The 57,671-nt window shown below is 36.2% G+C and carries 50 protein-coding genes, 3 tRNA genes and 1 pseudogene (1 of these 54 running past the window's edge); 32 read left to right on the forward strand and 22 right to left on the reverse strand.

Translation table 11 applies throughout. From position 1 onward, the window contains the following. Positions 1 to 97: 97 nt before the first annotated feature. Together QM524_RS04295 and QM524_RS04300 are read left to right on the forward strand one after the other, a co-directional pair. A tRNA-Lys gene (locus tag QM524_RS04295) sits at positions 98 to 173 on the forward strand. A gap of 104 nt (positions 174 to 277) precedes the next feature. Beyond that, a complete protein-coding gene (locus QM524_RS04300) occupies positions 278 to 778 on the forward strand; it encodes a hypothetical protein (RefSeq protein ID WP_283343643.1) in 501 nt (166 codons plus the stop codon). On the opposite strand, the gene holA is transcribed toward QM524_RS04300, so the two are convergent. Further along, positions 755 to 1,774 carry a DNA polymerase III subunit delta gene (gene holA / locus QM524_RS04305; RefSeq protein WP_166578204.1) on the reverse strand — a complete coding sequence of 340 codons (1,020 nt, stop codon included), beginning with the start codon at positions 1,772 to 1,774 and terminating at the stop codon, positions 755 to 757. The genes QM524_RS04300 and holA overlap by 24 nt on opposite strands. A gap of 98 nt (positions 1,775 to 1,872) precedes the next feature. Then, positions 1,873 to 2,475, reverse strand: coding sequence for an acyl carrier protein phosphodiesterase (locus QM524_RS04310; protein ID WP_283343644.1), 603 nt, complete (start codon positions 2,473 to 2,475; stop codon positions 1,873 to 1,875). Positions 2,476 to 2,646: 171 nt separating this feature from the next. Between QM524_RS04310 and QM524_RS04315 the strand changes: the two genes are divergently transcribed. Continuing rightward, entirely contained in the window at positions 2,647 to 3,159 is a 513-nt protein-coding gene (locus QM524_RS04315) for an FKBP-type peptidyl-prolyl cis-trans isomerase (RefSeq protein ID WP_095166089.1), read from the forward strand. 51 nt (positions 3,160 to 3,210) lie between these two features. On the opposite strand, the gene QM524_RS04320 is transcribed toward QM524_RS04315, so the two are convergent. The 3 genes from QM524_RS04320 to QM524_RS04330 all read right to left on the reverse strand — a co-directional run bounded on the left by QM524_RS04320 (position 3,211) and on the right by QM524_RS04330 (position 3,986). Next, on the reverse strand, positions 3,211 to 3,690 hold the full coding sequence (locus QM524_RS04320) for a deoxycytidylate deaminase (protein WP_166578201.1): 480 nt from the start codon (positions 3,688 to 3,690) through the stop codon (positions 3,211 to 3,213). A 124-nt stretch (positions 3,691 to 3,814) separates the two neighbouring features. Continuing rightward, positions 3,815 to 3,888 (reverse strand) — tRNA-Met (locus QM524_RS04325). Between the two features lie 24 nt (positions 3,889 to 3,912). Then, positions 3,913 to 3,986: transfer RNA gene (locus QM524_RS04330), tRNA-Met, on the reverse strand. 297 nt (positions 3,987 to 4,283) lie between these two features. On the opposite strand from QM524_RS04330, the gene QM524_RS04335 reads away from it, so the two are divergent. Beyond that, positions 4,284 to 4,676, forward strand: a complete 393-nt coding sequence (locus QM524_RS04335) for an START-like domain-containing protein (protein ID WP_095165263.1) — start codon at positions 4,284 to 4,286, stop codon at positions 4,674 to 4,676. Between the two features lie 61 nt (positions 4,677 to 4,737). On the opposite strand, the gene QM524_RS04340 is transcribed toward QM524_RS04335, so the two are convergent. Continuing rightward, positions 4,738 to 5,142: a ribosomal maturation YjgA family protein gene (locus tag QM524_RS04340; protein ID WP_283343645.1), complete on the reverse strand. Its 405-nt coding sequence runs from the start codon at positions 5,140 to 5,142 to the stop codon at positions 4,738 to 4,740. A gap of 95 nt (positions 5,143 to 5,237) precedes the next feature. Between QM524_RS04340 and QM524_RS04345 the strand changes: the two genes are divergently transcribed. The 9 genes from QM524_RS04345 to menD all read left to right on the forward strand — a co-directional run bounded on the left by QM524_RS04345 (position 5,238) and on the right by menD (position 14,996). Continuing rightward, positions 5,238 to 6,086 carry a pirin family protein gene (locus QM524_RS04345; RefSeq protein WP_283343646.1) on the forward strand — a complete coding sequence of 283 codons (849 nt, stop codon included), beginning with the start codon at positions 5,238 to 5,240 and terminating at the stop codon, positions 6,084 to 6,086. Between the two features lie 350 nt (positions 6,087 to 6,436). After that, positions 6,437 to 7,933 (forward strand): LptF/LptG family permease, encoded by a 1,497-nt coding sequence (locus QM524_RS04350; protein WP_283343647.1) that lies wholly within the window; start codon positions 6,437 to 6,439, stop codon positions 7,931 to 7,933. A gap of 55 nt (positions 7,934 to 7,988) precedes the next feature. Beyond that, positions 7,989 to 8,264: a 30S ribosomal protein S15 gene (gene rpsO / locus QM524_RS04355; protein ID WP_095165896.1), complete on the forward strand. Its 276-nt coding sequence runs from the start codon at positions 7,989 to 7,991 to the stop codon at positions 8,262 to 8,264. A 248-nt stretch (positions 8,265 to 8,512) separates the two neighbouring features. Then, entirely contained in the window at positions 8,513 to 10,642 is a 2,130-nt protein-coding gene (pnp, locus tag QM524_RS04360) for a polyribonucleotide nucleotidyltransferase (protein ID WP_283343648.1), read from the forward strand. Between the two features lie 233 nt (positions 10,643 to 10,875). Continuing rightward, complete coding sequence (locus tag QM524_RS04365; protein WP_026995355.1) at positions 10,876 to 11,739, forward strand: sigma-70 family RNA polymerase sigma factor; 864 nt, start codon at positions 10,876 to 10,878, stop codon at positions 11,737 to 11,739. A gap of 127 nt (positions 11,740 to 11,866) precedes the next feature. Continuing rightward, positions 11,867 to 12,031 (forward strand): nitrilase-related carbon-nitrogen hydrolase, encoded by a 165-nt coding sequence (locus QM524_RS25975; RefSeq protein WP_388047225.1) that lies wholly within the window; start codon positions 11,867 to 11,869, stop codon positions 12,029 to 12,031. A gap of 14 nt (positions 12,032 to 12,045) precedes the next feature. After that, positions 12,046 to 12,600 (forward strand): carbon-nitrogen hydrolase family protein, encoded by a 555-nt coding sequence (locus QM524_RS04370; RefSeq protein WP_283343649.1) that lies wholly within the window; start codon positions 12,046 to 12,048, stop codon positions 12,598 to 12,600. A 67-nt stretch (positions 12,601 to 12,667) separates the two neighbouring features. After that, positions 12,668 to 13,246 (forward strand): hypothetical protein, encoded by a 579-nt coding sequence (locus tag QM524_RS04375; protein WP_283343650.1) that lies wholly within the window; start codon positions 12,668 to 12,670, stop codon positions 13,244 to 13,246. Between the two features lie 43 nt (positions 13,247 to 13,289). Continuing rightward, complete coding sequence (menD, locus tag QM524_RS04380) at positions 13,290 to 14,996, forward strand: 2-succinyl-5-enolpyruvyl-6-hydroxy-3-cyclohexene-1-carboxylic-acid synthase (protein ID WP_283343651.1); 1,707 nt, start codon at positions 13,290 to 13,292, stop codon at positions 14,994 to 14,996. 395 nt (positions 14,997 to 15,391) lie between these two features. On the opposite strand, the gene QM524_RS04385 is transcribed toward menD, so the two are convergent. After that, positions 15,392 to 16,303 carry a tetratricopeptide repeat protein gene (locus tag QM524_RS04385; protein WP_283343652.1) on the reverse strand — a complete coding sequence of 304 codons (912 nt, stop codon included), beginning with the start codon at positions 16,301 to 16,303 and terminating at the stop codon, positions 15,392 to 15,394. Between the two features lie 188 nt (positions 16,304 to 16,491). Here QM524_RS04385 and QM524_RS04390 point away from each other — a divergent pair, with 188 nt between their 5' ends. Beyond that, positions 16,492 to 16,935: a peptidylprolyl isomerase gene (locus QM524_RS04390; protein ID WP_095165328.1), complete on the forward strand. Its 444-nt coding sequence runs from the start codon at positions 16,492 to 16,494 to the stop codon at positions 16,933 to 16,935. Positions 16,936 to 16,937: 2 nt separating this feature from the next. Further along, entirely contained in the window at positions 16,938 to 17,177 is a 240-nt protein-coding gene (locus tag QM524_RS04395; RefSeq protein ID WP_283343653.1) for a hypothetical protein, read from the forward strand. 41 nt (positions 17,178 to 17,218) lie between these two features. Here QM524_RS04395 and QM524_RS04400 read toward each other — a convergent pair whose 3' ends face one another. Beyond that, on the reverse strand, positions 17,219 to 19,015 hold the full coding sequence (locus QM524_RS04400; protein WP_283343654.1) for a M61 family metallopeptidase: 1,797 nt from the start codon (positions 19,013 to 19,015) through the stop codon (positions 17,219 to 17,221). A gap of 125 nt (positions 19,016 to 19,140) precedes the next feature. Between QM524_RS04400 and QM524_RS04405 the strand changes: the two genes are divergently transcribed. The 6 genes from QM524_RS04405 to trmB all read left to right on the forward strand — a co-directional run bounded on the left by QM524_RS04405 (position 19,141) and on the right by trmB (position 28,245). Then, the gene (locus tag QM524_RS04405; protein WP_283343655.1) at positions 19,141 to 22,143 is read left to right on the forward strand and encodes a tetratricopeptide repeat protein; all 3,003 of its coding nucleotides are present in this window, start codon (positions 19,141 to 19,143) and stop codon (positions 22,141 to 22,143) included. Between the two features lie 36 nt (positions 22,144 to 22,179). Further along, the gene (locus QM524_RS04410) at positions 22,180 to 23,859 is read left to right on the forward strand and encodes a TonB-dependent receptor (RefSeq protein WP_283343656.1); all 1,680 of its coding nucleotides are present in this window, start codon (positions 22,180 to 22,182) and stop codon (positions 23,857 to 23,859) included. A 100-nt stretch (positions 23,860 to 23,959) separates the two neighbouring features. Further along, positions 23,960 to 24,979: an HU domain-containing protein gene (locus QM524_RS04415; protein ID WP_283343657.1), complete on the forward strand. Its 1,020-nt coding sequence runs from the start codon at positions 23,960 to 23,962 to the stop codon at positions 24,977 to 24,979. Positions 24,980 to 24,991: 12 nt separating this feature from the next. Next, positions 24,992 to 25,939, forward strand: coding sequence for a hypothetical protein (locus tag QM524_RS04420; RefSeq protein WP_283343658.1), 948 nt, complete (start codon positions 24,992 to 24,994; stop codon positions 25,937 to 25,939). A gap of 32 nt (positions 25,940 to 25,971) precedes the next feature. Then, positions 25,972 to 27,264 (forward strand): bifunctional folylpolyglutamate synthase/dihydrofolate synthase, encoded by a 1,293-nt coding sequence (locus QM524_RS04425; RefSeq protein WP_283343659.1) that lies wholly within the window; start codon positions 25,972 to 25,974, stop codon positions 27,262 to 27,264. A 315-nt stretch (positions 27,265 to 27,579) separates the two neighbouring features. Further along, positions 27,580 to 28,245, forward strand: a complete 666-nt coding sequence (trmB, locus tag QM524_RS04430) for a tRNA (guanosine(46)-N7)-methyltransferase TrmB (RefSeq protein ID WP_283343660.1) — start codon at positions 27,580 to 27,582, stop codon at positions 28,243 to 28,245. A gap of 208 nt (positions 28,246 to 28,453) precedes the next feature. Here the strand turns inward: trmB and gap are convergent, their stop codons facing one another. Continuing rightward, the gene (gene gap / locus QM524_RS04435) at positions 28,454 to 29,467 is read right to left on the reverse strand and encodes a type I glyceraldehyde-3-phosphate dehydrogenase (RefSeq protein ID WP_095165345.1); all 1,014 of its coding nucleotides are present in this window, start codon (positions 29,465 to 29,467) and stop codon (positions 28,454 to 28,456) included. Positions 29,468 to 30,890: 1,423 nt separating this feature from the next. Between gap and QM524_RS04440 the strand changes: the two genes are divergently transcribed. Further along, positions 30,891 to 31,709, forward strand: coding sequence for a 2,3,4,5-tetrahydropyridine-2,6-dicarboxylate N-succinyltransferase (locus QM524_RS04440; protein WP_095165347.1), 819 nt, complete (start codon positions 30,891 to 30,893; stop codon positions 31,707 to 31,709). 94 nt (positions 31,710 to 31,803) lie between these two features. Here QM524_RS04440 and QM524_RS04445 read toward each other — a convergent pair. Beyond that, positions 31,804 to 32,690, reverse strand: a pseudogene (locus QM524_RS04445) (3-hydroxyacyl-CoA dehydrogenase family protein). A 359-nt stretch (positions 32,691 to 33,049) separates the two neighbouring features. On the opposite strand from QM524_RS04445, the gene QM524_RS04450 reads away from it, so the two are divergent. The 3 genes from QM524_RS04450 to QM524_RS04460 all read left to right on the forward strand — a co-directional run bounded on the left by QM524_RS04450 (position 33,050) and on the right by QM524_RS04460 (position 36,935). Continuing rightward, complete coding sequence (locus QM524_RS04450) at positions 33,050 to 33,895, forward strand: CvfB family protein (protein WP_283343661.1); 846 nt, start codon at positions 33,050 to 33,052, stop codon at positions 33,893 to 33,895. Between the two features lie 103 nt (positions 33,896 to 33,998). Then, a complete protein-coding gene (locus QM524_RS04455; protein ID WP_095165354.1) occupies positions 33,999 to 34,484 on the forward strand; it encodes a helix-turn-helix domain-containing protein in 486 nt (161 codons plus the stop codon). Between the two features lie 1,980 nt (positions 34,485 to 36,464). Then, positions 36,465 to 36,935: a pyrophosphohydrolase domain-containing protein gene (locus QM524_RS04460; RefSeq protein WP_166550163.1), complete on the forward strand. Its 471-nt coding sequence runs from the start codon at positions 36,465 to 36,467 to the stop codon at positions 36,933 to 36,935. Between the two features lie 421 nt (positions 36,936 to 37,356). On the opposite strand, the gene QM524_RS04465 is transcribed toward QM524_RS04460, so the two are convergent. Together QM524_RS04465 and gyrA are read right to left on the reverse strand one after the other, a co-directional pair. After that, positions 37,357 to 38,841 (reverse strand): tetratricopeptide repeat protein, encoded by a 1,485-nt coding sequence (locus QM524_RS04465; protein ID WP_283343662.1) that lies wholly within the window; start codon positions 38,839 to 38,841, stop codon positions 37,357 to 37,359. A 143-nt stretch (positions 38,842 to 38,984) separates the two neighbouring features. After that, the gene (gene gyrA / locus QM524_RS04470) at positions 38,985 to 41,513 is read right to left on the reverse strand and encodes a DNA gyrase subunit A (protein ID WP_283343663.1); all 2,529 of its coding nucleotides are present in this window, start codon (positions 41,511 to 41,513) and stop codon (positions 38,985 to 38,987) included. Between the two features lie 537 nt (positions 41,514 to 42,050). On the opposite strand from gyrA, the gene QM524_RS04475 reads away from it, so the two are divergent. Then, positions 42,051 to 42,554, forward strand: a complete 504-nt coding sequence (locus tag QM524_RS04475; protein WP_283343664.1) for a ribonuclease domain-containing protein — start codon at positions 42,051 to 42,053, stop codon at positions 42,552 to 42,554. Continuing rightward, complete coding sequence (locus tag QM524_RS04480; RefSeq protein WP_283343665.1) at positions 42,541 to 42,957, forward strand: barstar family protein; 417 nt, start codon at positions 42,541 to 42,543, stop codon at positions 42,955 to 42,957. The genes QM524_RS04475 and QM524_RS04480 overlap by 14 nt, the downstream gene beginning before the upstream one ends. Positions 42,958 to 43,255: 298 nt before the next feature. On the opposite strand, the gene QM524_RS04485 is transcribed toward QM524_RS04480, so the two are convergent. From QM524_RS04485 to QM524_RS04500, 4 genes are all read right to left on the reverse strand, one after another. Beyond that, positions 43,256 to 44,275: a LacI family DNA-binding transcriptional regulator gene (locus tag QM524_RS04485; protein WP_166578181.1), complete on the reverse strand. Its 1,020-nt coding sequence runs from the start codon at positions 44,273 to 44,275 to the stop codon at positions 43,256 to 43,258. 57 nt (positions 44,276 to 44,332) lie between these two features. Then, on the reverse strand, positions 44,333 to 44,683 hold the full coding sequence (gene folB, locus QM524_RS04490) for a dihydroneopterin aldolase (protein ID WP_283343666.1): 351 nt from the start codon (positions 44,681 to 44,683) through the stop codon (positions 44,333 to 44,335). Positions 44,684 to 44,770: 87 nt separating this feature from the next. Continuing rightward, the gene (locus tag QM524_RS04495) at positions 44,771 to 45,925 is read right to left on the reverse strand and encodes a DivIVA domain-containing protein (RefSeq protein WP_283343667.1); all 1,155 of its coding nucleotides are present in this window, start codon (positions 45,923 to 45,925) and stop codon (positions 44,771 to 44,773) included. A 78-nt stretch (positions 45,926 to 46,003) separates the two neighbouring features. Beyond that, the gene (locus QM524_RS04500; protein ID WP_283343668.1) at positions 46,004 to 46,903 is read right to left on the reverse strand and encodes a WD40 repeat domain-containing protein; all 900 of its coding nucleotides are present in this window, start codon (positions 46,901 to 46,903) and stop codon (positions 46,004 to 46,006) included. A gap of 150 nt (positions 46,904 to 47,053) precedes the next feature. On the opposite strand from QM524_RS04500, the gene QM524_RS04505 reads away from it, so the two are divergent. Beyond that, the gene (locus QM524_RS04505) at positions 47,054 to 47,686 is read left to right on the forward strand and encodes a 4'-phosphopantetheinyl transferase family protein (protein ID WP_283343669.1); all 633 of its coding nucleotides are present in this window, start codon (positions 47,054 to 47,056) and stop codon (positions 47,684 to 47,686) included. A gap of 193 nt (positions 47,687 to 47,879) precedes the next feature. Here QM524_RS04505 and QM524_RS04510 read toward each other — a convergent pair whose 3' ends face one another. After that, the gene (locus QM524_RS04510) at positions 47,880 to 48,716 is read right to left on the reverse strand and encodes a transglutaminase-like domain-containing protein (RefSeq protein ID WP_283343723.1); all 837 of its coding nucleotides are present in this window, start codon (positions 48,714 to 48,716) and stop codon (positions 47,880 to 47,882) included. Between the two features lie 575 nt (positions 48,717 to 49,291). Between QM524_RS04510 and galE the strand changes: the two genes are divergently transcribed. The 3 genes from galE to rfbA are packed head-to-tail and all read left to right on the forward strand — an operon-like array spanning position 49,292 to position 52,267. After that, positions 49,292 to 50,314 (forward strand): UDP-glucose 4-epimerase GalE, encoded by a 1,023-nt coding sequence (galE, locus tag QM524_RS04515; protein ID WP_095165903.1) that lies wholly within the window; start codon positions 49,292 to 49,294, stop codon positions 50,312 to 50,314. 21 nt (positions 50,315 to 50,335) lie between these two features. Continuing rightward, positions 50,336 to 51,391: a dTDP-glucose 4,6-dehydratase gene (gene rfbB / locus QM524_RS04520; protein WP_095165376.1), complete on the forward strand. Its 1,056-nt coding sequence runs from the start codon at positions 50,336 to 50,338 to the stop codon at positions 51,389 to 51,391. A 15-nt stretch (positions 51,392 to 51,406) separates the two neighbouring features. After that, on the forward strand, positions 51,407 to 52,267 hold the full coding sequence (gene rfbA / locus QM524_RS04525) for a glucose-1-phosphate thymidylyltransferase RfbA (RefSeq protein WP_166578177.1): 861 nt from the start codon (positions 51,407 to 51,409) through the stop codon (positions 52,265 to 52,267). A gap of 99 nt (positions 52,268 to 52,366) precedes the next feature. Here rfbA and chrA read toward each other — a convergent pair whose 3' ends face one another. The 5 genes from chrA to QM524_RS04550 all read right to left on the reverse strand — a co-directional run bounded on the left by chrA (position 52,367) and on the right by QM524_RS04550 (position 56,527). Beyond that, on the reverse strand, positions 52,367 to 53,539 hold the full coding sequence (gene chrA / locus QM524_RS04530) for a chromate efflux transporter (protein ID WP_283343670.1): 1,173 nt from the start codon (positions 53,537 to 53,539) through the stop codon (positions 52,367 to 52,369). Between the two features lie 168 nt (positions 53,540 to 53,707). Further along, positions 53,708 to 54,685, reverse strand: a complete 978-nt coding sequence (locus QM524_RS04535; protein WP_283343671.1) for an isopenicillin N synthase family dioxygenase — start codon at positions 54,683 to 54,685, stop codon at positions 53,708 to 53,710. Positions 54,686 to 54,777: 92 nt separating this feature from the next. Continuing rightward, positions 54,778 to 55,527, reverse strand: a complete 750-nt coding sequence (locus tag QM524_RS04540; protein ID WP_283343672.1) for a superoxide dismutase — start codon at positions 55,525 to 55,527, stop codon at positions 54,778 to 54,780. A 62-nt stretch (positions 55,528 to 55,589) separates the two neighbouring features. Beyond that, the gene (gene recR, locus QM524_RS04545; RefSeq protein WP_095165905.1) at positions 55,590 to 56,207 is read right to left on the reverse strand and encodes a recombination mediator RecR; all 618 of its coding nucleotides are present in this window, start codon (positions 56,205 to 56,207) and stop codon (positions 55,590 to 55,592) included. A gap of 38 nt (positions 56,208 to 56,245) precedes the next feature. After that, positions 56,246 to 56,527 (reverse strand): ATP-dependent Clp protease adaptor ClpS, encoded by a 282-nt coding sequence (locus QM524_RS04550; protein WP_166550149.1) that lies wholly within the window; start codon positions 56,525 to 56,527, stop codon positions 56,246 to 56,248. A 198-nt stretch (positions 56,528 to 56,725) separates the two neighbouring features. On the opposite strand from QM524_RS04550, the gene QM524_RS04555 reads away from it, so the two are divergent. Beyond that, positions 56,726 to 57,671, forward strand: the 5' portion of a protein-coding gene (locus tag QM524_RS04555; RefSeq protein WP_283343673.1) for a sodium:solute symporter. The gene runs 500 nt beyond the window's last position; the window shows 946 of its 1,446 coding nt (coding positions 1–946); it begins with the start codon at positions 56,726 to 56,728; its stop codon lies beyond the right edge, outside the window.

Consider the following 57,671-nt stretch of genomic DNA (forward strand, 5'->3'; position numbering starts at 1 on the left):
CAGCGGGATCACGAAGATTGTCAGTGACAAATCTTCCCTTCGCCTCCAGAGTGAGGCTCTTTTATATATAGTGAAGAGGCTACGTGCCAAATCACACGATTCCGTAGCTCAGTTGGTAGAGCAATACACTTTTAATGTATGGGTCCTGGGTTCGAGTCCCAGCGGGATCACCAAAAGGTTCAGAGATTTCTCTGAACCTTTTTTTGTTTTACAGCTTTTATCTTTTTCTACACTATTTTTTATAATCTTTATTAAATGATTCAAAAAATAAACGATTATGAAGAAATTCTACTGCCTTGTATTTGTATGCTATTTCTCAAGTCTTTTTGAAAACAAAGCCTGCGAATGTCCACCACCCGTAATGGATGCCAAAGAGGCCTTTCCTCAATATAAATATGTATTTGAAGCCGTTTGTGAGAGTTCAAATGGTGATTATCCTTGGAACTATACTTTAAATATTTTGAGATGGTATAAGGGGAGAAGCTGGAAGTTGAGACTCAATAGTGAGGCGGATGGCTGTGGTAAAATACCTAAAATTGGTAAACGCTGGTTGGTATTTGCCAATAACCTAGAGGACCGCTCCCTCATTAATATGTGTTCGCCATCGATAGGTTATCTTGATGATATGCCAGCTCCTTTCTTGCCAACTACTACTATCAGAGATAGAGTTTTTTATGCTAAGAAACATTTTTGCAGAAATATATTCCTTTATAACAAAATGAGAGCCGATTTAGAGCGGCTCTCCTTGAAGACTTTAATGCAAAATACGAAACGTTAGTTCTTTTAATTTATCGCCATCTGAGCTTGAGCTAGACTCTATTCCTTTGGCTTGTAGCTCTATTTGTTTGATGTCGTGAATAATTTGTATGACTTTAGGTAAATTGTAATTCCTGATGGTTTGAACGTAGTCTTTGGCAAAGAATGGATTAATCCCTAAGAAGCTTGCCAATCCCTTATCCGTCTTGTCCGAGTGCGTGTGTGCAAGCAATACCTTACTGAAGAAATTATACATCAATAGAATCATTGGAGGCAATGGATTGTCTTTCGGATTGGATGCGAAAAACTGTACAATTTGATTTGCTTTTAGTACATCTCTTTGAATAAGCGCTTTTTGAAATTCAAAATAGTTATATTCCTTACTAATTCCTACAAAGCGTTCTACTACCGCAGCATTGATTTCCTCGTCTATTTTAAGATTAATAACAATTTTATCAATTTCGGAAGCCAATCGCTTTAAATCATTCCCAACATTTTCTACCAGCATCTGGACTGCTTTGGGACTAATTTTCACCCCAGATTCATGACAATGTTCAATTACCCAGTCTGGGATTTTGTTGTCATACATCTTTTTAGAGGTCATAACCGTACCCGATTGATCTATTGCTTTGACCCAAGCCTTTCGTTCGTCAACTGAATCTTTGCTCGCCAGTACTAAAATAGTTGAAGCCAATGGGTTTTTGGCGTAGCCTTCAAGTACAGCTTGCATATCCTTTTGCTCAATTCCTTGAATGCTTTGCGCTTCTTTCACAATGACCACCTGCTTTTCAGACATCATTGGAAATCGCTTGGCATAGGACATAATACTTGGTACTGTATGGTCTTTGCCGTAGATAATATACTGATTGAAACCCTTATCGGCAGCCGATAGGGCATTTTCTTCGATGAAGTCTACTACTTTATCAATAAAATACGGTTCGTCACCGTGGAGTAAATAAATAGGTTGAAAGTGTTTTTTCTTTACTTCTTTAAATACCTCTGCAAATAATTTCGGCATACTATTCTGGGGCTTGGACTCTTATTTTACAAAGATACAACATCAAGTGTTTGATTTCTATTAGGTATCTTGTTGAACAAATTAATTTTCCAGAGATTTTAGAAAATGGGATTTTCGATAAATTTTTGACAATGGTATTGTATTTCTGGAAAAAACTGAAAAAAATCCTCTTCAAACTCTTGATACTGAGAAGTTAATATTTCTGTGGCGTTCTCGATGCCCGATTCATATTTTAAGCGAGAAGAAATGCCTTTTAATGACCATTTTAATCCCTCTAAATTGGCATAGTTAGTCAACCAATCCCTGGAGGTCATGGAAATAATCATTCGATCGAGTGCTGCAGGAAGTTCATCCTCGCGTTTTTGAAGTATTTGGTAAAAATTGGCACTAAAATCTTCTAATTCGATAGCAGAGAATTGATGGAAGTTTTTGGCAAAAATATGATCGTAAAACATATCAATCACAATACCCGAAAATTTATGATACCGATGTCTGATTCTGCTAATGCTTTGTTTTACGATGGGATGTTGATCTGTGAATGAATCAATTTGACGGTGAAGGGCTATACCCAAAATGATATCCTTATTGTAAGATGAATCATGTAGTTTACTTAGGTGACCTTTCACATAATCACCCAAGAAATTTCCAAGAATAATGTCTTCATTATCCCCAGATAAATATATATGTGATAAGTAATTCAACTTTTTAAAGAATTTTGATGTTGATACCTTATAAAGTTAAGGAAAAAAGATTACGTTTGTAAAATAAACGAAGACTCATCCAGATTCTTTCAAACAAGTTATAACTCTTGCCGATGATAGCAATAGCTTGTTTTAGTATATATTCGCATCGGTACCAAACACTTAGATATAATGCAAATTTCAAACGCTAAAGTTGTGTCATTGACTTATCAATTAACAGTGACAGACAAAAATGGTGACCGTGAGTTAGTAGAAACAGTAGAGCAGGAGCACCCAATGGTATTTATCCACGGCATGAGTGGTTTGCCAGAAGCTTTCGAAGATAAAATTGCTGGTCTTTCAGCTGGAGATACTTTTGAATTCTCAATTCCTGCTGAAGAAGGATACGGTGAGTATGATGCTTCAGCGGTAGTAGAATTACCAAAAGATATTTTCAAGGTAGATGGCGAGTTAGTTGAGGAAATGTTAGAAGTTGGTAACTTCCTTCCAATGACTGACGATCGTGGTAACCGTCTTCAGGGCCAAATCATCGAAGTTGGTGAAGATTTTGTTAGAATGGACTTCAATCACCCTTTGGCTGATAAAGAAATGTTTTTCAGTGGAGCTATCTTGAGCGTAAGAGAAGCAACTGAATCTGAATTAGACCACGGTCACGTTCATGGTGAAGGTGGTGTTCATCATTAATACTGATGATAACAAAAAAGTCGCATAGTGTGAGCTATGCGACTTTTTTGTTTATTTAAACAAATGAGACAGTCGATTTTTGTCATATTGAATCACTTCTACCCCAAATTTTCTCAAAAAATCAACCCCTTCATCTGCGGCTAATCCCTTATATTGTGCATATGAGTCTAGAAATACCACCTTGCTGATTTTCATGGAGAAAATTATTCTTGCACAAGCAATACAAGGCGATAATGTCACGTATAAAGTGGCGCCATCTACTTGAGAACCATTTTTGGCAGCAAAAAGAATGGCATTTTGTTCGGCGTGGAGTGCCAAGGAGCAACTTCCTTTGGAGTCGCGAGCACATCCATGTTCTGGAAATTCTTCATCACAATTATGTGTACCCGATGGTGGGCCGTTGTAACCAATCGAGATAATACGAGTATCTCTTGCTAACACAGCACCTACTTGTGCTTTAATACAATGTGAACGTTTGGCGATATTTACAGCCAATTCCATGTAAATATCATCAAATTCGGGTTTTGCCATGATGTGTTATAAGATTAGGGAAACAGATTGGGGATATACTGGTTGTAAATACGACAAGAATTTGAAGCTAATTTACAAGATTTTATAAAAAAAAAGCCTTTCTGTAAAAGAAAGGCTTTTCTTGTAGCGGGGAGCAGAATCGAACTGCCGACCTTTGGGTTATGAATCCAACGCTCTAACCATCTGAGCTACCCCGCCAAGGGGCAAATTGTAAAAATTTAGTAGCGGGGAGCAGAATCGAACTGCCGACCTTTGGGTTATGAATCCAACGCTCTAACCATCTGAGCTACCCCGCCTTGTTTTTCGTGATGCAAAATTAGACAATTATTCTATCGGAGGCAAGTGATTTAGAGCATTTTTCTGAAAATAATTCGTAACGTATATGGTTACTTATTGGTATTCAGTGTATTATGTAAAGCAAAAAAAGTGAAAATATTTTTTTTACGTTAAATTATAGTGTTATATTTTAAGTGTTTGATTTACAGTTGTTTGTGTATTATTTTTAGGCGTAGAGGAGTAAAGATGTTATAAATACTTGCATATTATCTAGATAATTATACCTTTGCCAAAAAGGTAAATTTAAATTCTTGCGTATGAGTAAGCACAAGTTTGTTATTGAGTTCGAATTAAGAGCATCTCCTAAAGTTTTGTTCCCGTATGTTAGTTCTGCTTCGGGTTTGCAGCAGTGGTTTGCGGAGAAAGTAACATTGAAGGATAGCTCTACTTTCGACTTTGTTTGGGATGGTGAAAGTCACATTGCCAAATTGTCTCAATTACGATTAAATAAATCCGCAAAGTTTGATTTTGTTCCTTCTAACCCCGACGACCGTGATCATAATTATCTCGAGTTCAAAATGGATGTTAGTGATTTGACTGGCTCAACCTATTTAAAAATCATTGACTATTCTGCAAATTCGGATGAAGAGGAGTTGACTGAACTATGGGAAGATTTAATTTTTAAATTGAAAGAAATCGTAGGTAACTAATGGTAACCCCAAATGCTAGTTGATGAGATATGAAATAATCTTGCCAACTAGCATTTTAATTTTAGCGAGTATGATTTCTCTTCAAAAAGAGCATAATACTCAAATATCCCAGCGTATATGCTAGGATATCAAGCCATGAGAAGGCACTTCCAATCAGCATTGACATAATTTTGTACTTTGCTAATCCTGTTTTTTCTAGAAAATTAATTTTTTGTAACAGTTCTAGAAAATAAGCTACTCCTAATGCTCCAGCTGCTAGTTGCTTATCATATTGCTTTGTGCGATAATAGAAACACTTCAAAAATGTATACGCAAATATCACCGCAATAAAGTCCCCAAAAAAAGGTCTAAAGAATGCATCATGGGCATAAAGTGCCAAATAAGCCTCATAACCGAATAATACGATACTAATAAAAGGATAAAGTGCACACTGATATGATGCGGCTTTGAAGAATGGAGTTTTCATTTGGCGTTATTAAAGATGTTTACCTATTTACAATGAAACTGAATGGCATTTTTTCTAGTTAAGAAAATATAACATGCGTTTCGCACTTCAAAGATATGAGAAATATTAAACAAATTCATCAGCCTCATTATGCACCCATTCGTGATTTGGTAACTTATGGGGTAATACCAACTAGAACCTTAGATTATCTGGATCCATTTCTTTTCTTAAATCATCATGGGTATCAGGTATATCCCAAAAACAATCAAGGTTTACCATTTGGTCCTCATCCACACAGAGGAATGGAAACGGTAACTTTCATATTGGATGGTGATATCAAACACCAAGATAGCACTGGACACAGCAGTGTAATGAAACAAGGAGGGGTTCAATGGATGACTGCTGGAAAGGGGTTAATCCATGCAGAGACTTCTTCAGAAGAGTTTATGAAGGAAGGAGGGCCTCTTGAAATACTTCAATTGTGGATTAACCTACCCGCCTCCCATAAAATGATGGAACCTCAATACAAAGGTTTGGACAAAGAGGATATTCCTACAATTACTAAAGATGGCGTTTTGGTACAAGTTTTGTCAGGCAACGTAGCAGGAGTACAAGGTCCTTTTGAATCTGTGACTGGTGTCACTTTTACCACAGTAAGTTGCGCAGCAGGTTCTACTTGGAGTATGGATATCCCTGCTGAGGATACAATCTTCTTCTATGTTGTTAGAGGAAATATTAGAATGAATGGTCGTTCGATTGAAAAGCGAAATCTAGTAGAGTTTGAATATCAAGGAGGTATGGTGTCTTTTGATGCAATAGAGGATTCTTATATATTACTGGGGCATTGTAAGCCACTTGATGAGCCCGTAGTTTCACAAGGACCATTTGTAATGAACACAGAGGAAGAGATTTATCAGGCTTACTCCGATTATCAAAGAGGATTATTTGGAAGATGGAACTTTTAAGAGAATAATCTTTCGGGATTACGTATAATACAAAGGGTATCTTGAATATTTTTCTAGATACCCTTTGTAGGTATTTACAGAGAACAGTTAATTATGAGAAATATCCAATTTTTACAGTAAAGCTATTCATTGTCATGGCATTAGCGATTTCCTAATTCTTAAAGTTTCTTAAAACTTATTTTAACATTAAAATTCTTCGCAACAGATTTCGTTAATTTGATTGAAAAGAAATCAGGTAGACAGACCAAGCCCTTAGAAAATTCATCATGGTATAATTTTGTCTCTCGGTTTAATTGACTAAAATATTGCTCAAGAAATGGTAACTTTGCGATGCAAATTATTGTGGATGTATGAAAAAACTAGATAAGCTTATCCTCAAGGCTTTTTGGGGACCATTTTTATTAACCCTGACTGTTGTAATATTTATATTTTTGATGCGCCTAATCGTGGTTTATTTTGCTGATTTATTCGGGAAAGACTTGGGCGTGGAGTTATATTTTGAATTATTCTTTTATTTTAGTCTAATTACCATTCCTATTGCATTGCCTCTGGCCATGTTGATATCCATGCTAATGACTTTTGGTAAGCTTGGAGAATTTTTCGAACTCACCGCTATCAAAAGTGCAGGTATCTCTATCAGTCGAGCATTACGTCCGATGTTTGTGGTGGCAGTATTAGTAGCAGGTTTTTCATTTTGGTTTAATAATGTACTTTGGCCTTGGGCAAACCTCAAAGGGTATCGTTTGCTATATGACATAAAAACTACTAAGACAACTCTGAATATTAAGGAAGGTATTTTTTACAATGAATTACCTGGTTATAGTATTAAAGTAAATAAGAAATTTCCTAATGGTAAATCCTTGAAAGGCGTCATCATTTATGATCACTCCAAAAATGATGGCAATAAACATGTCACTATTGCAGATTCGGCTTTGATGTATACCATTATGGACAAGCAGTATCTTGTTTTTGAGCTTTACAATGGCCACGATTATGTGGACGATGCTGATAGGTCTTCTGGAGCTGATGCCACAGACTTCGTTTCTCACTCTTTTTCTAAAAGTAAAGTAGTTATGAGTATGTCAGCGTTTGATATGCACAAAACCGAGGAAGATCAATTTAAGCACCATCAAATTATGAGAAACGTGCTTCAATTGGGAAAAGATGCCGATTCGTTATCACGACTAACAACAGATTACCGAAAAAACTTTTTTGAGGCTGCGAAGTCATACTATATATATAGTTTAAAATCTTTGCCAGCTACTATTACCCCAGAGCAGAAGGCGATCATGAAAAACCAAGGGAATTGGGTGAGTAAAATAATTACGAAAAAAATTAAGCCTAATCCTTATGAGCATTTAGATTTTGCGGTTTCTCAAGCAAAAAATATGATTTCATTTGCCGAAAGCAATGTATTTACCATTACTTCTAAAAATGAAGATTTGCGTAAAACCAATTGGTTTTGGCATCAGAAATTTACGGATTCGATTGCCATTTTCGTTATGTTCCTGATTGGAGCACCTTTGGGAGCCATTATTAAGAAAGGCGGATTCGGAATGCCAGTCGTTGTGGCCATATTTTTCTTCATTCTTTCTTATGTAATGACGCAACAAGGCAAGAAGCTTTCTGAAGAAGGAAAAGTAATGGTACAAGTAGGCGCCTGGACTTCCAATTTGATATTATTTTCGATAGGCATGTATTTCTTTAATAAGGCTCGCCATGATTCACGTTTGTTTGAATCTGATGTTTATGTGATGGCAATGGCCAAATTGAAGGAAAAAATAGGTTCTCAAGCAACATTAAGAAAAATATTTTCTAAAATCGGGATGAAATTTGCAAATAACTAAGAAAATTCCTATTTTTGCACGTTTACAAAAATTCATTAATTTAAACTGGTTGAAGATGTATTTAACTTCAGAAAAAAAGCAAGAGATCTTTGAATCTAAAGGTCACTCGAAGTCTAAAATCGATACTGGTTCTGCTGAGTCACAAATTGCATTGTTTACTTTCAGAATCAATCATTTGACAGAACACTTGAAAATCAATAAGAAAGACCACTCTACTCGTTTAGGTCTTTTGAAATTGGTAGGTAAGCGTAGAAGCTTACTTGACTATCTTATCAAGAAAGATATTACGCGTTACAGAGCTATCATTGCTCAGCTTGGCATTAGAAAGTAATTTACTTTCAGCAAACAGGGAATTCTATCTAATAGGGTTCCCTGATTGCATAGACGGAGATCGTCTTCCTCTCTTCTATTTGGGTCTTCGTTAATAGTTGATAGTTATGTTAATCGTGAAGCAGCCATTCATCATCAAACTACACTATTGGCAATTGACGATTCACTATTAATGACTGCAAATCCAACAAAATCCTTTTACATTTCGTTGATATAATAGTAGCGTAAAAGGTAATAAGCAAACAATTTATGGCGTTTAACGTAATTACGAAAAAAATCACAATGCCTGATGGTAAAGAAATTACCATTGAAACAGGCAAACTCGCGAAGCAAGCCGATGGGGCTGTTGTAGTGAGAAGCGGAAATATGATGCTTTTGGCAACGGTTGTTGCTAACCAAACACCAAAGGACGGTGTTGATTTTTTACCTCTTTCAGTAGATTACCAAGAGAAGTTTGCTTCTGCTGGTAAAATCCCTGGAGGTTTCTTGAGAAGAGAATCAAAGTTGTCAGATTATGAAGTATTGGTAAGTAGATTAGTAGACAGAGCTTTACGTCCTACTTTCCCTTCTGATTTTCATGCAGATACACAAGTTATGATTAACTTGATCTCTGCTGATGCTGAAGTGTTACCAGATGCTTATGTTGGTCTTGCAGCAGCAGCAGCTTTGGCAGTTTCAGATATTCCTTTCAACGGTCCTATCTCTGAAGTTCGTGTTGCTAAAATTAACGGTGAGTATATCGTTAACCCTGAAACTTCAATCTTGAAGGATGCAGAGTTAGAGCTTATCGTAGCAGCTAATGCCAATGATATTTTGATGGTTGAAGGTGAAGCAAATGAAGTTTCTGAGCAAGAAATGCTTGAAGCGCTTCGTTTGGCTCATGCAGCTATTCAACACCAGTGCGTTGCCTTGAAAGAACTTGAAGCAGAAGTTGGAAAAACTCAAAAACGTGAGTACAAACATGAAAATCACGACGAAGAGTTAAGAAAATATTTATGGGATACTTATTTCGATCGCTATTATGAGGTTGCAAAATTAGCAAATCCGAGTAAAAAAGGACGTAGAGATTCTTTTAAAGCTATCGAAGACGAATACTTCGCTTCATTACCAGAGGATTCTACCGTAAACAAAAGCTTGGCGAAATGGTATTTCCACGATATCGAGAAGGAAGCGGCTCGTCAATTAGTGTTAATCGAACGTTATCGTTTGGACGGTCGTAAACTTGACGAAATTCGTACTATTACAAGTGAGGTTGATTATTTGCCAACTCCACACGGTTCAGCTGTTTTTACAAGAGGAGAAACTCAATCACTTACGACGGTTACTCTTGGAACAAAATTAGATGAGCAAATTGTAGACCAAGCAATGGTATCAGGATACAACCGTTTCTTGTTGCACTACAACTTCCCAGGATATTCAACAGGTGAGGTAAAACCAAACCGTGCTCCTGGTCGTCGTGAAGTAGGACACGGAAACTTAGCGATGCGTGCTTTGAAAAAAGTATTGCCTCCAGATGCTAAAAATCCATATACAATTCGTATCGTATCAGATATCTTAGAATCTAATGGTTCATCATCAATGGCGACTGTATGTGCAGGAACGCTTGCGTTGATGGATGCGGGTGTACCTATCAAAGCGCCAGTTTCTGGTATTGCGATGGGCCTAATCTCAGATCCTAAAACAGGTAAGTATGCAGTACTTTCTGATATTTTGGGTGACGAAGATCACTTAGGTGATATGGACTTCAAAGTAACAGGTACAACCGAAGGTATCACTGCTTGTCAGATGGATATTAAAGTTGACGGTTTGTCTTACGAAGTATTGACAGAAGCTTTGGAACAAGCAAAACAAGGTCGTTTACACATTTTGAGTAAAATGCAAGAGACTATTGCTGAGCCTCGTAGCGACTACAAACCACAAACTCCAAGAGCTACTGTAATCAGAATCTTGAAAGAGCAAATTGGTGCGGTAATCGGGCCAGGTGGTAAAGTTGTTCAAGATATTCAAAAACAATCTGGTGCGACAGTAACTATCGAGGAAAAAGAAGATGGCGGTTATGTATCAATCTTCTCTGCGAACAAAGCAGCGATGGATATCGCCGTTAAAATGGTTAAAGGAATTGTAACAATTCCTGAAGAAGGTGAAGTATACGATGGCGTTGTTAAATCAATCATGCCATTCGGTGCATTCGTTGAATTCTTGCCAGGTAAAGACGGTCTTTTACATATCTCTGAAATCAAATGGGAACGTCTTGAAACAATGGACGGTGTACTTGAAATCGGAGAGCAAGTAAAAGTGAAGTTGATTGAAGTTGATAAGAAAACAGGTAAATACCGTTTGTCAAGAAAAGTTTTGTTGCCAAAGCCTGAGAAGAAATAGAACGAACTTGAGGTTATTTACGTTATTTTTATAACGAATTAAACTATATTGTTAAATTTGTTTCCTACCAAACAGTTATATTCTTCACTTATATAACTGTTTGGTATATACTTTTCAGGAAGTGCTATTTGAGCTAAAGAATATTGTAACAACTTGTTTTTGTATATTCTCCTCAAAAAACTCTTTATTCCTAATTGTTAACCTACTAAGAACTTTAAGAGGTAGTAACTAATATGAGACAGCTAAAAATTAGTAAGCAGATCACCAACCGAGAATCACAATCACTCGATAAGTATTTGCAAGAAATTGGCAAGGTAGATTTGCTAACGCCAGAGGAGGAGGTTATTTTAGCTCAGAAGATTCGTGAAGGAGATCAACTTTCCTTGGAAAGATTGACCAAAGCGAACCTTCGTTTTGTGGTGTCTGTTGCTAAGCAATATCAAAACCAAGGCTTAAGCTTAGGTGACCTTATCAATGAAGGTAACCTTGGTTTGATTAAAGCAGCTCAAAGATTTGATGAGACTCGTGGATTTAAGTTTATTTCTTATGCGGTATGGTGGATTCGTCAGTCAATTCTTCAAGCTTTGGCAGAGCAATCACGTATCGTGCGTTTGCCACTCAACCGTGTGGGCTCTTTGAACAAAATTTCAAAGACGTTCTCTGAGTTGGAGCAAAAGTTTGAACGTGAGCCAACACCAGAAGAACTAGCTGAAGTACTCGAAATCACTACTGGAGAGGTTGTAGACACTTTGAAAATCTCTGGTCGCCATGTGTCTATGGACGCACCATTCGTTCAAGGAGAAGAAAACTCTTTGTTAGACGTTTTGGAAAATGATGGCGAAGACAAACCAGATAGCGGCTTGATTAACGACTCACTTCGTCGTGAAGTACAACGTGCTTTATCAACATTAACTCAACGTGAAGCAGACGTAGTGACGCTTTACTTTGGTTTGAATGGTGAGCATGCGATGACTTTGGAAGAAATCGGTGAGAAGTTTAACCTAACTCGCGAACGTGTACGTCAAATCAAAGAGAAAGCAATTCGTAGATTAAGACATACATCAAGAAGCAAAGCGCTCAAAACTTATTTGGGCTAATTGCTTACAATGCCTTTTCAGAGCCTCATTTATGAGGCTCTTTTTGTTTATGGGAAATACTAAAGAAAAAGTACACAGTAGAATAGTAATGTGAGAGTGTTAACAAAAGGAAGTCATTGATATAATTATGAAAATAGCTGTAGCCCAATTACGACCATATAAGGGTAATACATATTCAAATATTATAAAGCACCAACAACTAATTCATCTAGCTATTTCGCATAAAGCTGACGCCATATTTTTTCCTGAACTATCAATCAAATCACCAGTTATGAGCCTAAGCTTGCTCTAGCATTAGCATCTCATTTGGAGGATAAACAATTTGATGTCTTTCAAGAAATTAGTGACCACAATAATATTACGATTGGTATTGGAATGCCTGAGAAGGTGAGTAATGGAATGAAAATAAGCTTGTTTATTTTTCAACCTAACCGACCCAGAAAAGCATATTCGAAGCAACATTTACATTCAGATGAATATTCTTATTTCATAAAAGGAGAAGATCAAGTTACTATTACTGTTAATGGTGAAAAGATTGTCCCAGCTATTTGTTATGAAAGTTTATTACTCTCTCATTTTGAGTCAGGCGTTGAGCTTGGTGCTGAAATTTATGTAGCCAGCGTTGCTAAATCACAGATTGGCATTAATAAGGCAACGACGCATTATTCAGCAATGGCAAAGAAATTTTCAATGCCAGTGCTTTTGTCGAACTATTTAGGATTTTGCGATAATTTTGAAAGTGATGGACAAAGTGCTATCTGGAGAAATGATGGAGTTTTAGCGGCACAATTAAATAGTACTGATGAGGGAATACTGATTTTTGATACAAAAACAGAAGAGGTATTAATACAAATATTATAGTCCTGTCTTTTTCTCCTAATAACAACCACGATGCATGCTTTGAGTATAAAAGTGAAGAAGATATAAAATGATAAGATTTGAAATTTCTGATTTAATGCTTGAACTTCTTGATGAGCCAATTTATAGGGTTGATTCAGTCGATAATATGTTTTCTTATACAAAACAATATAGTAACAGGGATGGAAGTCAAGTATCATCAAGTAAAATCGGAATTAAAATTTATCAACATAAAGAGCTAGTTGATAGTTGTATTATTATAGGGATAGGTGGTGCAACAGCAATCACTCAATATTCGTATATAATTGCATCGGAAAATATATTGATTTGCTGTGGAGACTCCGTATTTTGTCTGTCTCTACCGAGTTTAGAATTAGTATGGAATATGAAGTTAGATGACATAACTTGTTTTCAAATTTTTCAATGCCAAGAGGATTATCTCATTCACGGTGAATTGAATATAACCCTAGTTAATCTAGAAGGAAACATAAAATGGAGTTTTAGTGGAAAAGATATTTTTGTGTCGCTTACCCAAGAAAAAGCAATATCTATTTTACCTGATGGGATTTTACTAACAGATTTCGAGCAAACAAAATATAAATTAGATTTTGATGGAAAGCTTATATGGACTAATAATTCTAATATGTAACCCATCAAAATAGAAAAACAAAACAAGAGAACCAAAACCATATATGGCAATTTTACAACCCATTATTAATATAGCGGAAATACTGGTTACCAAAAATGTGACTGATGCGATAATTTCCCCAGGTTCCCGCAATGCACCCTTGACTATTGCCTTGGCAAGACATCCGCAGATAAATGCCTTATCGGTATCAGATGAACGTTCGGCTGCATTTATCGCCATGGGAATGGCGCAAGTGAAAAATAAACCTGTGGCCATTTGTTGTACATCAGGATCGGCCGCATACAATTATGCACCTGCGGTGGCTGAAGCCTTTTTTCAAGAAATACCTTTAATTATACTGACGGCAGATAGACCGACCGAATGGATACATCAACATGATGGACAGACCATTTATCAGGAAAATATTTACGGAAAACATGTAAAGGCTTCCTATCAGGTAGGAGCAGATTATTCGCACTCTGATGCTCGTTGGCATATCGAACGTGTGATGAATGAGGCTATCAATACGGCCAATACTTTTCCGAAAGGACCAGTGCATATAAATATTCCATTGCGCGAGCCATTTTATCCTTCAGCTGAAGAACAGGTTGTATTCGAACGTCCAAGAAATATTCGCCAGCATTCGGCAAAGGCTAGCTTGAGTCAAGAGACTTGGGAAGAGTTACTTTCTCAAATTGAAGATTATTCGAAGGTGATGGTTATTGCTGGACAAGATGCTATTAACCCTGAGGTTAACCAAGCTTTACAAGGTTTACAAGAGGAGTTTGGATTTGTGGTCGTTGGAGATTTGATTGCCAATACAAAAGGCGATTTCATTGCAAATCATGATTTGTACTTAGGACAGATAGACGAGAGCTATGCTCCAGAGCTTTTGATAACTTTTGGTAAATCTGTGATTTCAAAATCATTGAAACAATTTATTAGAAAACATAAACCTGAAGCCCATTGGCATGTACAAAGCTCTACGCATGTGATAGACACTTATCAAAGTCTAACTGATATAGTGTCAATTGCGCCTGAAGACTTTTTCAAAGAACTGTTTGAAAGCTTAGATATGAGAGCTTATAAAATGGGAGATGAAGAAAAGTCCTTTGCCTACCAAGAACAATGGTTTAATCTCGAAAGAAAGTCTTCGAGATATATTCATCAAGTTTTGCGCGATAGCGACACATGGAATGAATTCTCGACGTATTATAAAGTGATGGAAAATATTCCTGCTGGATCGCAATTACATCTTGCCAACTCGATGGCAGTGAGATATGCAAATTACCTGCACTTACCCAATATCAACGAGGTAGAAGTTTTCGCGAATAGAGGAACGAGTGGAATCGATGGTTGTGTGAGTACAGCCGTTGGGGCAGCTTTGGCGACAGATGCTCAAGTATATCTCTTAGTTGGTGATGTGGCTTTTTTCTATGACCGTAATGCGCTTTGGAATAATTTCTTGCCATCGAATCTCACCATTATTTTAGAGAACAATAGTGGGGGAGGAATTTTCCGAATGATTGATGGTCCGAGTCAGCAACCAGAGCTTGAACCATTTTTTGAAACTGCTCAAAAAATGACAGCAAAGCTAACTGCCGAAGAATCCAACATGGAATATTTATCAGCTACGAATTTTGAGCAATTTAAAAATATCCTGACTACAATTCCACAAAATTCGAATCGTGCCAGACTTTTTGAAATCCATACTAACTCAGTAGAGAATACAGCGTTCTTTAAGAAATTCAAAACTAACTTTATAGTTTAAAGCCTTCTGAAGCCTAAAATACATAAGCCCTGAGAATCGAACGAGCTGTAATTATACCTAGAACAAGCTCAAATATGCGATTCTCAGGGCTTTTGTTTAGGCATAAAAATGGCAAAAAGGCTGTTTTTTGAGTAATATAATGCCGAATATTGAAGTTTAATAAATTTTTAGGAAATGTAAAATTTGTATTATTTTAATGCTTAGTAAAGAAAATGCCGACATAATACTTTTTGTTTTTGTACTATTCTAATATTGCTCAGATTTAAGTATAAAATGGACTTGAGAAAACAAATTAGTTAGCAAAGTAAGAAAATGACCTATTACTGAAGCCTTTTCTGAATTTTTCAATAATCAAAAAATCCCTAGCAACATTTTTGTCACTAGGGATTTTTTGATTATTGAATTGAAATATTAGGGTTAAGTTTTTTAGCCTTTTCAAAATACTCTTTGGCATTTTGGGTATCTCCTTTTTTCTGGAAATATAAACCTAAGTTACGAATAGCGAACGCATTTTCAGATTCTATTCTTAAGGAGTGATCGATAGTTTCCTTTGCTTCATCTAACTTCCCTAGTTGTAGTAAGATATATCCTTTATTGTTGAGATAGTAAGCTTGAGCAGGTTTGAGAAATATCGCTTTTTCTACCAAAGGTAAAGCCTCTTTATATTTTCCTTCTTCACTCAAAATAAAAGCTAGGTTGTTTAGAGCAAAGTGCTGTTTGGGATTAATACTTAATGCCTTTTCGAAATCCTTTTTTGCCAAAGGATAATTGTTTTGTTCAAAGTACAAATACCCGTGATTGGTATAGGCTTCGGCATTTTTAGGGTCAAGTACCAAAGCTCGTTCATAAGCAGCAGTAGCCCCCGAATAATCTTGCGTTTGAGTTTTGATGTTTCCTAGCGTAACATAGTAAAAACTTGAATCTTTGTATACCTTTCCGATCTTGTTGAGGTCTTGGATAGCCTCCTGATAATTGCCTAGGTTAAATAGCAATTCTGCTCGATTATAGTAAGCCTCCCAGAATTTACTATCCACAGCTATGGCCTTATTAAAATCCTCTAGCGCTTTCTCAGGCTTATCACTTTTTTGGTAGGCCAAGCCTCTATTGTTATAAATATCAGCAAAATCTGGTTTCTTATTCAGCGCTTCACCATACCAATGAATGGCCTCGTTATATTCTTGTTCTTTTAGTTTGAAATTACCACGCTTGAAGAACTTGATAGCTTCTTCATTTTTATCAGTTCCACAAGACCCAAGACACAACATAGCTGCAGCCATGATGATTGGGAATAGCTTTCTACCTTTCATTGAATTTGAGATTTATGCATTAATGTACATTTACTCAAAATTACAGTATTTTGCTTGAAAGACCGACGAATGTGAAGAAATCCTCTGAGAAGAAACAAATGAGTAAAATGTTTAAAGAAATGGAAGAGATGCCTTAACTTTGCAAAAAACAATTGCTGTTTTCTCATCCATTAACAATTGATTATAGTATGTTAAAAGCTGAAATGTTGACCGAAAAAGGTCTAATGGTTATAACGTTTTTCGAGGAGGATGCTCCAATCCACGTAAAAAACTTTGTTGATTTATCGAAAAAAGGATTTTATGATGGCGTAACTTTCCACCGTGTACTTCCAGACTTCGTAATCCAAGGTGGTGACCCAACTGGAACTGGTGCTGGTGGTCCTGGTTATACAATCCCATGCGAATTGACAGGAAATAACCAATATCATGATCGTGGTGTTTTGTCAATGGCACACCGTGGACCAAATACTGGAGGTTCTCAGTTCTTTATTTGTCATAGCCGTAACAATACTGCACACCTTGACCGTAGACATACATGTTTTGGTAAAGTAGTAGAAGGTTTGGACGTAATTGATCAAATTCGTCAGGGAGATAAAATCATCAGTATCACTATCGTTGAAGAAGAAGCTTAGTCATGTACTTTATCGGAGAAATTCCTAATGCCAAATGTAAGGTTTCCCTATACAAATGGAATAACAAGTATTTTGTAAAATTTGAAACGGCTGATTTAGAACAAACTTTTAAAATTTCAGAAACGGAAGTTTCGGGAGAATCAGAAGTAAGAGAATTGTTTACAGAAGAATTTGTAGATAAAGTGGTCAAACGCTTTGAAGATATGTATGGCGATTTGCATAATGCTTTGAATCCCTACTAACAAAAAAGCCCTGAATACTCAGGGCTTTTTTTATGAATGACTTATTGGATAAACATCCATTTTTTGTAAAGTGCTTTTTGCTGTTCTGTTTGATCAGCTATTGGTTCCAGCTTATAAGATTTAATAGGGTTTTTAGCAAGTGTTACTGAGTACGTTTTTTCTAAACCATCTCTTTTTACTTTTACCTCGATTACATCACCAATTTTTTTAGAAGCAATTACTTTTGTCAGATCATCAACTTTTTGACCATCGATGCTCAAAATCTCATCGTTGACATTCAATCCATAATTGTAAGCAGGAGAGTCTCTTCTTACTGAAGAAATCTTGCCAGCTCTTAAGTCAGCACCAAGGAATGCATTTGTATTATCAGCATTGGTATCTACGATTTTCAAACCTACAGGCGCTAAATATACATTATATGGAATAGACTCCGTCCCGAAGATATAATTTTTGAAGAAAGAGGACATATCTTTTCCAGCAACAATATCAGTAGCTTTCATGAATTCTTCATCGGTAAAACCACGACCTAGTTTTTTGTAGTAGTTCTGATAAAGATAACGCATTAAATCATCGAGGTTCTTTTCGCCTTTTGTCGAAGACAAGATTGCTAGGTTCAAAATACCTCCTAGTACGGCACCTTTGTCATAGTAAGATACCGTGCTATTACGAGAGTTTTCGTTTGGACGATAATATTTAATCCACGCATCCCAGCTAGATTCAGCTGCTGATTGAATAGCATTACCCGGTTGGTTTTCGATGGTATTCACATCGTCCATATACGATTTGATATATTCTTCAGGAGAGAAAATACCTGCACGGCGGAGGATATAATTTTCATAAAAACTTGTACCTCCTTCAGAGTACCACAACATGTGCGTGTAGTTTTCGTTTTCATAGTCGAAAGGTCCTAATGCTTTTGGACGAATACGCTTTACATTCCAAAGGTGGAAATACTCGTGAGCGATAAGACTTAAAAATCCTTTGTATGATTTTTCATTTTCATACACACCACGTGAAGTTTGGCAAGTAGTAGAATTAAGGTGTTCTAAACCACCACCTCCAGCAGCAAGGTTATGAATCAAAAAAGTATAGTCCTTACAAGGGTGTTCGGTTACCACACTTTTAGCCGCTTCGCAAACACGTTTAATGTCGTTAGTTACTTTTTCAGCATCATACTTTGCCTCGCCATACATGGCAATTTTGTGAGGAACACCTGCTAAATCAAAGTTTAAAACTTTTTGATTACCTATCTCGATAGGAGAGTCTATCAGAATGTCGAGGTTATCTGCCAAGAAGGTATTTTTAGAAATTTCTTTCATGCCAGTCGAAATAGTTGACCAGTCTTTGTAAGGCGTAATTTCTAAAGTTGAAGGAAGAGCTTTCCATTCATTCACATACATGAATACACTTGCCGGATTAAGATAGCCATGAGAATCATCCAAAAACGAGGTACGAACGGACAGTTCATAAGCATAAACTTTGTATTTTAGCGTTACTTCCTGAGTGGAGGCATTCACTTTGATACGCCAAGTATTTTTGTTGATTTTGTCTAAAGACAAAGGACCATTGGCCGAGGAAGCAGTGACTGATTCTACATTTTTGGCGTATTCACGTACAAGGTAAGAACCTGGGGTCCAGACTGCCATTTTTACATCGACGAAACCTTGCTGTTTCATCTTGGCGTCGAGAGACTTCAATTTCATCACAACATCAAAGTAGTGAGACTGAGGTTTTTCCATAGAAAGCGCATAGGCAATCTTGGATTGTAGCTTATTAGTTTGAGCTGATGAAATTACGCTAAACAGTAAACAGATAGCGAAAATTGAGATTTTTTTCATAATTTAACGTATGAATTTTGCGTTTTTAAAACGTGAAACTAACAAAGCCTCGCCTTTGAAACAAGTAAAATTTGGCTAATCTATTATCCCAATCAAACATAGATACCCAATAAAAAACATATCTAATGAAAAAATTACCTTCGATTGTATTTTTATCCGTTGCGGCTACATGTACTATTTCTGGTTATGAAATTTTTGCGCAGAGTACGCTTAACTATAATGAAGCCAATATTCATTTTAGAAACGGACAAGAGTATTATGAATCCAAAAGCTTTGAAGCGGCTCGTGCCGAATTTGAACTCTATCTCTCTGAGCACCGAAACTTCTTAGACAAAAATGACCCTAATCAGGCTTGGGCGAAGTATTTCATCGTGATGTGTAGCTTATACCTAGATCGTGCTGATACCGAGCTCCTTGCCGACCGATTTGTTCGTGAATACCCCGAACATCCTGTGGCAAGTAACCTTTTCAGAGAAATTGGAAATTATTTCTTTGATAACGGCGAATATGGTAAGGCCATAGACTATTTAAGTAAAACTGCCAAAACTGATGAGGAATCTCAGTATCATTTAGGGATTGCTTATTACCAAACACAGTCGTATGCACAAGCCCTAACGGTATTTACTCGTCTTCGTGATAGTCAGAACCAAGCTTATGGGCCTCCATCGGCGTACTACGCAGGAGCTATTCAATTTCAGAATAAGAATTATGAGGAGGCTATCAGCAGTTTTAAAATTATTGAAAACTCTACTCAGTATAAAGCCGAAATCCCCGGATGGATTGCTAATGCCTATTATCGCCAAGGCAAGTATAACGAAATGCTCGATTATACAGAAAGAGTACTTCGTGAAAAAGGACGTAAGCTCGATGATATTGCCTTGCTAACAGCGGAGGTATATTTCAATAAAGGAAATTACGAAAAAGCCGCAACGTATTATGGCGTTTACAAAAACTATAAATCACAAGGTATGATGCCAGTTGTGGCGTACCGTTATGGATATAGTCTTTATAAAACTAATCAATTCTCCGCTGCAACAGATCAACTTAAAAATGTTGCTTTACCCAAAGATACCTTGGGACAAAATGCTTCTTTCGTTTTAGGGATTTGTTATCAAAGAGTCAATAATCTTACTGGAGCATTAGGTGCTTTTGACCAAGCAAGTAAATTGTCATTTAATAAGCCTGTTCAAGAGGAGTCAACTTTTAATGTTGGGAAAGTACTTTTGGACTTGGGTCGTTCGAGTGAATCTGTGAGAGCGCTTGAAGGGTTTATTGCTCAGTATCCAGGCTCAAAATTTGAAGATGAAGCCAATGAACTTCTTTGTGAGGCGTACCTATCTTCCAATAATTTATTGGCAGCACTTAATTTTGTGGAAAAATTGCGTAGAAGAACACCAAGGGTAAATGCTGTATATCAGCGAATTGCCTTTAATCAAGCGGTTAAAAAATATAACGAAGATGGCTACGCGGAGGCACTCACCTTTTTCGATAAGTCATTGAGTACCCCTGAGTCTCGTGATTTAAAATACAGTGCTATGTACTGGAAAGGGGAGTCATTGGTTGGTCTGAACCAAAATGCAGCTGCGATTGATTTGTACAAAAAAGTAATTGCAGCCACAGATAAAGATGTTCCAACCTTACCAGAATATCAACAAAAAAGTCGTTACAGCCTAGGATATATTTATTTGTCGACCAATCCTGCGGAGGCGAATGCCTATTTCAATGAATATTACCAACGAGGAGGAACCGATGGCAATGTTGATGATGCACTTTTACGTATTGCTGATTCTTATGTAGCTCAGGGTCAGTATGCTCAGGCGCTCAAAGCGTATGATAAGGCTTATCAGACTGTTAAAACTAATAAGGACTATGCATTGTACCAAAAAGGAACTATTCAAAATATTTTAAATGATCCGAATGGCAAAACTACCCTAGAGGAGGTGGTTCGTATATTCCCTCAATCGAAATACGTTGAAACTGCTTTGCGAGATTTAGGAGATAATGAAATGTCTGCAGAACGTAGTGAAAAAGCAATTGCCTATTATTCAAGATTAATTTTAGAACGTCCTCAAAGTGCCTTGGTTCCTTATGCGATTATGCGTAGAGGAACGGCTTTCCAAAATATAGGTAGAACCCAAAGTGCCATTTCCGATTATAAGTATTTGTTAAGAAACTATATCAATGATTCTAATTATGCTTCACAAGCGATGGCAGGTTTGAATGAGTTGATGGATCCTAGCTCTCCAGAATACATTGAGATTAAAGCTTTGTACGCCAAGGCAAATCCAAATGATACGAGTTTGAGAGAAAAAGAATTTGAAAAAGCCAAAGGACTGTATTACGACGATGCTTACGATAACGCCCTAATAGCATTGGGAGAATATGTTCGTAACTATCCAGATTCACCAGATACTCCAGAAGCAAAATTCTTAATTGCAGAATCTTATTTTAAGCAAAAAAATAAAATGGATGCTCTCCGCAATTACTATATTGTGATTGCAGATAATAAATATAAAGCTATTTCGAAAGCTTATTCTAAGGCAGCGCAATTAGAGCTTGAAAATAATAACTATTCAAGAGCGATCACTAACTATCGCGGTGTTTTAAGAATGTCAACAGATCGTAAGGATAATCAAACTGCGATACAAGGTTTGATGGATTCATATTTCAACACACCGAAAAATGACTCCACGATCTATTACTCAAAACAAATGGTATTATTACCAGAGGCTACTGTTGCACAAAAAACAAAGGCTTATTACTATATGGGTAAAGGATATTTACAAATAGGTGATAACAGCTCGGCATTAAGCTCATTTAATCAAGGGGTAGCTCTGGCAAAAGATGATTACGCAGGTGAGTGCCAAATTATGCTAGCAAGAATGCTTTATAGTCAGAAAAAATATAAAGAGTCAAGTGAAATGATTATGAATAAGTTTAACAATGAGTTTTCAGGGGTATCGTTACCAGTAATGGGTAAAGCCTTTTTGCTATTGGCAGATGACTTTATTGGAATGGAGAATTATTTCCAAGCAAAAGCAACCTTGAATTCTATCATTGATAAGCTACCAGATGAGAATTCGGTGGAACAAGCACGTGTAAAATTACGCTCTATCAGTAACAAGTAATCTAAATTTATTCTTAATCAAAGACTTTCATTTATTATGCATCATACATCATTAAAACTTTCTCTGGCCAGCATAATGCTTCTTGGATTTGCCTCTCAGGGTGTTTCTCAAGATAAGAAAAAAGAAGGGAAAATAGATAATTCAGAAGTAAACGTCACCAAGGAACAAAAAAAGGTTATTGTACCTCCTCCAGTGAGGAAACTCGAAAAAATGGTGACCCCACCCAATACGGTACCGAGACCACCCTTGAGATTTTTGTTTTCTGAAGTACCTAATAATGGAAGAATTACAGAGATTTCCAATCAGGTACAAATGCCTGTAAATCCAGTCACGCCTGTCCAATTATCAAAATATAATAATGTGATAAGGGCAGGTTTCGGGAATTTTGGTCATACTTACCTCGAAGGGCATGCAGGTATTGCCGTAGGAGAAGAAAACTATCATGGTATTTATGTTAAACACAATGCCTATCGATTAGGTCCTGTAGGTGCTAACTATTCTGGCGAGTCGGATAACCAAATTAAGGTGCATAGTCGCACTCAGTTTAACTCTGTAAAACTAGAGGGTTCCTTAGGTTGGAAACGTAAAGGTTTTTATTATTATGGATACCAACCTAAGGTATATTCATTTGATAAAGAAACCATTTTTAACTCATGGAATAAATTCAATTTTGATGGGACTGTTTCTAACACAAGTAAAACCTCACCCATTGATTATGTCTTTCGTTCAAAATTATCCTACCTTTTCACAAAGTTAGGAGCAAATGAATTACTTTGGGATGCAGGAATGTCAGCTTCTTTTCCATTGACAGATAAACTTTCGGCTAATTTTGATGGACAGATGGTCTTGGCACAATCTCAGGATTCATTGACTACTTACCGCAATTTGTACAAGTTGGTTCCTAACTTTAAATACAAAGACGAATTATTTAGTGTGACATTGGGGGTAATGCTTGCTAATAGCAAGGAAAAAACTACCGAAAATGAAACCTATGTACTCCCTGTCCTAAAAGCTGATTATCAGTTGATGGATGGAATCAAGCTATACGCAGGTTATGAAGGAGATGTTATGGCGAATAACCTCACAACAATTCTTCAGGAAAATCAATGGTTAGGTCGTTTTCAGACGCTTAAACCAACCAGAAAACTGTCTGATATATATGCAGGAGTCAAAGCCAATCTCTATGGAGGTCTCTCTGGTGAGTTGAAAGGAAGTTATGCTACCTACAAAAATTTCTACGTGCTGAACAATTCTCGTACAGATTCAACAAAATTTGAAATTTTGTATTCTAACGATACCACAAAAGTTCATGTAACAAGTCTTTCAGGACAAATCAATTATGAAATTCCACAATTGTTTCGTTCATCCTTGTTAATGGATTATTACATTTATAGTAATCTCGGTAACCTAAAAGAGGCTTGGCATCGTCCTGCTTTCAAAGCTACATGGTCAAATCAGTATCTGATTAGAGAAAAAATGCTAGTAACATCCGATTTTTATGTGCTTACAGGATTGAAAGGACTCAATGGACAGACCAATCAGCAGGTGACGCTCAACCCAATCTTTGATTTAAACTTGAAATTCACCTTCTTTATCAGTGAAAGATTTGATGTATTCCTTTCAGCTAATAATATTTTTAATAAAAATTACCAAAGATACTTATATTATCCTGTTCAGGGTGCCAACTTCCTTGCAGGATTGTCATTTTCTTTTTAAATTGTAACACAATTTCTTAAGATCGTGTAATTATTTTTCTCAATAATTCAGGTTATTGATTTTAAGATAATTACACGATTTTTTATTTTCTGACAATTCTATGGCAACAATTCAACACTATATTCAGGAGCTTTTATTCGAGCGCGATTGTGTGGTCGTTCCAGACTTTGGTGGATTTATTACCAACTTCCAAAGTGCAAAACTAGACCGCTCGTTGAATTTTATCTCACCTGCCAAGCGCTGGGTGGCATTCAACAGTCTTTTGAAAAATGACGATGGCTTATTGTCTCATTTTATCGCTAAGTCAGAAGGTATCTCACTAGAAGAATCAACGATAAAAATTAGGGCGTTTGTGGATGCTCTTAAATTTAGACTTAGAAATTCAGAACAAGTTTACTTAGAGAAAATCGGTTTCTTTGAATTAAACAAAGAAAATAAACTCGTATTTACACCTTTGGCAGAGCAAAACTATTGTTCTGACAGTTTTGGATTGAGTACGATTAATATCTATCCAAAGAGAAATCAAGAAGTTGACTCTCCAAAAATAGAGTCAAAATCTAAACTGTTAGCCTTCAAAGGTGCTGACCGAGCAGCTGAAAGAGTCGTAAAGACTTCAAAGAAAACTGCTGCAACCATAAAGAAGCTGATACCATTTATGACAGGTGTTGCTACTGCAGTTTTATTAGGTATCGGAATCCTTTCTTACGAGGAGCAAAATAGTCTCAGCACTATGAATCCTTTCGTGGGTATAACGGCAAGAAAACCAGTGCCAGCCCCGGTGATTGTTACGAAGTCTCAGGTTGATACTTCTTCAAGAGTTATTCAAGTTAAACCTGATTCTAGTGTTTTGAAAGAAAATAGCCCTTCTTATACCAATAAAGGCGATTATTTCGTTATTGTAGGTAGTTTTGGCAATGAGGCCAATGCCCAAAAATTTGTAAAAGAACTTCAATCAAAAGGATTTTCGAATGCCTCTGTGATTGAACCAGAAAGAAAAGGAAAGTTGATTAAAGTATCTGCCAATTCGTATAATAATGAAAATGAAGCATATACAGAGTCGGCAACAATCAAGTCGAAACTAAGAGCTTCTGCTTGGATATTTAAGTCTTCAAAAAAATAATAGCGCTAACGAATGTCTACCTACAATCTAGAACAAGAAGAAAAACAAAATCGGCAATTTGCCTTTATTGTTACCAGTGCTATCAACATACTACTATTCATAATGTTATGGTATGTGACAGTTTGGAATGCAGAGGAAAATAAAAAAGTGGAAAAAATTGGGGGTGGCGGATTTATCGTCAATTTTGGAACAGACAAAGATGGTAGTGGTTCTGTTTATACCAAAAACCATGGGAATAAGGCAAAAAACGAATACGATTCAAAACCTGCTGAAGTGAAGCCTTTACCCAAGAAAGAGCCGACTCCGATTGTAGAAAAGGTAAAACCTGTTAAAGCCAAACCAAGCCCAGAACCAGAAGTCATTAAAAGTACCCGACCTAGTCCAGTGAAGGTGCCAGAAGTAACTAAAAAGGTAGAGAAGGCAAAAGAGAATCCGAAAGCCAACGTACCGGTTACCAAACCCACTCCTGCTAAACCAGTTGAACAGCAAGTGATTAAAGGAGCAATCATTCCTGTGAGAACAGGTGGAAATGGAACCTCTGGAACAGACCCTAGAACGGGTGGTGGTTCTGATGGAGATGGAAAAGGTGTAGGAAACAAAGGTCAGCCAAACGGAAATACAGTAAAAGGAGGAACTTATAATCCTGTACCTCCAGGAAGTGGCAATGGCGGAAATGGTGGAAATGGATCAGGTACAGCTATTAGCCTAGCTGGTTGGACTTGGAACAGTAGGCCAGAAGTAAATGATGACTCAGATGAAACAGGAATTGTTAAATTTAGACTGAAAGTAGATTCAGATGGAGTTGTACAAGTAGTAGAAACAATCGAATCAAGCTTAAGTCCATCAGTTACACAGAAATATAAAAGAGCCGTACAAAAATTAACCTTCCGTCCGACTTCCGCAGGAGAAAGACCTGATATATCGGTAGGAACCATAACTTTTAGAATTTCATCAAAGTAGTGCGGTAACGCACTACTTTATTTTTTTGTATTATGAATTATCAAGAAACAATTGACTATCTCTATCAATTATTGCCAGTTTTTCACAGAGAAGGTAAAAAAGCCTACAAAGCGGACTTAAAAAATACCTTAGCCATTTGTGAGTATTTGGGAAATCCTCAACAAAAATTCAAAAGCATCCATGTAGGGGGTACCAATGGAAAAGGAAGTTCTTCTCATTTTTTGGCATCAATTTTACAAGAAGCAGGATACAAAACAGGTCTTTACACTTCGCCACATCTAAAATCATTTACCGAGCGAATCAGGATTAATGGTCAGCCCATTCCAGAACAGGAGGTTGTAGACTACGTTGAAAGGAATAAGTCGTTTATATTAGATTTAAGGCCTTCATTTTTCGAATGTACTGTTGGGTTGGCTTTTGAATATTTTGCCTCTCAAAACGTAGATATTGCTATCATAGAGGTAGGTTTGGGAGGACGTTTGGATTCAACAAATGTAATCACACCTGAGCTTTCATTGATTACAAATATCAGCTTTGATCATACAGACATCTTAGGAAATACAATTGAAGCTATTGCAACAGAAAAAGCAGGTATCATAAAGCCAGAAATTCCAGTTGTTATCTCCCAAAGACAGCCTGAAGCGGATACAGTATTTCAAAATAAGGCTAACTCTACTTCTTCGTTAATATCCTTTGCATCAGATCGATACAAATTGAATGAATATTCAGTATGTGAAAATTGTGTAAAAATAGAGTACTTTGATATTCAAAATAAAGAAGTAATCAAATTACAATCGCAGCTTACTGGTAAATATCAAATAGATAATCTAAAAGGTATTATCAACGCTATAGATATTCTCAATTCGAGAGGTTTTACTATCTCTAAAAATGCGTTGGAAAGGGGAGTATCTCAAGTTGTGACGAACACAGGTCTGAAAGGTAGATGGCAATTGCTTCAAGAAAAGCCAACGGTCGTCTGTGACACTGGACACAACCTTGCTGGAATTTTAGAAAATTTGGAGACTCTAGGGAAATACAAATATCAACAATTGTGGATGGTATTAGGATTTGTGAGCGATAAGGATATCCAAGGAATTCTGAACATCCTACCTAAGTCTGCCAAATATGTATTTTGTCAAGCCGATGTTCCTCGAGCACTAGATGCAAGAGATTTACAAAAGTTGGCCAAAGACTTCCAACTGGAGGGGTCAGTAATCAATGACGTCAATGAGGCAATTGATTGGGTCGTTCAGCATGCCAATGAAGATGATTTTGTATATGTAGGAGGGAGTACCTTTGTTGTAGCAGGAATTCATCAACTATAGAAGTAACGCATTAATGAATGTAGTATTTTAAAACTCTTTATTCAGGATGTTTGATTTGGGAAGTGTTAGCTTTTAGAATTTGTAAAAATTACAGGTATGTTTCTTTCTTTTCGAAATCATAAATCCCAAATCTGAAATGTTTCCTTCAACTCTATATTTTAGGCCAAAACGAAGGTTCTGAGAATTAAATGTATTGGAAACAGGTACAGCCAATATTTTTCATTTAATTCTCAAGCGACTTAATTTTAGGTATTTTAAAGGTAAATTCTTATTTATCAGATAGTTTTAATCAATTTTCAATAACAAATTTTTACTGTGTCAAGAAAGAAATCAGACAGGTTTGCGCTTAGTAAAGCGCTTTCTAACGTTTTAGAGTCAGGAAAACCACTTTATGAAACAATTAAGGGTCAGTGGAACGAAATTATGTTCGAAAAAAAACAACCAATCGTTTTAGAGCTTGGTTGTGGGAAAGGGGAGTATACTGTTGGCTTAGCTCAAATTTTTCCAGAAAAGAATTTTATTGGTGTAGATATCAAAGGTGATAGAATTGCTGTTGGTGCTAAATTTGCTAATGAAAATAGTCTTTTAAATGTAGCATTTCTTAGAACTAAAATCCATCAACTCTTGGAGTTCTTTGAAAAAGATGAAATTTCAGAAATATGGATTACTTTTCCTGATCCTCAACCGTTAAAAAGTGGGATAAAGCGACGTTTAACAAATCCAAGATTTCTAGAATTATATAAAGAAATCTTACAAAACGATGGATTATTGCATTTGAAAACGGATAGTGAGCTATTGTTTGATTATACACTGGAGGTTCTCCCAGAGTTTGGCGTCGAAGAATTGGCTTATACGAAAGATTTATACAATTCTGAACTAAATGCTCGTCACTATGGAATTAAGACCAGATTTGAGCAGATATTCACCGAAAAAGGATATAATATCAATTACTTGTTGGCTAAGTTTAAGCATAATTCCTAAATAATTACAAAAGTAGAAAAAGTCCTTGCATTGGTGGGGACTTTTTTTGTGTTCCTAGGGTTTTGTATTTTATCTTGTTTTAGTGCGGGTCTTTTTACTCGATTCTCAGGAGGTGTTTTGAGAATCAAAAGGTTAGATTTTATTGTCAAATACCAATAAAGCAAAAAAAAAAGGAGACCTAGGCCTCCTTTCCTTTCAATATGTTGAATTATTTACTGATTAATTCAGCGAAATATTTAACAGTTCTTACCAATTGGCTTACATAACTCATTTCGTTGTCATACCAGCTAACTGTTTTCACTAATTGTTGGTCACCAACAGTGATAACTTTAGTTTGAGTAGCATCGAATAAGCTACCAAAGCTAATTCCGATGATATCGCTAGAAACGATTTCATCCTCAGTATAGCCAAATGATTCGTTTGCAGCAGCTTTAGCAGCAGCATTAACTTCTTCAACAGTTACTTTTTTATCTAAGATAGTAACCAATTCAGTTAAACTACCTGTGATTGTAGGAACACGTTGAGCACCACCATCTAATTTACCTTTCAATTCTGGTAATACTAAACCGATCGCTTTTGCAGCACCTGTGCTATTTGGGATAATGTTAGCAGCAGCAGCTCTAGCACGACGTAAATCTCCTTTTGGATGTGGAGCATCTAAAGTATTTTGGTCGTTAGTATAAGCGTGAACTGTAGTCATTGTACCCATTGAGATACCGAAGTTATCGTTTAACGCTTTTGCCATAGGAGCAAGACAGTTGGTTGTACAACTTGCAGCACTAATAACATCCTCCGTTCCATCTAATGTCAAATGGTTAACGTTGAATACGATTGTTTTCAAATCTCCAGTAGCAGGAGCAGAGATGATAACTCTTTTTGCACCTGCTTGTAAGTGAGCAGCAGCTTTGTCTTTGTCTGTGAAGAAACCAGTACATTCTAAAACTACATCTACATCATGCTCTCCCCAAGGGATATCAGCTGGGTTACGTTGAGCATAGATTTTTACTTCCTCACCGTTAACGATAATGCTATTTTCTGTAGAAGTAACTTCTTGGTTGAATCTACCTTGAGCACTGTCATATTTCAACAAGTGTGCTAGAGTAGAGGGACTAGTTAAGTCATTGATAGCAACAACGTCAATACCAGGCATGTTGTAGATTTGACGGTACGCTAGACGACCAATACGACCAAAGCCATTAATTGCAACTTTAATTTTAGCCATTTTTATATAAGGGATAATAGTTTAAACACTCTACAAAAATACTGGATTTAGAACCTTTTTCCAAAGAAAGAAGAAGAAAACATCTGTAAAAACGATAAAAGACTGGATTAGCACCATTAGTAAATTTAATACAATTATTAGTAAATAGTTATTAAAATTAGCAAAAAGCTAAATATATTGACAAAAATACTAGCAAGTTGAATTATATTACTAAAAATAATAGTGTTTAGCTTTGCTGTATCTAGTCCATAGTATAGTTATATGAATGAGACAAATAAAAGACTGTTGATTTACCATAACAATAGGAGCGAGGACATTTGAATTCAATTAAAACTCACTGTGGTTAATTGTAAGCCCTCTTTTATTATATATGAATACAAAACAAATGTCTTCATTTACCTGAATGATACAAATATGCTTTTCAAATGAGAATACCAGAGAGTGGTCTGCAGCGTAGAAAGGAAGAAAATACTTTTTTAATTATACCAGTGTTAGGAGTGATCCATTATTTTCGGATTAATAAGAGGCATACTTCAATGAAACGCCACAACAACATTTAAGTTTATCTTTCATATCAGCTTAGAAAATAACATACAAGAATGTCATGGTTGTTCAAGCAAAATTCATCCTCCGCTTCGACTTGTTATTTCATTTTAAAAGAAACCATATGATATGGATTTCTTGAACCATATACCATATTAAAGATTAAAATATACTGTAGAACTAATAGATTTCCTCATAATTAGGGTAGCCATTTCATGGAGGATTTTCATACAACAGAGCAATGATTTTTTTACTTAAAGTCATTTCTTTTTCAGATCTGTTTTCTGATTCTGATTTAAATCGATGACTAAGTTTGGTTCTCAAGCACGATCAGTGGCTTGAGAAAATGGCTTTTTCATCTGAAGATTTAGTCCTCCACCTGAAAGTCTGACTAGTTTTTTAACATTTTTTAAAGAATAATAATCCTTGATTTCGCTTAAATATTATAGAAAAAGCTAGGATTTTTCATTTATTTTTCCTTTCTTTGTTTAAGAATAATTACTTATTCTTTTGCTCATCCTTACAGAAAAAATCTTCTCTTATTCATCATTTTTATTGCGCCTCCTCGTGGTGCACTATTGTCTATTTTTTCTAAATTATTTCACCAAATATAATTTTGTTTACAACATTATACCCAATTTGACAATGCTGTAAATTTCACACAATCAGGTATTTAACATATCTAACCTCAAGTTAAAATTCAAGTACCCTTTCGTCTATTAATTCTCATAAAATCCAGTTTTTTTATTCAAATAACTCTACTTTTTACTCTTAAAAATCACCCTCAAAATCTGATTTTCCTCCACGTATATAGTGTCTGTGTCGGTTAAATATGTTTTCTTTGTGCCTGAATTAAAAATGTATTTATTCACAGTATTCAATGGAAAACGTAAAAGAAATTATCGAGAAGGCTTGGGACGATACTAGCCTCCGCTCAACTCCTGAAACAATACAAGCAATCGAATACGTTGTAGAGCAAGTTGACAAAGGACAACTTCGTACAGCTCAACCAAACGAAGATGGTTCTTGGACTGTTAACGACTGGGTAAAAAAAGCTATCGTAATGTATTTCCCAATTCGTAAAATGGAAGTACAAGAAGTAGGAATCTTTGAATTCCACGATAAGATGAAATTGAAAACTGACTACGCTGGTCTAGGTGTACGTGTAGTTCCTCCTGCAGTAGCTCGTTATGGAGCATATTTAGCTAAAGGAGTAATCATGATGCCTTCTTACGTAAACATTGGTGCTTACGTTGATTCTGGAACAATGGTGGATACTTGGGCTACAGTAGGAAGTTGTGCACAAATCGGTAAAGATGTTCACCTTAGTGGTGGAGTTGGTATTGGTGGCGTATTAGAACCACCTCAAGCTGCCCCAGTAATCATTGAAGATGGCGCATTCATCGGATCAAGATGTATTGTGGTTGAAGGTGCACACATTGGTAAAAGAGCGGTATTAGGTGCGGGTGTAACAATTACAGGTTCTTCTAAAATCATTGATGTAACCGGACCCGAGCCAGTTGAGTATATTGGATATGTTCCTGAAAACTGTGTTGTAATTCCAGGCGGATACACCAAACGATTCCCTTCAGGTGATTACAATGTACCATGTGCCTTGATTATTGGCAAACGTAAAGAAAGTACAGATTTGAAAACTTCCTTAAATGCTGCTCTACGTGAAAACAACGTAGCTGTTTAAGAATAGGAGAGAAGTATATAAATTGAAAGGGCTCGCTAGTGATAGCAAGCCCTTTTTTTATACCTTTTTATGAGATGTAAAGCCTTATTAATAGCTACCTGAAGCGTTGTGACACTTCGGCTTCTTTTGAGCCTTTAGCGTACGAATAAAAGCCTTCTCCACTTTTTACTCCTAGTTTTCCAGCTTGCACCATATTCACCAATAGGGGACAAGGAGCGTATTTCGGATTCTTAAATCCATCATACAATACTTTCAAAATCGAAAGGCAAGTGTCCAGACCTATAAAATCAGCTAGTTGCAAAGGTCCCATCGGATGCGCCATTCCAAGCTTCATGATAGCATCTATTTCAGCCACACCTGCCACTCCTTCAAATAAACTTATAATCGCCTCATTAATCATTGGCATCAAAATTCTGTTTGCGATAAACCCTGGGTAATCATTAACAACCACAGGTATCTTATCCAAAGCTTTTGTATATGCATGTACTGCTTGATATGTTTCTTCGCTTGTCGAATAGCCCTTAATGATTTCAACTAGTTTCATGACAGGTACTGGATTCATAAAATGCATTCCTATAACCTTATCCGGGCGTTGGGTATAAGACGCTATCTGTGTTATAGAGATAGAAGAGGTATTTGTGGCGAGTATACAGGCTTCAGGGCATTGTTTATCTAATTCCTGAAATATAGATTTCTTCAGAGTAGGGCTTCAGAGACTGCTTCTACCACTAAATCTGCCTTCTGAACGGCTTTCTCAATAGAAGTAAAGGATTCAATCAATAAGATAGTTTTCGATTGAATTTCGGGAGTTATTAGGCCTTTTTTGACTTGTCTCTCAAGGTTTTGTTGAATAGTCTTCAGAGCATTTCCTAAAACCTCTTCGTTTGTATCCACAAGAGCTACTTTAAAACCATTTTGAGCAAAAGAATGTGCTATTCCATTTCCCATTGTTCCAGCACCTATTACAGCAATGTTTTTCATATTTAATATCAGTCTGAGTAATTGTAATTAGTTTGTTTGTAAAGTCTCGAGTAGGAGCAAGAGCAACTGAATAATTGTTCTTGTCTACTTGATGACCTAAAAGTATTGTGACTGGAATTTACAGAAGAATTACTTATACACAAGCTCATTTCAAGACAGCTTTCTTAATTATCTGAAAATCAACAAAATACAACTTGTATATACATGAATAAAAAACGCAAAACAATCTTGTATATACAAGATAAAATATTGAGAAAGAATAGGTTAGGAGAATGTGTAATTTATTCTATCATTAGGGATTCTAACAGAGATATTGCATTTTTGTAAATAGAAATGAATTCAACAAATCAATTAACAAAATGGAAAAACAGAGAGTAGAAATTGCCTTAGGAAAATACAATAATCTAGAGGTGATCAAGGAGCTAGAATTTGGTATGTATTTGGACGGTGGTGATGAGGAAATTCTAATCCCTCGTTCTTATATTCCTGAGGGTACAAAAATAGGAGATTTCATAGATGTGTTTCTCTACAGAGATTCTGAGGATAGGCTTATTGCTACTACCATGAAACCATTTGCACAAGTGGGTGAATTTGCTTATTTGACCGTAAAAGATGTTAATCAATTAGGCGTATTTCTAGACTGGGGTTTGGTCAAAGATCTTTTAGTCCCTTTTGGCGAACAATCTCATAAGATGGCCGTAGGAAGAAAATATTTGGTCTACATATATATAGATACTCAAACGGAGCGGATTGTGGCTTCAGCAAAGATTGATCGTTTCCTACCAAGCGAAAAAATCTCGTTTACAGAAGGCCAGAAGGTTTCAATTCTTCCTTACGAATACACCGACTTAGGTATTAAATGTTTGATTGAAAACAATTGTCAAGGGGTACTTTACAAAAATGAATTATTTAAAAATGTAAACATGGGTAGTTTACAAAGTGCATACATCAAAAAGGTAAGAGAGGATGGCAAAATCGATTTAACATTGGAAATTATCGGATTTGACAGAATTGAAGAATGTAAAATTACATTATTAAATGCTCTTTCTGAGAACGACAAATACTTAGAATTGAATGATAAAACAGCGCCAGAGGTAATTTACGCTAGTTTACAAATGTCAAAGAAGGATTTTAAGAAAGCTGTAGGCGGTTTATTGAAAGAAGGGAAGATTCAATTCCACAATGAAGGTATTTTACTTTTGTAACTATTTAATATTGTAAATACATTTGTAAATCAAATTAGTCTATTTATATTTGTAAACAAAAATGTAAATTTACATAAAACAGCAAATGATTTACACTAGTAATATGGATTTAAATAAAAAAATAGAGCAAATAATAGTAGATAAAGGAATGTCTCCAAGTTTCTTTGCAGACGCTATCGGAGTCCAAAGAAGTAGCATTTCTCATATCCTTTCGGGTAGAAATAAGCCCAGTTTAGACATTATTCAGAAGATTTTAAGGGTTTTTCCTGATATCAATCGAGATTGGCTACTTTTTGACACAGAAACGCCCTATGATAACCAGGCCATAAATAGCCAACAATCTCCTGTATTTCAGCAAGTTACGCCTCAATTGAGAGAGAACTCTAACGCACGAGAATCGAATAAATTTATGGTGCCTGAGGATAGGATTATACAACAAAATCTCAGACGTAAGGTCGAACGCCCAGAAGTGCCATCTAATCCTGTTACTCCACCAATTTCGGTGGCTCCAGAACCCACAGGAAAGAAAATTGAACGTATTGTTATTTTCTATACAGACGGAACATTTATGGAAAGCAAGCCAATGTAGAGACGGGTTTATCCCGTCTCTTTTTTTGTACTTTTACAAGTGAAGTATACAGCCGTAGTTGTAGTTTGAACCTAAGATACTTTCTCTAATTACTTATAATATATCATTTGTTGTAAATGACTTCTCTACTTTGAATCCCCTCTAAATAATACAATTTCGGAGCCTGAAATCTTATCTTTATTTCTGAATATTTTAGAGGTATTGAGAGGCAATTTTAGCAAGAATTAAGAGAAATAGTACTTATACTTAAGCACACTTAATGATGAATATTTATTCACTTTGAGTATGCTTTTAAACTTTCTTACCTACATTACCTTAAAAATATCTTCCTTACCAAGACTCATACCTTCTATAAAATAAGGAGAGAAAACATCTAATTATAAAGTTAGTTCTATCTGTTTTTCATGTAAACTGGCTCCCAAATGGTTAAATGCATGTACAGAAATGTATTATTATCCTACTTTAAATTAGGGCATAGTTACCTATTTTGTATGCAAAAAATGGCACAGAAAGCATCTCTTTTACCAATTTGAAATGCAAAATCGTAGGCTATTTTGACGAAATAAGGAGAGAATTTTAAGCCTAATTGTACAAATATGCGCCAAAATATATCGATTATAGCCTAGAAATTTAGATAAATTCCAAGCATATTTGGCCCGGAATTCATTAAAAATAGGTCTATTCTATCTATTTATACGAAGTAAAAGACTAGTCTTCCTTTCAAGAAAAATTAAGAAATCATAGTTTGTTTTTTAGTAAAAGTCAGTTCCGAAATCCATATTTTAAGGTCTTTATTTTGCGAAACATTCCAAATAAAGACTCTGACTTATTCCTATGAAATGGATATGATCAGATGATTTCTTACAAAATCGGTGCAAAATTGCTATTCCTTCTACATTACTTTATCTTATTTATAAGCATCCTAACCCAAGGTTTATGCCTTTACTAACCTATAATAGTCATTTTCTCAACACTGTGTTTAGCTAAAGTTTGAATTCCTCAGAATTAGATATCCTGATAAAGATTTTACATGATGCTGTGTAGCTCATGCATTAGTACCTAGCAATTAGTTGCTTTTTACTTTCAGCGTTCGCACTAATCCACCTACTTTTAAGTGATAATAGGATATATTCCCCAATTATATTACCCTCTAAATGCAAAAACTCGGAAGATGGTGCCCGCTATCTAAGCAGATTTTGATTTCTCCACTTACTCAATGCTTGAGCAGCTTTCCGAGGATGCTCTCCCGTTTGAATCCGATCCTATTCCATGAATAAATAATCGAAATAGGTTTAAAAACAAGAGCTAAAAAACATATTTATAACTCGTTTTTGTAGTTACAAATCACCCAAAATAGGGCATTATACACGTTTTTTAGGCGATAGGGGAGGCGTTTTTTGGATATTCAATGCTAGCATTGAGAGATGAAAATAGGGGCTTAAATTCAAAATTTCAGAAAGAGTAGGAGTGATTTCTTTTATTTTTAATTAAATATAGGAGGGAAGGGGTTAATTTTTTCGCTCCGACTCGACTCGATGTTTTCTTCTCTCCATCAATCAACTTTACTTATCTCTACCTCTGTTCTGTACTCATTCCTACTCTTGGTTGAATAAATTATCCCCTTCAATTTACGTCCTTTCCTATCCTACACCAACAATTAATTGATAAACAAGTCATTAGCTTACCTTCGATTCTCACGATATAATTTAGTATTATTCCGTGAAACCTAGTAATATTTCAAAAACGTTCCACGTGGATATATAAGTGACTGACACACAAATTGTTACAACAAAAGAGGAATATTTAGTTTTTACGTAGAATTACAGACATATCAAATCAAATAAAGGATTTATTTATGGCTAAGTATATATAATATTATGAAGAAATAGAATAATGAAGGACTTTTGGCAATGATTGCTTAAATTGCATTGTATTAAAGACCCATGAGGGAAGCCATATAATTAAAAACGATAAGTATAAATGGAAAAGTTAGATTCGTTGAACCAGGTTGCTGCATTTCATAAAACTTTCAAAGCGCCGATTCTGGATACGCCACAAGTACCATCTGAAGATAGAAGTAAGCTACGTGTAAGTTTGATAGCTGAAGAGTTGAAGGAATTAGAAGATGGTATCAGAAATAATGATATTGTAGAAATCGCTGATGCGCTATGTGATATTCAATATGTATTATCTGGTGCGGTTCTTGAGTTTGGACTTGGAAATAAATTTGTTGAATTGTTTAACGAAGTACAGCGCTCAAATATGAGTAAGGCTTGCCAAACGATTGAAGAAGCTGAAGCAACTGTAAAATTCTATTTTGAAAAAGATGGTACAGAAGCATTTATCGAACCAGACGGTGAGCAATACTTGGTGTATAGAAAATCTGATAATAAGATTCTTAAATCAATCAATTATTCTCCAGCGAACCTCGAAGCCATTCTGAGTAAATAAATCGCACAGAAGCCAAATATATGCGGTATTTGAAGCCCCTGAGAATCGTTTATTTGAGAACGATCTTTAGATGGTTTCGAATACCGCATTTTTATTTAAATCTAAACGCCTTCAAAATATCGTTAAAAGGTGCTTTTTAACTCATAAAATAAAGATTTTGTTGGTGTTATATTGAGAGGGCTTAAGAGAATTGAGACCATCATATTACCAACATAGTAAAACAGCCTGTACCCCGATAAAGTGCAGAAATTGATAGATTTAGAAATAAAAATGAATGTTTTATAATTTATATTATGTTAAATAGAACTTTAGGCAATTTACAGTCTATAATAAAACCTACCTATTTAGCTATATTACTAGACAACAAAAAAGCCCGACGATTTTTCGTCAGGCTTTTTTGATACTCTTATAAATGATTGAATTACTCACCTAATTCTTTCAATTTATCTTCCATTTTCAATACACGGTACAATTGCTTAAGGTTTTCTTTCACATCTTCCTCTTTCTTCAAAGAATATGCTTTTTCGAAGTACTTCAATGCTTCTTTGAATTTGTCATCTCTAGTAGCCTCAGCAGCTTTTCCATCTTTCTTGTACTCGTCCATACCCATATCACCTACTTTCTTGTTTAAGATAACTGCCTCATTGAAAGCAATTACACCTAAGTTATAGTTAACATCGTAGTTATTTGGATCTACTTTTAGAGCTTTGTCATAATTAGCCAAGGCACTAGCTTTAGCAGCTTTTTGTTTTTCTTGCAAAGCAGCGATTTTAGCATTCAACTCAGCTGCATTACCTGCATTAGCAGATTTTTTAGCTAGTTCAGCGTTCAAATTGTCAAGCTCTACTTTCTCAGCATCTCTCTGCTTTGTGATTTCAGCAATTTGTTTCTTTGTATTTACTGCTGATTTAGGGTCTTTCTTGATTTTATCTGTCAAACGTTTGATTTCAGATTCAAAAGCATCTACTTTATCTTTTTGAGCAGCAACTTTCTTCTTCACTCCTTCTACGTCAAATTCAGCTAATTTCTCTTTAACTTCGCGAATTTCAGCATTGTACTGTTCTGCTTTGTTATCGAATAAAATCGCCAAGTTTAATACCGTTTGAACATTACTTGGATCTTTTTCAACTACAGCAGATAATTCAGAAATCGCAGAATCAATTTTCTTGAACGCCAAATACATATTGATTTTCTCGTTCTTCAAATCTTTGTTAGCTGGGTTAATTGAAATACCCTTTTCCAAAGTAGCTAATGCTTTATCTTCGTTTTTCTCATCTTTATAGATTTGAGCCAAGCTGTAGTAAATACCTGGATCTTTACCTCCTAATGAAATAAATTTTTCGAAACCAACTTTTGCAGCGTCATTTTCTTTTGCCATTTGACCAATGATACCTGTATACATTGCCGCAGTAGTATCTTTTGAGCCAATTTCTGATGCCATTTGAAGATCTTTCAATGCACCTGAGTAATCTTTAGACTGGTATTTAGCGATACCTGCGTTCATAAACGCACCGTACAATTTCATACCTTCACCTTCTGCTTTACCTTCTTTATTATAAGCAACTGATAAGTATTTCTTTGCAGCAGCAGCAGTTGATCCCTCTTTACCGTTTACAACATCCAATGAAATTGCTTTCTTTAAAGATTCAACAGCAATAAATCCAGCATTAGGAACTTGATTCGTTAATTCTGCATCTTGTGAGTTTGCCAAGTCAAGATAAGCTTCTGCTCTTGTCAACCAAGTCTTTGCTTTTAATGAATCTTTTTTAGTAATCGCTTCGTCTACTTTCTTTTTTGCATCTAAGATTGTTTTGCGGTTTGCCTCCAGAAGCAATTTGTCTGTTTGGGCATACGATGCTCCTCCAGTTGCAGCAACAGCGAAAAGAGCAAATGTGAGTTTTCTCATTGTTTGGTAAATGGTTTGATTAAAAAAATGAAATAGCAGTTAATAGTAATGCTATTTTGGCAAAAAGCCAAAGTTGTACTAAGAAAATAAATAGCTAGGGGGATTTTGAATTGCTTCTATCCTACCCTAGCTATCTAAATTTATTACTCTGCCGAAGCAGTATCGTCTGATTCATCATTGATAACTGCATCAGAATCAGTCTCTTGAATCTCCTCTGGATCTTTTACAATTTTAGTAACAGATGAAATCTCGTCAGACTCGTTTTTCAAACGAATTAACTTCACACCTTGTGTATTTCTGCCCATTACTCTTAAGTCTGCTACCGCAATTCGAATCAAGATACCAGCTTTTGTGATAATCATCAAATCATCATTGTCAGTAACATCCTTGATGGCTACTAGGTTTCCAGTTTTGTCAGTGATATTCAAGGCTTTCACACCCTTACCACCACGGTTTGTCAAACGATATTCCTCAACATCTGAACGTTTACCAAAGCCTTTTTCTGAAACCACCAATAACTGCTGAGTCTCAGGACTTTCTACGCAAACCATGCCAATAACTTTTTCATTAGGGTTTTCTTCATCAAGCCAGATACCTTTCACACCAGCCGCTGAACGACCCATCGGACGAACACGGTTTTCTTCAAAGTGAACTGCACGACCTGAGTTAGTAGCGATAATAATATGGTTGTTGCCATTTGTCAAAGCTACATCCAATAATCTATCTCCTTCACGGATTGTTACAGCAATAATACCGTTTTGACGAGGACGAGAATACGCTTCAAGAGATGTCTTCTTGATTGTACCATCCTCTGTACACATTACGATAAAGTTATTGTTGATATAATCAGCATCCGTAATAGACTTCACATTAATAACTGAGCGAATTGAATCTCCACTCTCGATATTCATTAAGTTTTGTACTGGACGACCTTTGGCATTTTTCGAACCTTCAGGAACTGCATATACGCGCAACCAGAAACATTTACCTTTTTCAGTAAAGAATAAAAGCCAGTTGTGCATAGTTGCAGTAAACAAATGCTCAGTATAATCATCGTCTTTGGTAGCTACAGCACGAGAACCTACACCACCACGACTTTGAGCTTTGTACTCAACCAAAGGAGTACGTTTGATATAGCCTTGTGCCGAAACTGTAATCAACATTTCATCATCAGCAATCATATCCTCAACAGAGAACTCATCGTCTGTCATGTTAATTTGCGTACGACGCTCATCTCCATAACGTTCTTTGATTTCTGTCAATTCTATCTTGATAATTTCTAACTGTCTTTCAGGACGAGCCAAGATATCTTCTAAGTCTTTGATTTGCTTTTGAATCTCTTCGTATTCAGCCATAATCTTGTCGCGTTCCATACCTGTAAGGCGTTGGAGACGCATCTCAAGAATTGCTTTTGCCTGAATTTCAGAGAGGTTAAATGATTGCATCAATCCAGCTTGTGCTGTATTTGGATCGCGAGATTCACGAATCAACTTGATAACAGCATCAAGATTGTCTAGTGCAATAATAAATCCTTGCAAAATGTGTGCACGCTTCTGAGCTTCTTTCAAATCGTACTGTGTACGGCGAACGATTACCTCATTACGGTGCTCAACAAAATAATGAATCAAATCTTTCAAATTCAATGTCATTGGGCGACCTTTTACCAAGGCAACGTTATTAACACTGAATGAAGATTGAAGAGCAGTATGTTTGTACAGGTTATTCAATACAACGTTTGGAACAGCGTCACGTTTTAAATCAAAAACCACACGCATCCCCTGACGGTCAGATTCATCGCGAATCTCAGAAATACCTTCAATTCTCTTATCATTTACCAAATCTGCGCATTGTTTGATCAAGGCAGCTTTGTTTACCATGTATGGAATTTCAGAAACAATAATTTGCTCTTTACCAGTTTTAGAAGTTTCGAAAGTTGCATTTCCACGAACCACCACACGACCACGACCAGTTTCGAAAGCATTCTTAATACCCTGAACACCATAGATAGTACCACCAGTCGGGAAATCTGGAGCCTTGATATACTCCATCAATTCAGGAATCGTGATATCTCTATTGTTGATGTAAGCAGTGATACCATCCACAACTTCACTCAAATTATGAGGAGCCATGTTAGTAGCCATACCTACTGCGATACCAGAAGTACCATTCAACAAAAGGTTAGGGATTTTTGCAGGGAGAACTGTAGGCTCTTCAAGTGAATCGTCAAAGTTTGGTTGAAAATCAACAGTCTCCTTATTGATATCTCCCAATAGCTCTTCAGCGATACGCTTTAAACGAGCTTCAGTATAACGCATTGCAGCCGGTGAGTCACCATCAATTGAACCGAAGTTACCTTGACCGTCTACCAATGGATAACGTAAAGACCACTCTTGAGCCATACGAACCATGGTATCATAAACTGATGAGTCACCATGTGGGTGATACTTACCAAGCACCTCTCCTACAATACGAGCTGATTTCTTATAAGCTTTATTATAATTGACGCCTAGCTCATCCATTCCAAATAGCACACGGCGGTGTACTGGTTTCAAGCCGTCGCGGACGTCAGGTAATGCACGGGATACAATTACGGACATTGAATAGTCAATGTACGCTCCCCGCATTTCGTCTTCAATGTTGATGGGGATAATGTTACTAATTTGATCTGACATATTCTTTGATTATGTATTTCGGGAATGAAATTCAATAGTTATTTCTGTTTTCACCTTTCATTCCTTATTAATCATGGATAATATTGGAAAGTTTAGTAGATGTTGAGATAAACTAAATGCCAAAAATTAGCCTATATATACAAATTTCGTGAATTTTTCGGGGGTTTGCAAATATCAGACCAGTTAGTATATCACTGGTACATTGATTTTAATTGGTTTCTAATTTTTCTAAAACTGAGCTTAAAATTACCTTAAGATACTTAAAAGGTAAATTAACTCTAAAACCGACTTCAGTATCCAAATTTCAACTATCTATCATCCTAATAAACAACGATTATAGAACACTATATTGAAGCTAAAAATTTTATACCTCTATTTCAAGCTTGATTTTCAGTAATTTGAGTAGTTGTTTTTACTTAAGATAATTTTGATTTTATGAATCTTAAATAAATGACTAATTTTTGTAGATTTACATCTATAAAGTAGCAATGAAAGGTTCTATCATTCATTGCTAAAACAATTAACCAATAAAGTTTTATGTTAAAAACCAAGATTCAGTATTTGCTATTGGTCTTTGCCCTGCTGGTAGGATTTAATTGGCAAAGCTATGCAACGTATTTCTCAGAAAGTATTCATCGCGTTGAGAAACAGAATGATTTCAGAAAGAAGAAACACAAAAAGAAAAAGGACAATAACAGTCAAAATAATGCTGACCAAATTAAGTCCAATGGCGACATTCCAAGTAAAGTGTATGAGGTTCTGTCGCATATAAAATCTAGTGGTAAGCCAATCGAAGGTTATGTAGGCGGCAGAAAGTTTGGTAATTATGAAAAGTTATTACCGCAAGAAGATGAAGAAGGTCGGAAGATTCAGTACCAAGAGTGGGATGTAAATCCAAAAGTAGAAGGCAAAAATCGAGGTACAGAAAGAATTGTTACAGGCTCAGACGGAAAAGCATATTATACAAACGACCATTACAGAAGTTTTCAAATAATTCCAAATTCTAAACAAACCAGTAAATCAAATCATGGCAAATTTTAAAATATTGAGTGAGCTTTGTGTGTTAGTGCCAAATGTAAGTCAAGTTTTAGTTTATGTGGATGGCGAGGAAAATTTGACTATCGAACAATTTTATACTACGATATCAAAACAACTACAGTTCCCTTCAGATTTTGGCTCAAACCTTGATGCCTTCGACGAAATGTTAAATGATTTGTCTTGGTTGGCTCAAAATGAAATTTTTATTGTATTCAGAAATTATGATGATTTCTTGGCAGACGAAAATGATGAGCTAAGAGAAATTCTCTTAACAATCATGGATGATGCCGCTGAAGAATGGAAAAGTGACGCAGGTACAAAATCATTAAAAATTCTTATTGAACCTTCTGAATTGGGAGTGGATGATTTAGAAACGATTGGAATTTCTTATGAAGATGAAGCCTAATAAGCCCTCGCTCCTATTCAAAAATGCTAAGGCCTGACAATCGCATGAGACTCAAATGAACCACCATAAGGTCTATTTTTAGTATTTTACACGATTCTCAGGCGCTTCAAACCCCTAAAAAAGGCTATTTTTACCCAAAATCTGGGCTAAAAATAGCCTTTTTTAATAACCTTAGAATTACCAATATTACACAAACATCTGAAAATCAGCCACTTGCAAAATAATCGTTTTTTTGCTCAGAATCGACTATTTTAGTCAAAAAACAAAAAAACGTACTTTATTCAAGTACGTTTTTTACTTATTTTCTTCTTGAGGATTCTCGAATCACAAGATGTGTTTTTAAAACTCGAACTTGTGGCTTATAAAATTCTTGTCCATCTTCTATTTGGTTAATCAATAAGGAAGTTGCGATACGACCAATTTCAGTAGTCGGTTGTGCAACGCTAGAAAGTGTTGGCGTTAGAAAACTGCAAATAGGTTCGTCATTAAAACTTACTACTGATACATCATCAGGAACTGATATCCCTTTTGAACGCAACGCCATCATGGAGCCTACTGCCAATCTATCACTTACTACAACCAAGCCATCTGGTCTATCGGTTAGATTCATCAATCCATGAGTCAAGGCAATTGCTTTATCTAAATTATATTCCCCATGCACAATTAGCTCATCCTTAAAAGGAATATTCAAATCTTGAAGAGCCTTTCTGTATCCTTCGATTCGTTGATTGCTCACCGTGACACTTCTCGGACCTGCAAGGAAAGCAATTTCCCGACAACCATTTTGATAAAGATGAATAACAGCCTCATAGGCTGCACCAACATTATCGACCATCACTTTAGAAACATCTATCCCTACAGCATCCCTATCAAAAAAAACAATGGGAATACCTTTTCTAATAAGTCTATTAATATGGTCATAATTTGAAGTTTCCTGAGAAAGCGAAATAATAAAACCTTCCACTTGCCCTCTTGATAAGGTCTGTAAGTTTACCAACTCCCGCTCATAGCTTTCACCTGTTTGCGTCAATAGTAAAGTATAGCCTCTATACAAGGCCTCTGCCTCGATACCTTTTATAACAGATGAGAAAAAATGATACCCTAAGTCAGGCACTATAACACCTAAGGTCTTAGTTCTACTTTTTACTAAACTTGTAGCTAGAACATTGGGTTGATAGTCCCATTCTTTTGCCAAATCAAGAACAGCCTGACGGGTTTCAGGTTTGATATCAGGCATATCTCTCAGTGCCCGAGAAACTGTAGCAACTGAAATATTCAAATGCTTGGCGATATCCTTGATTGTTACTTGATGAGCCATAGAGGTGAATTACTTTTGATAAATAAATAAACAAATATAAGCAAGTTTTTATGCAAATCAGCCGATTACGGTAACTTTTGCACGAGTGCAAACACCTCCAATTGGTGGGTTAAATTTAGAAACTGCCACCTGCACTTGCTGAACATTAGGATAAATTTTACGGATTTCATCTATAATTAATTGACCTACATGCTCCAACAATTTAGATTTTGTTTGCATGACTCCTGCAATAATTTTATACAAATCTTCGTAGTTGACCGTATCTTTTAGCTTATCATTTTGCGCAGCGGACGAAAAATCAACAGATATTTTTACATCTATTTGATAACGATTACCAATTTTACGTTCTTCTTCATAGTATCCATGATAGGCAAAAAACTCAAGTCCTTCTAATTCAATAGTTCCCATTTAAAATGATAATTTAATTTGACCAAAAATATAAAGAGTCAGGCAGTTGTGCTACCTGACTCTATGAAAATTGTTTTGTATTCTTTTTTAAAAAGCATCAAAGAAAGAACCTCCCCCATTGGCAATTCCACCAGGGTTATCCTTCTTCAATTCTTCCATAACAGATGATACCGTAGGAAGCCCTTTGGTATCGCCAGTTTTTTTAATTTTCTTAATGAACTTATAAGGATCCTTAGCCTGCGAACTTTCTTCAGTATTCTCCTCATTTGAAATAATCTCTTCAGTAACAGCCTCCTTATTTTCTTCGATTGTTTCGTTTACTTCCGAAACTGCTTCGATAGTTGATTCAGATTCAGTAACTTCTGTAGATTCTGGTTGTTGGATCAAACTCTCCAGTAATGGATTATCGATGACATCTGCTTCACTCTCCAGAATTGAAGATAAAGATGGAAGTTTTTCTTCACTTGAAAAAGCTGATACTTCATGCTCATCTTGCAAAACAGAAGATACGGTTGGAAGTTCGCCTTCTTCTTCATCAAAAAGATCAACTTCTTGAGCGAGGCTTTCGGTGGTAGTTAACAGTTCTTCTTTTTCTGTATAAACTTCCGTTGACTCTTCCACAATAGCGCTTGGTTCAGTTACAACTGAGACAATTTCTTCTGGCTGAATAGTATCTACTTCGGCAGAAATTGTTGTACGCTCTTCAAATTTCGAAATTTTATCTAGTGTATCTGTCGCAAATTTCTTCAACTCTAAGACCAAAAGATCTTTGTATTTTTCGAGAGACTTCGTGTCTCTTTCGAATGTAATCAATTTAGAGTCAGCTTCTTCAACCAAAAAGGCTGCACGAGCTTCAGCATCAGCAACGGCAATATTAGATTGACGTTTGGCGTCTTCCTCAATCTGCAAGGCTTCGGCTTTTGCTTCTTCGATAATTTTTTCAGCAGTAAGTCTTGCATCATCAATTATCTTTGAGGCTTCCAGATGAGCTTTTTCATTAATTTCTTTTTGAGCTTCCTCTGCAACTTTAATAGTCTTGAAAAGGCTAGACTCTATCTCCTTCACACGAGTGACCTCTTGCTCGGCTTTATCAAGTAATTGTTTAGTCACCCTTACCTCTTCTGCAACTCTCTCCCATTCTTGAGAAAGCGAAAGTAAAAAAGCGTCAACCGATTCGGTGTCATAGCCACGAAAACTTTTATCGAAGGTATGTTGTCTAATTTCTAAAGGAGTAATTCTCATATATCTTTTATTTTTATTGCGGCAAATAGTTTTTGGTTTATAAACTACATCCCACAAAGGAATAGCTAAATATCTAGTCTATGCAATTTTCCAAACAGAGACATTTCTATCGTCGGAGCCAGAAATTAAAAATGAAGATTCTTTTAACCAAAGAAGCTTGTTAACCGAGGTCCCATGACTAGCATGGCGAGCTTTGTCAATTACCTTTTTCAGTTTAAAGCTTTCGCTGTCCCAAACTTTTATCGATTTGTCCATGCTACATGTAGCAAAAAGCGGTAAATCGGGATGAAAGCAAATATCATTTATGGCAAACAAATGAGCGACAATATCCTGTTGAAGTTGATAATTTTCGGAAACATTCCAAATTTTCAGATGCGCATCTCTCCCTCCAGTTAACAGAAATTTATAATCAGGAGAATACTTAACCGTAAACACTGAGTTTGTATGCGCTTCAACTACTAATTTCAATGAAAAATCGGTTAAATCAAATATTTTAACCGTAAAATCACTATAGCCAACTGCAATTTCTTGGGTTACTGGATTAAAATCAATAGTTCTAACACTCTTATCTGAAGCTTTTATGTGTTTGCGTATAGACAACAATTCCATATCTATCACGACAATAGTACCATCAGATAGACCTACAAAAGCCTGATTATCAAACAATTTTATAACGAAAATAGAAGTGTTTGTTATCTTTAATGAACCTATTTCTTTTTTATTCATGATATCCAAAACCTGAATACCATCGAAGTTTTGCCCAATCCACAAGTGATTGCGTTTTTCATCAAACGCTAGAGCATATACAGATGTTGGAATCTTAGCAAATAATTCTCCAGTATCTGGTTGGTTTACATTCCAACGCACAACCAAGCCATCACCTCCCGATGAAAAAAACTGGTTGTGGCTATTTCCTTTTTCCAAGGCATACACGCAGTCGCGATGTCCAGAAAAAGTATCAAATTTTTCTACTAACATATACGCAAATTTTCCTCATTTGGTTGAACAAACAAGGTTTTATAGTACAAAAGTACTTGTTTTCTTACCAACCTCAAAACTCCTATAAAAGGTTTTGAAGAGTTTAAAAAGTTTCTGAAATTTGAAGTTCATTTCAATCAAACGCTATTTATGCCCATTTTTTTTAATCAAAAACTAAGCAAAAGTCAAATTCTTTGTGTCTGGAAAATTGAGGAAGATATTTCATTTTATACAGCATATCTAGGTATTTCTAAAAATCAAATTGAAGAATTATCTAATAGCACGCATCCTCAAAAGCAACTAGAATGGCTAGCAAGTAGAACTTGCTTAAAATTTGCATGTCAAGAAATGGGAATTGAGTTTTTAGGTGTTTGGAAAGACGAATTTTCGAATCCTTGTTTAGTAAATCATTATGCAAATATCTCGATAACTCATGCAGAAAAATTTGCTGCCATTAGTATCGATTTGGAAAAGCCTGTTGGCTTAGATACTGAGAAAATTTCTAGTAAGTTGGAACGAGTAGCCAAACGCTTTTTGTCTGAAAATGAGATAAATGCGCTCGATGGAACTCCAGAACAAATTGGCGTTTACTGGTGTGCGAAAGAAAGTTTGTACAAATGGTACGGCAAAAAGAAAATGAGCTTGAGAGATAATATTTATATCAAACCATTCGTAAGTAAAACCGATCAGATTGTAGGTTATGTGGATTTTGAAGAAGTGAAAGAAGAACTAGCTTTAAAAGTTTTTTATTGGGAAGAATATATCCTAACTGTGACTGTATAAATTGAGTGAGTTGTGATTGAGTAAATGAGTGATTATTTTCAATATGAATTTTATGGTAGAGACGCAATACTTTGCATCTAGAGTTCACCCATTTCAGCATCAAAAAAGCGGTCGGAAACTATTTTCCGACCGCTTTTTTGATGAAAACCTAGAGAATAATCCCAATCCTAAAATTCGGGATAACTTATTTTTCTTAGGCTATTAATTGCATCAAAATTGCATCTAATTCTTTTACTTTTTCTGTATCGCCTATTTTTTCAAAAGCAATAATTAAGTTTCGCAACACTCGTCTGACAATGTCGATATTTTCACAAGGTTGATAAAAAATCTCTTCTTGACCTATATTCAACTGTTGCAAATAATTATCAATGTCGGTTTTACTAAAAACTAGTCCCCTATTAAACACATTAATGTAAAACTGTACCTTCTCTGTTTTGTAAGTCAGAATGAACAAATTAGGAAGATTTACACCATAAATCGGCATTTTAAGTTTCTGAGCAACAAGCATATAAATCACACACAAGGAAATTGGATTTCCTCGGTGCGAATCTAATACCACGTTGATCATCGAGTTAGATGCTGAATGAAAATGTTTGGTATTTGCGCCAAATTTATGCTTCGAAAAAAACACATGATTTAATGCTTTAATCTGATCCATCGGATGCATATCATCTCTTAATTCAGTCCATGCATCCAGATATAATGCATTAATATCAGCTTCTAGTTTTTCCAAAGAAAGTTCTGGATATTGATAGGTTGCGATAGCCCACATGCCTTTCAAAATATCCTGCGCTCCCGTATCATACCATTCAACTACCCTTTTTTCGAAAGAATTAAATTGTAAATCATGAATTAAATCCTCTAACTTTCTCTGAATAACAGGACTCAGCGAGGACTCCTCCCATCTGTCTTCTAAATATGGTATAATATTTCCCCCCAAAGATTTAATCTTTGATTCAACCATCGTTACCACCTCCGAATCATCGTCATCCAATAACGAAACTAAGGCCTTCAGTTCTGAATCTCTCAACTCCATAAAATAGACATTATAATTTATGAATAAGCTTTTGTTTACAGTACGGTATTTTATCTATACCTCACTCCTCTATTTAGGTAATATTTTAAAAATCCTTCATCAAAAACTCATAATATTTGATAAACACAATTTAAGCGAATGAGTTCACATCTCCATCTATTTTTGGAGAATTATTATTTCTTGCCCATAGAGGCAAATGGTATTAGCACAACCGTTTGTACATGAAGTCTTGAGGAAGGTGGAAAAATCAGCCACTAACATATAACACACTGATAATCAATAATTTACAAATGTAAATTAGTCAACCAATAGGCTATTAGACCTTATTCTACAAACGCCTTATCGTCCTTAATCAGGAGAATTTCAAGCCTATTTTTGGCTTGAAAATTGTAAATTTGTACTGAAAATTCTAAAAAATAAAGCTGTTTTAAAGGTAAATATTATCTGAAAAGTTGCTACAAAACTTGATAAATATTACCAAATACTCACAATTCAAAAATATAATTTTTTTTAGATTTCGATATTATTAACTTTGTTATTGAAAGCAAATCTTTCTTAATCTTACCATGATGAAAATACTTGTAACTGGAGGGGCTGGATTCATCGGCTCACACACTGTTGTTGAGCTACATCACGCTGGCTATGAATCTATTATCTTCGACAACTTTTCAAATTCTGAAAAAGCGGTGCTTGCGGGACTCGAAACTATTATTGGGAAACCAGTAACATGCTATGAGGCAGATATTAACGACCCTGCTGCTTGGGATAAAGTTTTTACAGAAAATAAAATTGATGGTATTATTCACTTTGCTGCATTCAAGGCAGTTGGAGAGTCGGTAAGTGAGCCGTTGAAATATTACAGAAATAACGTAGCTGCTACTGTTTTGATGTTAGAAAAAATGGAGGAACATAAAGTTTCCAATCTAGTATTTTCTTCATCGTGTACTGTTTATGGTCAGCCTGAGGCATTACCAGTAACAGAACTATCAAAGGTACAGCCTGCAAACTCCCCATACGGAAACACAAAACAGATTTGTGAAGAAATTATCAAAGACACTGTTGCTACAAACAGAGGGTTGAAAGCCATTTCACTCAGATATTTTAACCCAATTGGAGCACATGAAAGTACACTAATCGGTGAATTGCCTTTGGGAGTTCCTGCCAATTTAGTACCTTTCATTACTCAAACGGTAGCAGGTTTGCGTGGACAATTATCCGTATTTGGTGATGATTATCCTACTGCCGACGGTACTGCAATTCGTGATTACATCCATGTAGTAGACTTGGCAAAAGCACACGTTGCGGCTTTGGCACTTTTATTGAAACAACAAGAAAAGACAACATATTATGATTATTTCAATATCGGCACTGGTACAGGTAGCTCGGTTTTGGAAGTAATCACAGCTTTTGAAACAGCTACTGGCTTGAAAGTGGATTATGCGATTAAACCAAGAAGAGAGGGTGATGTTACAGCAGTGTATGCTGATTGTAGCAAATCTAACGAGATTTTGGGTTGGAAAGCTGAAAAAACTTTGACAGAGGCACTTGGCGATGCTTGGAAATGGCAACTTGCTGTGGTAAATCGTAAGTAATTTTATTAGAAAAATAATACAATGAAAAAAATTCTCATTACAGGTGGCGCTGGTTTTATCGGCTCTCATGTGGTAAGGTTGTTTGTGACCAAGTACCCAGAATACCAAATCTTCAATCTTGATAAATTGACTTATGCAGGTAATTTGGCAAACTTGACAGATATCGAAAATCAACCAAACTATACTTTTGTAAAAGGCGATTTGGTAGATGCCCCATTTGTTGACGCACTTTTTGCTGAACATAATTTTGACGGTGTTATTCACCTTGCTGCCGAGTCACACGTAGACCGTTCAATTACAGACCCAATGGCTTTTGTTTTGACAAATGTAGTTGGTACTGTAAACCTGTTGAACGCTGCCAAAAATACTTGGAAAGGCAATTATGATGGCAAAAGATTTTACCATGTTTCAACAGATGAAGTTTATGGTGAATTGCATAATCCTGAAGATTTCTTTACTGAAACTACAGCTTATGACCCTCGTTCTCCATATTCTGCTTCAAAAGCATCTTCAGACCATTTTGTGAGAGCATATGGAAATACCTACAAAATGCCTGTAGTGATTACCAACTGTTCAAACAATTACGGACCTAATCACTTCCCTGAGAAGTTGATTCCTTTGATGATTCATAATATCCTCAATAACAAACCTCTACCTGTATATGGTAAGGGAGAGAACGTCCGTGATTGGTTATTTGTAATTGACCATGCTCGTGCAATTGATACGGTATACCACAAAGGCGTCCTTGGTGAGACTTACAATATTGGTGGTTTTAACGAATGGAAAAACATTGACCTAGTAAAACTTCTTTGCTCGGTTATGGATAAAAAATTGGGACGTGCAGAAGGTACTTCTGAACAACTCATCACTTATGTAACTGACCGTGCTGGTCATGATTTGCGTTATGCCATTGATGCAAACAAAATCATGAAAGAGTTAGGTTGGGAACCATCTCTTCAGTTTGAAGAAGGTTTGGAGAAAACCGTAGATTGGTTCTTAGCTAATACAGAATGGTTGGACAACGTAACTTCTGGTAATTACCAAAAGTATTACGAAACCATGTACGAGAATCGTTAATAAACCGATATTGATATGAAAGGTATTATTTTAGCTGGTGGCTCAGGCACCCGACTTCATCCTTTAACTTTGGCCGTAAGTAAACAGTTAATGCCTGTTTATGACAAGCCGATGATTTATTACCCTCTGTCAATTTTGATGTTGGCGGGTATTAAAGAAATTTTGATTATCTCAACCCCACACGACCTCCCTAATTTCGAAAAATTATTGGGTGACGGTTCACAAATTGGTTGCAAATTCAGCTACGCAGTTCAACCAGAACCAAACGGCTTGGCGCAGGCTTTTGTGATTGGAGAGGAATTCATTGGAAATGATAAAGTTGCCTTAGTGTTAGGTGATAATATCTTCTACGGTTCAGGTTTGAGTAAATTATTGCAAGCTAACAACGACCCAGATGGAGGTGTTGTATATGCCTACCAAGTACATGACCCAGAACGTTATGGTGTGGTAGAATTTGATAATGACTTTAATGTTCTTTCTATTGAGGAAAAACCAACAGAGCCAAAATCAAACTATGCTGTTCCAGGATTATATTTCTACGACAATGAGGTAGTTGAAATTGCTAAAAACATAGCACCATCGCCTCGCGGAGAGTACGAAATTACAGACGTGAACAAGGTTTATTTGGAAAGAGGTAAATTGAAAGTTGGCGTTTTGAATAGAGGTACTGCATGGTTAGATACAGGAACTTTTGCTTCGTTGATGCAAGCAGGTCAATTTGTTCAAGTAATCGAGGAGCGTCAAGGACTTAAAATTGGTTGTATTGAAGAAGTAGCCTACAGAATGGGCTTTATCGATGCAGAACAATTACGTACCGTCGCTACACCATTAGTAAAAAGTGGTTACGGAAAATACTTGTTAAACTTGTTGAAGTAAGGTAGTAATGCTTTGCATCTAATAATATATCATCCGATATTCAAGTATCAAAAAAGCGGTCGAAAAGTATTTTCGACCGCTTTTTTGATTTAAGAGAGACTAAAGATAAACTATCAAACCAATAGCCAAACCTCCAAGGAAAATATAGAAGCTTGGTATTTTTGTAAATCTAATAATCAAGAGTGTTACCAAGATTGTACCTATGCCAAGCCAGTCTTTCTGAACTAAGATAGGTTCTAAGAAGGAAACTGCTGCGCCTAAGGTGAGACCAACAGAAGCAGAGTTAATCCCATCCAAAGAAGCTCTAATAGCCCTAAACTGCTTTAATTGTCCCCAAATACGATAAACAAAGAAAATTAAAAAAGTCCCTGGAAGAAAAATACCTGCTGCTCCAACCGCACTTCCAAGTAATTGCTCTCCGATACCATGCCCTTTCATCGCAAGTGTCCCAAGATAAGAAGTAAAGGCGAATACGGGACCAGGTAATGCTTGTGACAGAGCCATACCTGTAAGAAAATCATCACTACGAATCAACTCTTTAAACTCTACAAATTCTGTAAAAAGCATTGGTGCTAGCACCTGTCCTCCGCCAAATACAAGGCTTCCATTGCGATAAAAATTTTCAAATAGTAAAAGCGGCATTGAATCTGTAAAATGCCCCAGCAAAGCTAAAAACACCAGAAATCCCCAAAACAGATTGAAATTCGCCCAAGGAATTATCATGCGATGCTTATTCTGACGAGGATGATCTTTGTAATTAAAGGAAGTAACCGTGCCACTGACAATAAGTGCAATAGGACAAACCCAAGGAGATTGGAAATAAAAGGCAAATGCAGCCACCAGAACCATGAGAACATAGTTAGAGGTATTTTTCAACACCAATTTTCCTAACAAAATCCCAGAGTGAATAATAAAGGCAATACCGATAGGTTGAATAAATCGAACAATTTCGCGATTTTCGAGATAGGTCATTCCGAAGGCTGCCATCGTCATGATGGTAACTGCTGGAGCAATCCACAAAAATAAGGTTAGGTAAGCTAAGTTCGGGCCTCCTAGTTTATATCCAACCGCAATAAGCGTCTGAGTAGAGCTGGGGCCAGGTAAAAACGAGCACAACGCTTGAATTTCTAACAGTTCCTCCTCGGTTAAGTACTTTTTCTTATGTACCAATCGATTAATGAACATAGCGAGATGCACCTGTGGACCACCAAAAGTTGTAAAGGCTAAGACAAGAACGTCTTTTAAGAAATCATAATGCTTAGAAAGTTTCATCAGATGCAAGCAAGAATGCCCAAAAGTACATTCCTTCCAACGGCGTTTAATAATGTAAAGCGTTTGAGAAAAAGAACCCACTCATTCTCAAACGCTTCGCTAAATTCTTAAATTTGTTTTGATTAAACAAGTCAAAGACAAACCTAAGTAGGCATAAAGTACTAAAATTTATTTTTTTAATCCCAATTCAATCAGACGCTCGTTCAAAAATTCGCCTGCTGTCATATCTACATATAATTTAGGATTCTCAGCATTTACGCAAGAGTCTAAACAAGTCAAATCCATTTCAGAACGTGGGTGCATAAAGAACGGTATAGAAAAACGTGATGTGCCAAGTTTTTCCTTCGGTGGATTTACCACACGGTGAATCGTAGATTTAAGTTTATGGTTTGTCAAACGATCGAGCATATCACCTACATTCACAATAACATATTCTGGAAGTGAGGTAATTGGAATCCAAACACCGTCACGACGTAAAACCTCCAACCCTTCAGCAGAAGCACCCATCAATAGCGTAATCAAATTAATATCGCCGTGAGCAGCAGCACGAACAGCGCCTTCTGGCATATCATCTGGATTGAGGATAGGAAAATAATGAATTGCTCTTAAGATAGAATTACCATGCCTTACCTTGTCTTCAAAATAATCTTCTGGCAATTCTAAGTAAATCGCAATAGCACGAAGCAAGTTTTTACCCGCTACTTGAAGCGTATTGTAAGCCTCCACGGTGTATTGCTCAAATTCAGGTTGTTCTGAAGGAAAAACATTATCAGGGTATTCAGCCCAAATAGGATCGCCATCATCAATCTTAGGCTGACCGATATGGTAAAACTCTTTTAAATCTGCTACTTTAAAACCTTTTGCTGTTTCCTTTCCTTTCGCTACATAACCTCTTTGCCCAGCAATACCCGGAACTACATATTTAAACTTTAATTCGTCGTCAGAATAAAAGAACTTTTGAACTACCTCATAAAGTTTAGCAGTAAGTTCATCTGTTAAACCATGATTTTTGATGGCAACAAAACCAATATTATTAAATGCTGAGCCTAATTCTTGAACAAATTTGGCTCTACGCTCTGCATCTCCCGAAAGGAAGTCTGCAAGGTCAAGCGATGGAATTGTGTCGAGAAGTGTTTCTGAATTCATAACTTACATAAGTTTTATGATGAAAAATCCCCATCCTTGATAAAACAAAAATGGGGATACAAAGGTCTCACTAAGTTGGAATTTAACAAAACCTATTTCAAAGCATTTTCAAAATTTTTAGAGACTTCGTCCCAATTTACTACATTCCAGAACGCCGTTACGTAGTCAGCACGTTTATTTTGGTACTTCAAATAGTAGGCATGCTCCCATACATCAAGTCCCAAGATAGGCTGTCCTTTTTTCTCAGCAACGTCCATTAAAGGATTGTCTTGGTTTGGTGTTGATGAAATCACCAATTTTTTATCCTGAACAATCAACCAAGCCCAGCCTGAACCAAAACGAGTAGTTGCCGCTTTGCCAAATTCTTCTTTAAATTTATCAAACGAACCAAAAGTTGATTCTATAGCTTTGGCTAAATCACCCTTTGGAGCGCCTCCTCCCTTTGGAGAAAGAACATTCCAGAAAAATGTGTGATTCCAGTGGCCTCCGCCGTTGTTACGGATAGCAACAGGCTGTTTACCGGCATCTTTGACCAGCTCTAACAATGTTAGTTTCTCAGCTGGAGTACCTGCAACTGCTTTATTCAAATTATCAACATAAGCTTTATGGTGACGACCATGGTGAATTTCCATGGTAAGCTTATCGATATTCGGTTCCAAGCTTTCGGGAGCGTAAGGAAGCGCTGCTAATGAATATGGAGCGGTTTCTAATGAAACTTGCTCAAGTGTCAAAGAAGGTAAAAACTGGTTGTAGTTAGATTTTCTACCAAAACCCCATGATTTTAATCCTGACAAAGCAAAAGCAGAAGCAAATGCTGATTTTAAAAAGCTCTTACGGTTCATAAGTATATATAAGTTTAAGTATTCTTGTACTCAGTAAAACGGGTAACATACCCTAAACATTGTTACTCATAAGCAATGCGACTGACGATACTACGACCAAGTGTAATCTCATCGGCATACTCCAAATCACCTCCAATAGGGATACCTCTTGCGATGGTTGTGATTTTGACACCAAATGGCTTAATACGTTTAGTCAAATAAAAAGCCGTTGTATCTCCTTCCATCGTAGGACTGAGCCCGAGGATAATTTCTGTAATGGGATTCTCCGTATTTTGAGAGGTTGTTATTCTGTTAATCAAAGATTCGATTTTCAAATCTGCGGGACCTACACCCTCTAGTGGAGAGATAATACCTCCTAGTACATGATATAAACCTCTGTATTGGGAAGTATTTTCGATAGCTAATACGTCACGAGCATCTTCGACTACACAAATTAGTGAAGCTTCTCGCTTTTGGTTAGCGCAGATTCCACAAATTTCGGTATCTGAAATATTATGACATTGTTCGCAATAACGAATCTGTGTACGCATCGCAACGATAGCCTCCGCTAGTTTTAACGTATGCTTTTCATCTCGTTTAAGCAAATGCAAAGCCATACGCAGAGCGGATTTTTTACCTATGCCCGGCAACTTGGCTATTTCGTCAATAGCCTGTTCAATTAATTTGGATGGATAATTCAACGTGGTAAGCAATTAATAAGGACAAGCAACAGTCAATATTACATGACCTCAGCAGAAAGACCTCTGCGACAAATATCATTGCGCATTGGGGCTAATTCATCAAAAGAACCTTTTTTTACAGAACATTTACCCTTGAAGTGAATCAAGATAGTACACTGTTCTGCTTGTTCTGGGGTGTGTCCACAAACGTCAATCAACGTTTCGATAACATAATCAAACGTGTTGACATCATCATTGAAGACTACTAAGTCATATTGGTCGGTATCTTTGACATCTTCCAGTACATCTACTTCTTCTTCAAATTGTTCAAATGGGCGCATCTGTGAAATATTTATTATTTTTAACTTATTGGATTATAACGCATTAATAATGAGCTTAGAAATATATTCTTCGCTCTATTAGCAAATTTAACAAAAAATATCAATTTTGCCTTTCATTTTTGATACCAAGGGAGTATTATTTTCTTATTATCAACCACCCAATTAAAGCAATTACTTATCAACTCAACCTTAAAAATTATGAGCACAGGATTGGCCTTTGGCATATTGGCAGTTTACTTCTTACTTCTAATCGTTGTTGCACACTTTACGTCAAAAGGAGCAGATACAAATACATTTTTTACGGCTAATAAACAATCTCCTTGGTGGCTAGTTGCCTTTGGTATGATTGGAACATCTATTTCGGGTGTTACGTTCATTTCTGTGCCCGGAGATGTCGGAAAAGTTTCACTTTCCTATTACCAAATCATTTTAGGAAATCTCGTTGGATACTTTGTCATTGCAACTGTATTGCTTCCTCTTTACTATAAATTGAATCTAATTTCTATTTATACCTATTTGGAAAAACGCTTTGGTTTTTGGTCATATAAAACGGGTTCCGCATTCTTTCTACTAGCACGTACCTTGGGCTCAGCAGCACGTTTATTTTTGGCGGTACAGGTTTTACAGTTAGCAATATTCGACAATTGGCATGTTCCTTTTGCCGTATCAGCATTGGTTACCATCTCCCTAATATGGGTATATACCTACAAAGGAGGTGTCAAAACGATTATTGTAACAGATACCTTACAAACATTCTTCTTATTGACCGCTTTAGCCTTAACGATTATCTTAATCAACGATAAACTTGGGTTAAGTTTCTCTGGAATGATTTCAACAATTCAGGAGAGTAAATATTCGAAAATGTTTTTCTTTGATGATTTCTCTTACAAACATCATTTTGTTAAAGATTTTATCTCTGGAGCCTTTATTGCCATCGTAATGACAGGACTCGATCAAGATCTTATGCAAAAGAATCTTACTTGCAAAAACATTGGCGAAGCGCAAAAGAATATGTTTTGGTTTTGCTGTACGTTTGCGGTAGTAACATTAATGTTTATCGCTTTAGGAGCATTGTTGTATATCTATGCAGATAAAATTGGGTTTGCTATCCCTACCAAAACCGACCAGTTGTATCCAATGTTGG

This window comes from Flectobacillus roseus, from assembly GCF_030056595.1.
Taxonomy (GTDB): Bacteria; Bacteroidota; Bacteroidia; order Cytophagales; family Spirosomataceae; genus Flectobacillus; species Flectobacillus roseus.

What these genes read in the sequence shown, in the direction of transcription:
- QM524_RS04300 (WP_283343643.1), top strand. Translation starts at nt 278, where the DNA reads ATGAAGAAATTCTACTGCCTTGTATTTGTATGCTATTTCTCAAGTCTT.
- QM524_RS04390 (WP_095165328.1), top strand. Translation starts at nt 16,492, where the DNA reads ATGTTAAAAGCTGAAATGTTGACCGAAAAAGGTCTAATGGTTATAACG.
- QM524_RS04420 (WP_283343658.1), top strand. Translation starts at nt 24,992, where the DNA reads ATGTCTACCTACAATCTAGAACAAGAAGAAAAACAAAATCGGCAATTT.
- QM524_RS04460 (WP_166550163.1), top strand. Translation starts at nt 36,465, where the DNA reads ATGGAAAAGTTAGATTCGTTGAACCAGGTTGCTGCATTTCATAAAACT.
- QM524_RS04375 (WP_283343650.1), top strand. Translation starts at nt 12,668, where the DNA reads ATGATAAGATTTGAAATTTCTGATTTAATGCTTGAACTTCTTGATGAG.
- QM524_RS04345 (WP_283343646.1), top strand. Translation starts at nt 5,238, where the DNA reads ATGAGAAATATTAAACAAATTCATCAGCCTCATTATGCACCCATTCGT.
- QM524_RS04320 (WP_166578201.1), bottom strand. Translation starts at nt 3,690, where the DNA reads ATGGCAAAACCCGAATTTGATGATATTTACATGGAATTGGCTGTAAAT.
- QM524_RS04550 (WP_166550149.1), bottom strand. Translation starts at nt 56,527, where the DNA reads ATGCGCCCATTTGAACAATTTGAAGAAGAAGTAGATGTACTGGAAGAT.
- QM524_RS04535 (WP_283343671.1), bottom strand. Translation starts at nt 54,685, where the DNA reads ATGAATTCAGAAACACTTCTCGACACAATTCCATCGCTTGACCTTGCA.
- QM524_RS04450 (WP_283343661.1), top strand. Translation starts at nt 33,050, where the DNA reads ATGGAAAAACAGAGAGTAGAAATTGCCTTAGGAAAATACAATAATCTA.
- QM524_RS04410 (WP_283343656.1), top strand. Translation starts at nt 22,180, where the DNA reads ATGCATCATACATCATTAAAACTTTCTCTGGCCAGCATAATGCTTCTT.
- QM524_RS04480 (WP_283343665.1), top strand. Translation starts at nt 42,541, where the DNA reads ATGGCAAATTTTAAAATATTGAGTGAGCTTTGTGTGTTAGTGCCAAAT.
- rfbA (WP_166578177.1), top strand. Translation starts at nt 51,407, where the DNA reads ATGAAAGGTATTATTTTAGCTGGTGGCTCAGGCACCCGACTTCATCCT.
- QM524_RS04475 (WP_283343664.1), top strand. Translation starts at nt 42,051, where the DNA reads ATGTTAAAAACCAAGATTCAGTATTTGCTATTGGTCTTTGCCCTGCTG.
- QM524_RS04415 (WP_283343657.1), top strand. Translation starts at nt 23,960, where the DNA reads ATGGCAACAATTCAACACTATATTCAGGAGCTTTTATTCGAGCGCGAT.
- QM524_RS04315 (WP_095166089.1), top strand. Translation starts at nt 2,647, where the DNA reads ATGCAAATTTCAAACGCTAAAGTTGTGTCATTGACTTATCAATTAACA.
- QM524_RS04500 (WP_283343668.1), bottom strand. Translation starts at nt 46,903, where the DNA reads ATGTTAGTAGAAAAATTTGATACTTTTTCTGGACATCGCGACTGCGTG.
- QM524_RS04455 (WP_095165354.1), top strand. Translation starts at nt 33,999, where the DNA reads ATGGATTTAAATAAAAAAATAGAGCAAATAATAGTAGATAAAGGAATG.
- folB (WP_283343666.1), bottom strand. Translation starts at nt 44,683, where the DNA reads ATGGGAACTATTGAATTAGAAGGACTTGAGTTTTTTGCCTATCATGGA.
- QM524_RS04465 (WP_283343662.1), bottom strand. Translation starts at nt 38,841, where the DNA reads ATGAGAAAACTCACATTTGCTCTTTTCGCTGTTGCTGCAACTGGAGGA.
- holA (WP_166578204.1), bottom strand. Translation starts at nt 1,774, where the DNA reads ATGCCGAAATTATTTGCAGAGGTATTTAAAGAAGTAAAGAAAAAACAC.
- menD (WP_283343651.1), top strand. Translation starts at nt 13,290, where the DNA reads ATGGCAATTTTACAACCCATTATTAATATAGCGGAAATACTGGTTACC.
- QM524_RS04335 (WP_095165263.1), top strand. Translation starts at nt 4,284, where the DNA reads ATGAGTAAGCACAAGTTTGTTATTGAGTTCGAATTAAGAGCATCTCCT.
- QM524_RS04340 (WP_283343645.1), bottom strand. Translation starts at nt 5,142, where the DNA reads ATGAAAACTCCATTCTTCAAAGCCGCATCATATCAGTGTGCACTTTAT.
- gap (WP_095165345.1), bottom strand. Translation starts at nt 29,467, where the DNA reads ATGGCTAAAATTAAAGTTGCAATTAATGGCTTTGGTCGTATTGGTCGT.
- QM524_RS04540 (WP_283343672.1), bottom strand. Translation starts at nt 55,527, where the DNA reads ATGAACCGTAAGAGCTTTTTAAAATCAGCATTTGCTTCTGCTTTTGCT.
- QM524_RS04505 (WP_283343669.1), top strand. Translation starts at nt 47,054, where the DNA reads ATGCCCATTTTTTTTAATCAAAAACTAAGCAAAAGTCAAATTCTTTGT.
- QM524_RS04395 (WP_283343653.1), top strand. Translation starts at nt 16,938, where the DNA reads ATGTACTTTATCGGAGAAATTCCTAATGCCAAATGTAAGGTTTCCCTA.
- gyrA (WP_283343663.1), bottom strand. Translation starts at nt 41,513, where the DNA reads ATGTCAGATCAAATTAGTAACATTATCCCCATCAACATTGAAGACGAA.
- QM524_RS04365 (WP_026995355.1), top strand. Translation starts at nt 10,876, where the DNA reads ATGAGACAGCTAAAAATTAGTAAGCAGATCACCAACCGAGAATCACAA.
- QM524_RS04405 (WP_283343655.1), top strand. Translation starts at nt 19,141, where the DNA reads ATGAAAAAATTACCTTCGATTGTATTTTTATCCGTTGCGGCTACATGT.
- QM524_RS04495 (WP_283343667.1), bottom strand. Translation starts at nt 45,925, where the DNA reads ATGAGAATTACTCCTTTAGAAATTAGACAACATACCTTCGATAAAAGT.
- rpsO (WP_095165896.1), top strand. Translation starts at nt 7,989, where the DNA reads ATGTATTTAACTTCAGAAAAAAAGCAAGAGATCTTTGAATCTAAAGGT.
- QM524_RS04350 (WP_283343647.1), top strand. Translation starts at nt 6,437, where the DNA reads ATGAAAAAACTAGATAAGCTTATCCTCAAGGCTTTTTGGGGACCATTT.
- QM524_RS04425 (WP_283343659.1), top strand. Translation starts at nt 25,972, where the DNA reads ATGAATTATCAAGAAACAATTGACTATCTCTATCAATTATTGCCAGTT.
- chrA (WP_283343670.1), bottom strand. Translation starts at nt 53,539, where the DNA reads ATGAAACTTTCTAAGCATTATGATTTCTTAAAAGACGTTCTTGTCTTA.
- QM524_RS04440 (WP_095165347.1), top strand. Translation starts at nt 30,891, where the DNA reads ATGGAAAACGTAAAAGAAATTATCGAGAAGGCTTGGGACGATACTAGC.
- QM524_RS04485 (WP_166578181.1), bottom strand. Translation starts at nt 44,275, where the DNA reads ATGGCTCATCAAGTAACAATCAAGGATATCGCCAAGCATTTGAATATT.
- QM524_RS04385 (WP_283343652.1), bottom strand. Translation starts at nt 16,303, where the DNA reads ATGAAAGGTAGAAAGCTATTCCCAATCATCATGGCTGCAGCTATGTTG.
- QM524_RS25975 (WP_388047225.1), top strand. Translation starts at nt 11,867, where the DNA reads ATGAAAATAGCTGTAGCCCAATTACGACCATATAAGGGTAATACATAT.
- rfbB (WP_095165376.1), top strand. Translation starts at nt 50,336, where the DNA reads ATGAAAAAAATTCTCATTACAGGTGGCGCTGGTTTTATCGGCTCTCAT.
- galE (WP_095165903.1), top strand. Translation starts at nt 49,292, where the DNA reads ATGAAAATACTTGTAACTGGAGGGGCTGGATTCATCGGCTCACACACT.
- QM524_RS04400 (WP_283343654.1), bottom strand. Translation starts at nt 19,015, where the DNA reads ATGAAAAAAATCTCAATTTTCGCTATCTGTTTACTGTTTAGCGTAATT.
- pnp (WP_283343648.1), top strand. Translation starts at nt 8,513, where the DNA reads ATGGCGTTTAACGTAATTACGAAAAAAATCACAATGCCTGATGGTAAA.